A 57,671-nucleotide genomic window follows, 5' to 3' on the forward strand; every position below is an offset into this window, starting at 1 on the left:
CGGCGATGGCCGACGGCAAGAGTGTCGCGAGTTCGATGGGATTCACGGCCGTCGAGGGCATTCCGATGGGCACGCGCTCGGGCAGCCTCGACCCCGGCGTGATTCTCTGGATGATCGACGAAGCGAAGATGGATACGCGCGCGATCGCGGACCTGCTCTACAAACGTTCGGGCCTGCTCGGCGTCTCGGGCATTTCGAGCGACATGCGCACATTGCTCGCAAGCGATGCGCCGTCGGCGGCCGAGGCGGTCGATCTGTTCTGTTATCGGATCGCGCGCGAACTCGGTTCGCTCGCGGCCGCGCTCGGCGGGCTCGATGCGATCGTCTTCACGGCCGGCATCGGCGAGAACGCGGCGCCCGTGCGCGCACGCGTCTGCGAGCGTTCGGCGTGGCTCGGCGTCAAGCTCGATCCCGATGCGAACGCGAAGCACGGTCCGCGCATCAGCGCCGCCGACAGCGCGATCGATGTCTGGGTCATTCCGACAAACGAAGAACGCATGATCGCGCAGCACACGCTCGATCGCCTGGAGCTTTGATCATGGATCGCCCGAACCAGCCGCTCGCGGGACACCAGGTGCTGATCACCGGCATCGCGAACGAGCACTCGATCGCATACGGATGCGCGCGGGCATTTCGCGAGCTCGGCGCGGATCTCGCGATCACCTACTTGAACGACAAGGCCCGGACCTACGTCGAGCCGCTCGCCGACGCGCTGAACGCCGCGATGCTGCTGCCGCTCGATGTATCGAAGCCTGGCGAACTCGACGCGGTGTTCGACGCGATACGCACGACGTGGGGCCGTCTCGACGGTCTGATTCATTCGATCGCGTTCGCGCCGAAGAGCGACTTGCAAGGCGGTTTGCTCAACAGCTCGGCCGAGGGCTTCGCGCTCGCGATGGACGTCTCGTGCCATTCGTTCATCCGGATGGCGCGTCTGGCGGCGCCGCTGATGGACCGAGGTGGATCGATGTTTGCTATGAGTTATCTGGGCGCGGTGCGCGTCGTGCCCAACTATGACCTCATGGGCCCGGTCAAGGCCGCGCTCGAAGCGTCGTGCCGCTATCTCGCGCATGAACTCGGCCCGCGCGGCATTCGTGTACACCCGGTGTCGCCCGGCCCCCTCAAAACGCGCGCGGCATCGGGCCTCAAGGATTTCGATTTGCTGCTCAACGAGGCCGCGGCACGCGCGCCGATCGGCGAAATGGTCGACATCATGGACGTCGGCTTCGCGTGCGCCTATCTCGCGACGCCGTACGCGCGCCGCATGACGGGCAACACGATCTACGTCGACGGCGGACTCAGCATCATGAACGACTGAACGTCGTCAGCACAGGACACCATCATGAAGCTATGGATCGGCAATCTGACGCCAGGCGTGACACGCGACGCCATCGAAGCGCTCGTGCTCAAGTACACGGGCGCCCCCTGCGTGCTCGTCGAATTCATCGACGAGCAGGAAGTGCATCCCGCCGCGCTCGTCGAGGTCAAGGACGCAAACCTGCTGACGCTCCAGATGATGGAGCAGCGGCTGAACGGCATGTTCTGGATGGAGCACAAGCTCAGCGTGCACGTGCTCTCGTTCACCGACGAGAGCAACGAAGCCGACGCGCAACGCGAACGCGAGCGCCGCGGGGATGCGGCGCCCTGACCGTCAGAAGTCGAGCTTCGCGTTGAGCGAGAGCGTGCGCGGATCGCCGGGGGCGATGTAGTTTTGATACTGATACATCCAGTATTGCCGGTTCGTCAGGTTGTCGATCGCGGCGGTCAACGTCAGGCCATGCCCAGCGACTTTCGTCTCATACGTCGCGCCGACGTCGAACAGCGTATAGCCGGCCGTCATCAGATCGCCCGCCGGACGCAACGACGTATCGCCCGTGAATTTCGCATCGGCCCGCAGACGCAGACCCGGCACGAAGGGCACCGCATAGCCGACGCGCGCGGTCGCGATAAAGCCCGGTGCGCCGACGACACGATTGCCGTTGTTCGACGACCCCCGTTCGTATTGCGTCGCGATCCACATGATGTCGCCGCCGACGCTCCAGCCGCCTCCGAAGCGCAGGTCGCCGCCCGCTTCGAGACCTTCATAGATCGATTCGCCGTCGGTCACGTAGACGTTCTGCGCGTTCGCGTATTGCGCGCCGCGTTCGATGCGGAACAGCGCGGCGCTCGCGCTCCAGGCCGTGTTGTCCGATTTGACGCCGAGCTCGTACTGCTTGCTGCGCAGCGGGTCGAGCATCGCGCCCGCGTTCGCGTACGTGTTACCGACAAGCGTGCCCGCCTCGAGCGACTCGACGTAGCTCGCATAGAGCGTCGTACGCGGCGTGAGCTTGTACATGAGCGCGACCGTCGGCGTGACGATGCCGTTTTCGGTGTACGTCGAGATCGTCGATCCGTTGAGCGCGTAGCCGTGCTGCTCATAGTTCGTATACCGCAGGCCGCCGAGGACCGACCAGCGGCTCGTCAGCGCGATCGTATCGCTCGCGAACAGCGCCTTCTGCGTGATGTCGCCCGCGCGATACGTGCCCCAGTCCTGTCCATACGAGTTGTAGTGGTTCGTGTTCGGCAGATAGAGATTGCCGGTGCCGATCGTGTCGTAGAAGCTGTTCGCTTCGTACTCGTTGACCTGCTCCTGAATCGCGAAGCCGAAGATGATCTGGTGGCTGAACGGTCCGGTCTTGACGTTCCCTTCGGCCGTCGCTTGCCAGGCGTTCATCCGGTTCCCTTCCTTGCCCGCGAAACGCGCATCCGTATAGTCGCCGGCCGTGTCCGTCAGGTTGTAGGTACTTTCGTTGCGGTAGCGCCAGAGCCGGCTGAAGCTGTATTGCGTGCTCAGCGTCCAGTCGTTGTTGAGGTTGTAGCGCAACCCGGCCGAATAGACCTGGAGATTCGTGTCGATATGCTGGTCGGGGACGGACAGATTCGGGCTGCCGCCGGACAGCACCGCGGGCAGCGACGAACCCGTGAGGCCGCCTGTGTAGATCGAACTCGTGATGCCCGAAGCGTGGGCGTCCTGATACATTGCGCCGAAGGTCGCGGTGAGATCGCGCGTGATCCGCGCGTCGGTCGAGAGCGAGAACGCGTCGCGCCGGACGTTGCCGTCATTGGCGGTCTGTCCTTCTTCATGCGTCGCATTGACGCGATAGCCGAACATATCGTTGGGACCCGCGCGGCCGCCGAGGTCGAGGTGTTCGGACCAGATCCCGTCGCTTCGATAGCCAACGTCGACGCTGCGAATCGGCGTGTCGTCGACCGGCGGCTTCTTCGTCACGTAGTTGACGACGCCGCCCGGCGCGGCGAAACCGTACATGAAGCCCGGCAAGCCCTTGAGCAGTTCGACCTGTTCGAGCTGCTCGTACGGCAGCGTCACGCCATAGGTATTGAACGGCATGCCGTCGATCTTATAGCCGTTCTGCCAATCGATCGGGAGTCCGCGAATCGAAATGTAGCCGGCCCATGCGCTATACGGTTTGCTGTTGTCCGACACCGATGCGTCGTTGAAGAACACGTCGGCGAGCTTGGCGGGCTGGGTGTCCTGAAGATCCTGATGCGAGACGACGGTCGTCGAATAGGGCGTATCGAGTTGCGAGCGCGTGCCGAGCGCGCCGTTGCTCACGTCGGTGGCCAGATGCCGCGGCGATTCGGAAGCCGACGTGCCGACGACCTCGACCGCGGGCAGCGTGCCTTCGGAGACGGCTGGACTTTCCTGAGCCCATGCGCTGCCGCTTTGCGCGAAAAGCAGCATGCACGCAAATGTAACTGCGTTAATTGCATATCGATGCGTAACAGCATCGCGAGTCTCGCGCGTCATTCAAAAAATCCTATCTGGGAGCGGGTGTCGAAGCCCTGCGATCAGAGCGTTCGAAAAGTATAAATAAGAATCGATCTCATTATCGATTTAGTTGTAAGAATTGTCAAAATCGCCCGTGTGAAAGCGCAACAGGCGTTGCATACGCGTACAGGGTTGTGGTCACGGACTCGGCGGGAAGCAGACGACGAAGCGTGGAGCGGCATCCGAGCCGCATTCACAGCCCTCGCAATGGCAAATGCTTGACGCCGCACAGGGCGGAAAGCGTGGCGCCGCGCTCGACATATGCGCTGAGGCGATCCATTCAGGTACGTCGAACCGGCGACCTCGCGATGCGCGCGATTGAAGCGAGAGCATGACCGGATTCACGCCATGCGTGAGGGCAGGAGCCGCGCGAAGCGAGCCATTTGGCCGAGGCGACACCGTTGAGGCGAGGGCTGACAATGCGCCCTGGAAATGAAATCCCCGGCTCGAGGCCGGGGTGAAATCAGGTCTTACATGATGGGTCGTAGGCTTGCGCCCATTGGAAGCCACCACCAACCTTGCCGCGATTCTAGACGCTCGAAGCGAGCGGCGTCAATCTCGGCCAATAGGCGATTGACTGCCATGCCTCACACCTTGCAATACCGGCCCGTATTGATCGACACGCTGATCAGCAACGAACGGATCAACAGCTACCAGAACGTCTTTCAACCCGCCAATGACGTGGAGTTGATGGGCGTATACCTTTGGAACACGCACGTCTGTGGCGCGCTATATCCACTGATCGCCATGGTGGAAATCACGCTGCGCAACGCAATCGATCAGGCATTGACCCCGGAACTCGGGCACTTTTGGTGGTCCGGAGCGCGACTACATCACCATTCGCACGCGCAAACCGCGGCACCACCCCACCCCGTGCAAGCCGTCCAAGACAATTTCGTCAAGGCAACACGCAAATACATCGCCGACATACGCTCCCGACATCGCGTGCGTGGTCACGTCACGCCGAGCCATGCCGGCGTGCTCGCGAAAACAGAGTTCTCGACATGGGAGTATTTGCTGGATGCCGAGTTCATGGGCCGCGGCCTGATCTGGCCCAGATATCTGTCGACGGCGTTTCGCGGAACTTGGCCAGCCCGTCGAACGAGCCTCGTCCTGACTCACGTCCGCGATCTCGTCGTGACGCTTCGCGCTTTCCGCAACCGCGTGTTTCACCATGAACCTGCCTGGAAACGGTACGGCGTGACAAGCGAGATCGAGGCGCTGCGCCATCTGCACGAAAAGATCGACAAGATCGAAACGTTACTTGCTTTGATTCACCCAGAAAATATCCGCTTGCTGCGGATCAACGGCCTACTGAGGAACGCCCACCGAACCTGTACATCCGACGAAATCCGACGCTACCAACATCTGGCCCGCATGCATGAAATCGACTCTCTCGACACGCTCGCCGATCTCGCGCGGGACTGCGCTATCAAGAACTGTGCTTTCGCTGCCCGCCTGCCTCTGCTTCCAAACGATCGTCTTTTGATCCTACCGGCTTGAGCAAATCCTGCATTGCCATCGACACGCGGCTCCCGATCGACACACACGAGCTACGTGGTCTCGCCGAGCACCCGTGGCCTTCGTTGTTTGGTCTCCCTTCAATGCCGATGCCGATGATGGATATCGGGGTAATGCGCGTGACTGTGCGTGATGGGTGCGTGCCGATGCGGATGCACATGCGGCTCGACACCGTCCCATTCGAAGTCATGTTCGTGGTCGTGATGCGCATCGTGCCGGTGCCGATGCGAATGCGCGAGCGCCTCGTGCGTATGCGCATGTTCGTGGCGTTCGCGCAGATGCAGCCACACACCGATCATCATCAACCCGCCAGCGATCCAAAACGCAAGCGGCGGCACGACAGGCCAGAGGATCAGCGACAACACGACGCCGAACAACGGCGCGACCGAGAAATACGCGCCCGTACGCGCCGTGCCCAAATGACGCAGCGCCACGACGAACAACACGAGACTCACGCCGTAACCCGCGAATCCCGTCAGCATCGCGGCCCCGATCAGCGCCCCGTCGCGCAGCGTCAACGCGTCCGCGCCATGTACGTCCGCCACGCGCGCGATCGCGAGATTGGCCGTGCCCGCCACAAGCCCCTTGAGACACGCGATCTTCATCGCATCGTGATCGGACACCTTGCGCGTCAGATTGTTGTCGATCGCCCAACACAAACATGCCGCGGCGATCCATAGCGCGCCCACCGGCACGCGCAACGTTCCCGGTTGCCACGCGAGCAGCACGCCGCCCGCGACGATCGCAAACATCCCGAGCGCGATCTGCCGATCGACATTCTCGCGAAATACGATCCACGCGATGACCGCGGTCAATACGCCTTCGAGATTGAGCAATAGCGAAGTCGTCACGGCCGGCGTGCCCTGCAGGCCGATCATCAGCAAAGCCGGTCCCGCGACGCCGCCCGCCGCAATCGCGCCAAGCAGCCATGGCCACTCACGCGCCTCGATCACATCGGCTTCACGCTCGACCGCATCGCGACGCAAGCATCGTTTGACGCAGATTGTGATCGCGAGACCCGCGCCGCTGCCGAGATAGAACAACCCCGCAACGACAAACGGCGACAACGTGCCGAGCAGCGCCTTGGCCAACGGCGTCGTCGCGCCGAACAACACGGCGGCCAGCAGCGCTACGACGGCATGGGTGCGAAGTAGAGACATCAATCACGACCTTGCAGGATAAGAGGGCACGTTCGAGTGCCGTAGTGTAGGCAGTTTTCGCATCGCGCCGATAACGTGCTGATCTCGTGCCGATGGCGCGTCCATAGCGCGTCGATCGCGCGACGCATGCCACGCACCCAATCGATGCGCATCGGACTCTGCGCACGCGCAATATCGAAAGCATTCCGTAATAACCTGACTCGGAACCGTCATCTCGGGCTGTTGGAATATTCGAGCGTTACGCGTCGTCCAAGCGTTGTCATTCGCACGAGCCCGCCCCCGGCTCGACGTTTCCATCATCCAGGGATTCCGTCTGCGACTATGAGCCTTTCTCCGAACGCCGCGCTGCCCCCGCGCATCCCCGCCGACGATGGACTCGACCCGAAGCAACGACGTCATGCGATACGCCGCGCGCTGGTGGCGCTCGCCATCGTGATACTGCTCGGCATGCTGGCGTTCTCCGCCTATGCGCTGACGTTTCCCGAGCGCATGCCCGCGACGATCGGACTCCTCGTCGAGGACATCACGGGCGCCAATCCCGCCCCCGTGCATCTCGAACGACCGCCCGTCGCCCCCTTGAGCGCGCTCGCGCTGCTCGGCAAGCAGATCTTCTTCGACGCCTCGCTCTCGGCGTCGGGCAAACAATCGTGCGCGAGCTGTCATAGCCCGAATCATTCGTACGGCCCACCGAACGGATTGTCGGTTCAGCTCGGCGGTCCGCACATGGATCAGGACGGCTATCGTCCGCCGCCGTCGCTCGCCTATCTCTATCGTCAAGCGCCGTTCAGCATCGGACCCGATGCCAACGACGCCGACGCAGCCGTCAATCTGAACGCCGAGGCCGCCGCCGCGCAAGGCGTGCCGCGCGCGCAGAAGACCGCGGGCGCCGCCCCGGCCGCGCCTGCCATCGTGCCGCAAGGCGGCCTGTTCTGGGACGGTCGCGCCGATACGCTCCAAAAACAGGCATCGGGACCGATGCTCAATCCCGTCGAAATGGCGAACAAGGACACCGCCGACGTCGTCGACAAGCTTGCGCACGCGAAATACCGCGACATGTTTGAAATGCTGTTCGGCAAGCAGATCTTCGACACACCCAATCTGCTGATCGACGAGGCGATGTCGGCCGTGAGCCGCTATCAGATCGAAGACCCGTCGTTCCACGCATTCACGAGCAAATACGACTACTGGCTCGAAGGCCGCGCACGCATGACACAGGCCGAAATTCACGGCATGCGTCTGTTCAACGATCCGGACAAGGCGAACTGCGCGGGCTGTCACCTGAGCCGGGTCTCGCCCGACGGACTCCCGCCCGTGTTCACCGACACGCAATACGAAGCGCTCGGCGTGCCGCGCAATCGCACCCTCGCGCAAAACAAGGATCCGGCGTTCTTCGATATGGGCGTGTGCGGACCGTTTCGTTCCGATATCGCCACGCAGACGCAGTTCTGCGGCATGTTCCTGACCCCGACGCTGCGCAATAGCGCCGAGCGCGGCGTCTACTTCCATAACGGCGTCTATCACACGCTCAAGCAGGTCATGGACTTCTATAACCTGCGCAACACGCACCCCGATGCGATCTACCCGCGCGACGCGAACGGCAAGCTCCAGCCATACGACGATCTGCCCGCACGGTATCGCGCGAACATCGACGTGGCCGACGCGCCGTTCGATCGCAAATTCGGCGATCCGAACGCGATGAGCGACCAGGACATCGACGACATCATCGCGTTCATGAAAACGCTCAGCGACGGCTACAAGGTCAGCGCGAACTAGGCACACGGCGCTCGATAAGCGCCGCTGCGTCCGCCACGCCGACCCGCTACAGCAGACCCCGTGCTTCGAGTTCGGCCGCCAACGCCTGCACGCCGACGAAGCGGTACGCATGCAGGCCCGCTTCGAGCGCGCCCGTCACATTGGCCTGCGAGTCATCGATGAACAAAGTCTCCGCGGGCCTCGCGCGCCATGCATCGAGACATCGAAGATAGGCTTGCGCGGCCGGCTTCGTCGCGCCGAACGCAGCCGTCGAATAGATGTGCGCGCCGAACACGCGTCCGACCTCCGGGTTCAGATAGTCGATATGGTCGGTCACGAGATGGCTGTTGTTCGTGAGGATCGCGATCGGATGGCGCCGCGCGAGTTTCGCGGCAAGCGCGATCACATCGGACTTCGGCGCGATCGATGCGCGTCGCGCATCGAGCCAGTCATCGCGCGTGAGCGCGTGGTGCAATGCGCGCCCGAGCGCTTCGAGATAGGCCTCGTCGCCGATCTCGCCCGCATCGGCGCGCGCTTCGAGGCCGGAACCCCAGATCGCTTCGCGCACGGCGTCCGCGGGCTGGCCGCTGAGCGCCGCCATCCGATCGACGCGCACCGCGCGATCGTAGTCGGACAGCACGCCCTCCATGTCGAACAACACCCGCTTGATCGCGCCGGTCATGAGGATCTCCTCGCATCAGACATCGCGCACCACGCGCAAGCACCGGCGATACGCGACGTATCGAACCCGTTCCGATACAGAAGCGGCCTCGCTCACATCGCAAACCGCCCTGCGGCATCCACCTTCGCACAGCACAATCCGTTCGACAAACGTCGCCATGCGGGTACGGTGTTTGCTGAAGATCCGATCGATTCGCAAATTGCATAAGACGTGACGCCGTCTTGTGCCGAGCGCACGTCCGGACCCGGAGACGGATGTGCGGTCAGCGCGGTTGGCGTCAATCAAGGACAATCGATTCGCTTGCGTACTACGCAGTGCGTCGTGATCGAAGCGGGGGAAGATCCGTGTCTGTATCGCCGTCTCGTAGTTGTTGCCGGGCGACACCGCGCCTTGGCCGAATGCTGCTGATCCTGCTCGTGGCCATGCTGGCCGGCGTGTCGTCGCGCCACGCCTCGGCGCAAACGCCGTCGCCGCTCGGCGAGTGGCAATATTCGGCCGGCATCCCGCTTGAAAAGCTCTATCAGGGCAGCGAAGCGGACTGGCAAGTGCGCGTGGGCATCGGTGCGACATTCGAACCGCGTTATACGGGCGGTGATGTCTATCACACGCTCATGGGTCCGAGCCTCGACATCCGCTACAAGGACCTCGCGTTCTTTTCGACGGGCGAAGGATTCGGCGTCAACGTGTTTCAGGGTCAGAACTGGCGCGTGAGCGTCGCGGCGGTCTATGACCTCGGCCGCCGCGTCAAGGACGATCCCGCCGATCTGGCCGGACTCGGCAACATCAATCCGGCGCCTGAATTGAAGGTCGCGGCCGAATACGTCGTGTCGAAGGATTTTCCGCTCGTGATTCGCACGGCGGTCACGCGCAGTTTCGGCGGTTCGAACGGCGATATCGCCGACGTCGGCATCTATATGCCGATGCCCGCGAGCTCGGAGCATTTTTTCTGGTTCGCCGGACCGTCGTTCAGCGTCGCCGATTCGAATTACATGCAGAGCTGGTTCGGCGTGAATGCCGCGCAGGCCGCGGCGTCGCAATACCCGCGATATGACGCGCACGCGGGCTTCGAATCCGCCGGCTTCGGCGTGACGTTCATCTGGTTTGTCACGAAACACTGGTTCGTGACCGCCGACGGCGCACTCAAACGCATGCTCGGCAGCGCTGCGGACAGTCCGATCACGAAATCCAAGACCAATGGCGTGACGGATCTCTCGATCAATTACTCGTTCTAGCCGGCCCGCCCTGGGCACGCGTGATGTTGCATGCGCATGCATAAGGTCGGATGCGTCGTGCGTCGTGCGTCAAGTCTCGTCTTCGTCTCGCACGAAAAGCATCGCGATATAGAACGCCGTCGACACGAAGATGACGCCGATGCCCGTGAGGACCTTCGTGCGATTGAACTCGAAACCGCCGTCGATCGCGATCGCAATGCCGGCGGCCGCCGACAGCGTTCCGATGACGGCGAGGCCGATATGAAAACGGCGCACCAAAGTGAGCCGCTTGCGCGGATGCGGGGCGTCGCTCGCCGGCTCGTCGTGCGTCAGGTGGGGGTCCATGATGGCTTGCGCTCCATCGATCGACAGACCTTACTGTTCCCACCTTTCGACATCGAACGCAAGTGCCGTCGAGCGAAGACGCTTAGCACGCACGCGTCTCCGCGCACGAGGCGTCGAGCGTCCAAGGCGCGCTTGATCTCAACGATGGCGTCACGACGGTTCGTCGGGTTACCCACCCGAATCACATAGGGGTGGGTAACCGCCGATCAACAGCGCCTCTCGACGCGTCGTGAACGCAAGGCCGACGCGCGCGTCGCGCTCGTGCCGGCCTCCCGGCAGGGACTAAGGCGCCCAATACCCGTCGACAAAGATCCAGACGCCGCCCGATTGCGACCAGCGTCCGGGCACCCAGTGCCGGCCCGGACGCGCGACGATCCACAGGCCCGGCGCCCAGATATACGCACCGTTCTGCCAGCGCCAGTAGCCGCTTTGCCAGACATAGCCGTTCGGCCGCGGCGGCGGCGGACGATGTTCATGCCGCATCGGTGGCGGCGCGCGATTCGGCCGGCCGCCAGGACCGCCGGGCGGACGTCCGCCGGGGCCGCCGGGCCGCGCGCCAGGGCCGCCGGGACCTCCTGGACCGCCCGGTGGCCGCGACGGACCCGCACCAGGCCCGCCGCCGGTACCGCCGCCCGGCGCACCGGGCTTGGCCCCACCGCCCGGTCCGCCCGGTCCGCCTGGGCCGCCTGGGCCGCCCGGCCTACCCGGACCGCCCGCCCCTCCGCCCGGCGGCCGTCCCCCCCCGCCACCGTTCGGCGGCGGGGTCGACTGCCCGGGCGGCCCGCTTTGCGCGTATGACTCCTGCACCACGGACCCCGCGATCGCGCTTGCGATGAGGATCGCCACTACCGACGTCGCTCGACTCATGCCGTTCTCTCCGGATATGCGTGCCGGGTCAGTGTACCAAGCGCAGTTCCATATGTCGGACGAGCCCCCCGATGCGCACATTACGGTGAATCACGACGGCGCATCAGAGGCGGCGCATCAGAGCCCGCCATCGCGCGCGATTACTGCCATTGTCCGTTCGGAAGCCGGCCGTGATAGGGCGTATCGCGGCAGTGTCCCCACGGACCCGGCCAATATCCGGGCGGGCAAGTCATCGGCGCGACGGCCGGCGTCGAATAGATGACCGGCTGCGGCGCGACGTAAACGGGCGCCGAATAGCGGCAATGTCCCCACGGACCGCGCCAGCCGTATGGGCCGCAGCCCTGAGCCGCATAAGCGGAACCGATAGCGAGCGCGGCGCACGCGAGCACTGCGCATTTCAAAGCCGAACGAAGCGAGATCATGATGTCCTGTCCTTTTGGTCGTGTTGTCTTCATCGAGCACGTGTCGTGCTTCAGGACCTATCTTCGGCCTCGAAAATGAGCGCAGAGTGAGCAACGCGCGTATCGGGCTCCCGCTTAAGAGATACTTAAGTTCCGCACCGCGACAATCGAGGCAAACGGAGATTCGCATGCGACTCTTGCTCGTCGAAGATGACGCGATGATTGCCGAAAATACCCAGCAGGCCTTGCGCCATGCGGGCTACACGGTCGATTGGGCCAATACGGGCCGTGCCGCGGAGCTCTCGCTCGCGAACGGCGTCTACGATCTCGTGCTGCTCGATCTGGGCCTGCCGAACAAGGACGGTGTGACAGTGCTCGAACAATACCGGCAACGCGGCGGTCTCGCGCCCGTGCTCATCGTGACCGCGCGCGACGCCGTCGCCGACCGGATCCGCGGCCTCGATGCGGGCGCTGACGACTATCTCGTCAAGCCGTTCGATATCGACGAACTCGCGGCGCGCGTACGCGCGCTGCTGCGCCGCCGCACCGGCCAGACCAAGCCCGTCTATGCGCACGGACGTCTGCGTCTGGACCCCGCCGCGCACGAAGTCACGCTCGACGGCGCGCCGCTCGCGCTCGTGCCGCGCGAATTCGCGCTGCTTCAGGCGCTGATCGAAGAGCCCGCGCGTGTCTTCTCGAAGACGGAACTCGAAGAAAAACTCTATGGATGGGGTCAGGAAATCGGCAGCAACGCGATCGAGGTGTATGTGCACAGCCTGCGCCGCAAGCTCGGCACGGACCAGATCGTGACGATCCGGGGCGTCGGATACCGACTCGCGCGCGCCGCATGACCGGCCTGCAACCGACATCGACCGCGCAGCGCCCGCGCGGCGCACGGACGTACTCGATACGACGCTGGCTCGTGAGCTGGCTGCTGTTCGGCATCGTCGTTTTCAGTGCCATCGTCGGCCTTGCGATCTTCCGTACGACCCAGAAGGAAGCCGGCGAACTGTTCGACTACGAACTGCGCACCGTCGCGCTCTCACTGCCGCACGCCGTCTCGAACACGAACGCGGACGTCGCGCCGATCCAGAATTTCGGCGAAATCAGCGACGACCTGATCACGGTCCAGGCCTGGAACACGCACGGCACGCCTATCCTGCGCGAGCCCGCCGACGCACCGCTGCCGAAGCAACCGGCCGGCCTGCGCACGGTCGACTACCGCGACCAGCGCTGGCGCGTGTTCGCCGTCGAGCAGTCCGACCGTTTCGTCCAGGTCGCGCAGCCGGTCGAGGTCCGCGACGAACTCGCCTTGCGCCTCGCGGCGCGCACACTATGGCCGCTCGCGATTCTGCTGCCGGGCGCCATGGTGCTCGTGCTCGTCGTCGTCGGGCGGGGGCTGCGTCCCGCTGCGGCACTGTCCGTGCAGTTGGCGGCGCGCTCGGCCGATTCGCTCGACCCCGTCGAATTGCGTTCGGCCGTGCCTGTCGAATTACGCCCGCTCGTCGATGCGCTCAACGATCTGCTCATGCGTCTCGATGTCGCGCTCGCCCAGCAACGCACCTTCATCGCCGATGCGGCGCACGAATTGCGTTCGCCGCTGACCGCGCTCAAGCTGCAGCTCCAGGTCGGCGTGCGCGAAGGCAGCGTCCACGGGGACCCAGCCACGCTCGGGCGGCTCGAAGCGCGCCTGAATCGCACGATTCATCTCGTCGCGCAACTGCTCGCGCTCGCGCGCGAGGATGCTGCGGAAATCACGCCGATGAAACCGTTCGATGTCCATGCGCTCGCGGTCCGTGTGCTCACGGACGCATCGATCGTCGCGGAAGAGCGGCATATCGATATCGGCATCGATACGCCCTCCGTCGCGCCCGACGGCACCCCCTGGACCGTCGCCGGCAATGAAGACGCGCTCCGCCTGCTGCTCGACAATCTCGTCGACAACGCGATCCGCTACACGCAGCCGCATGGCCGCATCGATATCCGCCTGGGTCGCGACGAAGCAGGGATCTGGATCGAAGTCGTCGACAATGGCCCCGGCATCCCCGAGCTTGAACTCGAACGCGTCTTCGACCGTTTTTATCGAGGATCGGAGACGGCCGAACAGGGCTCGGGTCTGGGGCTCGCGATCGCGCGACAGGTCGCGAGCCGGCATCGCGCGGTGCTCGCGCTCGCGAACAACGCCGGGCGACGCGGACTGACGGCGCGCGTGACCGGGCTCGGCATCCCCTAGCGCCCTTTGGCGCTCGTGCCTTTCTTGCCCGCGCGCGCGGGCTCTTTCTTCGCGAGCACGCCTTCGTTTCGAAGTTGCTCCATCCACGACAGCGCGTCGACGTAACCGAGAAACCGCTGGACGTACTCGGGCGAGACTTCGCGCATCAGTAACAACGATCGATACACAAGCTTGTCCGTATTCAACGGCCCCGCGTTCTCGGGTACGTACGCCGGCAACTGACGCAGTTGGCTTTCGGTGTTGAGCCGCGACCAGATCTCCCGGAAGTATTCGAGCGCATCGAATGCATCATCGGCTGCCGCGGCCATGCCCGCATCGCCGAGCGTCACGCGTCGGCCCATCTCGTTCGCGCGCGCGACGAGATATTCGCCAAGCCGGTGAAGCTCGCCTTTCGGTACCGCCCGTCGTGCGCGCGCGGGTTCTCCGCTTGCGTCGGACGGATCGGTCTGCTCGATGTCGAGCGCATACGCGTCGATGCGCACGGCCAAGCGTGCATCGAGCGCCGCGCGCGCAGCGCCCGCATAGCGCGCCGTACGACGCGCAAGCGCTTCGATCGCATGAAACCGCACGGGATCGATACGATCCGCGCCGCTTTCACGCCACGCGGCGAGTGTCGCCTCGGCCTGCGCGACGATCGCGCCGCTATCCATGCTGTGCCCCGTTCGAGGCCGAAGGGCGCGGCACCGGCGCGATCTCGACGCGCCGGTTCTTCGCGCGTCCCTCGGCGTCGTCGTTCGAACTCACAGGCTGTTCGGATCCGAAGGCCGCCGCGAAGACCGACGGCGCGGGCACACCGTCGTCAATCAACGCGCGCGTGACCGTCAGCGCCCGCTGCGCCGATAACTCCCAGTTATCGGCAAAACGGCGGTTGTTCGAACGCACCTGCTGATCGTCGGCGAAGCCGCTGACCATGAGAATCTCGTCGCGCGCGTTCAGATAGTCGGCCAGCGGCTTCGCGAGCGTCTTGAGCAACGCGACGCCCTCGGGCTGCAATTGATCGGAGTTCAACGCAAACAGCACATTGCCGCTGATCCCGATGCGCCCGTTGACGAGCGTCACGCGGCCCGAGGCGAGCGGACCCGCGAGCGCGCGTTCGAGCGACTCGCGGCGTTGCGTCTCGATCTGCCGTTGCCGCACTTCCTGTTCGAGCTTCGTCGAAAGCTGAAGCTGCACGCCGACGACGCTCACGAGTATCAACACGAACGCGCCGAGCAGAATCGACATCAGATCGCCGAACGCGGCCCAGACGGGCGTCGTCGGCTCGATGCCGCCGTCGATCTCCTCGCTCATGCCGCCGGCGCTCCGGCCGGTGCGCGCGCGCCCGCGAGCGCTTGCATCTCTTCGATGATCTGCTTCTGCGACATCATGCAGAGCTCGATGACCTCGCGCGCCTGCGCCACGTAATACGCGAGCTGTTCGTCGCTGCGCGCGATGGATTTCTCAAGCGCGCCTTCGATGCGTTCGAGCTGCGCGACGAGCTTGTCGTTCGACGCGCCGAACTGCTGGACCGCCGAACCGAATGCGTCGCCCAGGCTCGCGACTTCGACCGCGCTGCCCGTGACATCCGCGGCGGCCCGGTCGAGCTTCGCCGATTCGCTTTCGAGCGTGCCCGACAGCGCGTGCTCGACGTGATCGACCGTCTCGGAGAACGCAGTGCGCGCGTGCTCGGTGTGCTCCGCGAATGCGGCGCCGACATGGTCGACCTTGTCCGCGAACGCCGCGCCGACGTGATCGATCTTGTCGGCGAAGGTCACACCGACGTGATCGACCTTGTCCGAGAACATCGCGCCGACCCGATCGACCTTGTCCGCGAATGCCGCGCCCGCGCCGTCGATCTTCTCGGTGAATGCGTTGCCGACGCGATCGAGCAGATCGGCCGACGTCGAGACGAGCGTGTCGACGGCCGCGCGCTGCTCGGTCGATGCGACGTTCACGGCATCGAGCAAGGTTTCGACCGTATGCAGCAGGCGCGCACGTTCGTCGAGCATCGCCGTATCGCGGACCATGCTCTCGGAGAGCTTCTCGCGCATTTCCGCGATGATGTCGGCGGCCGCGCGCGGCGCCTCCGATGCGGTTTGCACGAGGCGTCCGATCTCGGCGATCGTCTCGCGCGCATGCGTCCGGGTTTGCGTCGTGATCGCCTGCGCGGTCTGTTCGAGCGCGGCGCAGATCGCATGCTGACGCGTCTCGGCGCGCACGCCGAGCTGGTCCCACTGGGCGGACAACCGCTCGACGCTCGCATCAAGCGTCTCGCGCCACGCGCTCAGACGCTGGGCCTCGTTCGATGCGAGATCCGCATGCCACTTTGCATGCGACTCGCGCACGCCGCCTTCGAGCGCTTGCGCGCGTTGCTCGAACGCCGTCGCGGCCATCGCCAATGCGAGTTCATTGCGCGTCGCGAGCGCGTCATTCGCCTGCGCCTGTTGCGACAGCGTCTCGCCCCACGTGCGCGACAGGCTGTCCGCGGTCGCTTCGAGCCGCGCCGACACGCCGTCGAGCAAGCCTGCCGTGCGCGTTTCGAGCTGTTGACCGAGCCCGTCGAGCGATGCCTGCATCTGCGTCGCGAGCGCCTGGCTCGACGCCTGATGCTCGGCAAGCGCCGATTGCCAGGTCTGTGCGACCGTCGAGGTCGCCGTGTCGAATCCGGTCGAGAACCCGTCGAGCTGCGTTTGCACGGCACGCGTGACCGTCTCGCGCATCGCGGCGGTCTCGCGCGCGAGACCGGCCATCGTCGCTTCGACCACCGGCTGCAAACCCGCGCCGACGACGCGCGCGTTTTCCGCGAGACTCTGCTTCAACGCGTGTTCGACCGACGAAGCGAGCCGCACGTACGCGGTCTCGATCTTTTCATGCAGCGCGTGCTGGTTCGCGAGTTGCCGCTCGTCGAGCGCCGCGCCGCGCCGCTCGATCGCTTCGATCGTCGACTGCAGCCGGTCCGCGAGGGCCGGCATCCACTCGGCCTGACGGCGCATGAGTTCGAACGATTGCTCGCGCCGGTGCGCGAGCGTGTGGACGCGCAGTGTCGTCACGATCTTCGCGTCGAGCTGCTGCGCAGCCACCGTGCGCTCGCGGCGACACAGCGCCGAGAGCAGGCCGAGCATCGCCGACGAGGCGACGCCCGCGATCGATGTGCCGAACGCGAAGCCGAGCCCATTGACGGGCGCGGCGAGCGACGCGCGGATCGCCTGGAGATCGGTCGCGCTATCGAGCGCGATGCCGGTCCCGCGCAAGGTCGCGACCATGCCGAGCAGCGTGCCGAGCATGCCGAGCAAGACGAGCAAGCCGACGAGATAAGGCGTCAGCGCGGGTCCGGGCAACACCGCGCGCTCGCCTTCGACGCGCAAGCGCACGGCGCCGCGCAACGACACAGGCAGTTGCGCGAGCCATTGACCGAAGTCGGGCGGCGTATCGGACAGGCCGTCCACCGCGCGCTCGAGCGCGTGCGTCGCGTCGTCGTAACGCTTGAGTTCGACAGCGCCGGCCAGATAGCAGGCGGCGATGACCGCGGTCACGACCGAGGCCAGCGGATTCGACGTCGCATAGCCGACCGCGACCCACAACAACGCGGCAAGTCCCGCGATAAAAACGACGAGATGAATTCGATATCTGGACATGGTGCCCCAGCTAACGCGTACGAAGAGCGGCAAGCAACCCTTCGAGCGGTTGAAAACGAATGGCGAGCTCGGCCAGCAAAGCGCTCTGCATGTCCTGGCGGAAGACGTCGAGCCACGCCCCGGGCGTGGGTTTCGCCGCGTCGCTCAAGGCATGCGGATCGGACAGTGCGTCGTGCTCGGCACGCTGCAAGCGTTTGAAATGCCCCTCGAGCACCGTCGGCACCGCGCCGAACAGGCTGCGTTCACGCTCGCCGAACGCGCGGTCCATCGTGAGATCGAGCGCCGCGAGCCGTGCCGACGACTCCGAGCACGTCGCGAGACGTCGGCGCAGGCGATCGCGCAACTCGGCGATCTTCGCCTCCATATGCTGCTGCATCGAGACGTAGTGTTGCCGGATCACGCCGAAGTCGATCGGCGCATCGGTCGAAACGGACGGCGCGCGCGACGCCGCACGTGCGAAAGCCGGCGTGGGCGTGGAGACGCCGCGTCCGAACATGTCGAACACGCGATCGTCGGCGATCGCGCGCGCCAGCGACGCGCGGACCTCGGCGCACGCCGCGTCCTGCGCATCGTGCGCGGCGGACTGTCCGGCTGCGCGCGCGCGGCTCGCAGCCGCGGGCGGCGCGCCGTCGAGCGCGTTCGACAGGGCGATCGCATCCGTCCAGCTCAGCCATTCGCTGAGCCGTTCGAACACGGACTGGCCGGACTCGTGAACCTCGGCGGACGCAATGCGCGCCAATAAGCGCACGAGCGCGGGACCGCTGAAAACAGTGCGCGATGACGCTTGCACGGGGAATTCAAACGCGAAAACCCGATAGTGTACACGGCGCGCGCGCCGGTCCCGGCTTCACCATGAATACCGCGCACCGAGATCGCCTTGAACCCCTTGCCGGCGCCCGCCGTCGGTCGCCCCGACCGCATATTGGTAGCCGGCCTGCATATAGAGATCGAAGCGCGTGCCGAACTTGACGGTCAGGCCGCCCGCGAATTCGAGGCGCGTCGCGTCCTGCAGCAAGGGCACCGAATCGATGTCGAACATCGTGTCCGCATTGCCCGCCCAGTCGTGCCAGAGATTCACGCGCGCATACGGCTGCCAGATCCGGCCGTCGTCCTCGTCGATCGTCCAGCGGCCTCGCACGCCGACGCGTCCGGTCGCACCCGTCGTCGTACCGAGATCGACCGAACCGTAGGCGTCGCTGCTCGTACTGAAGTTGACCCGTTGCCAGATGATCTGGGCCTGCGGTTCGAGCACGAATCCGGGACCGAGCGGCAGCGGAATCGGATAGCCGGCTTCGAGCGACGTCGCGACACCGTTGCCCGATACCGGCAGCGTCGTCGACGTGCTCGACGCATCGCCGTTGTAATACGTGCCCTGAAGCACGGCGTCGAGGTACCAGCCGGTCGGACCGTAGTGCGTCCAGTAGAGACCGCCCGAATACGCATCGAGATGCATGCTGCCGGTCTGCGTGGCCACGTAGCCTGTCGCAGCCGCGTTCGTCACATAACCGTTGACGTCGGCCTGCGCGTTTCCGTACGCGAAATACGCGCCCGCGACATCGTGATGGCCTTCCGCGAGGCTGCCGTGCCAGATATCGACGCCGGCCTGCACGCCGATGATCTGACCGGTCGCGCGCGGATCCGAAAACTGTTCGTACTGGTTGTCGATCTGCTGGCCGAACACGCGTCCCCAGCTCGACTTCAGCCATGGTTTGTCCTGCTGGTCGGTCTGGCTCTGGCCCTGAGCCTGCGCGTCGCCGACCGCCGCCAACGGGTCCGCGAGCGTATCGCCGATCCGTTCGTGAAGCGTACCGATCGTCATCAGGCCCATCTGCCTCGCGATCGGCTGCACGACGCCATAGGTCGCGATCTCCGGTCCGATGATCGGCTCGTCGACGCCGGGTCTCGAACCGCCCGGACGCACGACGGGCAGATCCTCTTCTTCGTCGGGAATGTCACCGGGGTCGGTCCCGCCGCCGCCTTCTTCCGCGCCGCCACCGCCTCCGGTGCTGCCGCCCCCACCGCCTCCCGTACTGCCTCCGCCACCGCCGCTCCCTCCGGTCTCGAAGCTCGACCGCAGGAACCAGTCCTCGGGGTCGGTGCCGTCGACGCCGCCGCGGAACAACCGGTAGTCGAACGCGCCTTCGCGCACGCGCCCGCTCAGCGAGAACGCATCGGCCGCGGTCGTGCCGCCGCTGACGGCATCGACGACGAGAATCCCGTTGCCGACCGTTTCAGCGCCGGGGCCCGTCGTGTTGTGGATCGTCAACGCGGTCGAACCGCTCGCCGCGCCGCCGTCGATGACGAGCATGTCCGACGGCGCGCCATCGGTTCCGAGAAACGTGTTGAGCGTGATGTTGCCGCTCGCGCCCGAATAGTCCTGCACGGTCAGCGTCTTGTAGCTCGCGAGCAGATCCGCGGAGCCGGTCGGCGCCGTCATGACGATCGAACTCGCGTTGTTCGCGAGCGTCGTCGCATTCGAGCTTCCGGTCATCGTCCACGTCGTCGCATCGGCGAGCGTGACGTCGTTCGTGCTACCCGTTCCGGTCGTGATGACGCCGCTGAGCGTTGACGCGCTCGCATCGAAGGTCGTCGTCGACGGCTGCGACGTCGTGAGCAGAATGCCGTTGTTGTCGGTGACGGTCGTGCCCGTCAGATTGATCGAGGCATCCGCGCCGGTCACGCGAAACGAATCGGCTGTCGAACTGACCGTCGTATCGGCCAGCGACAGCGTATTGAGCACACCCGCGTTCCCGTCGACGAGAAACCCGATCGACGACGCACCCGTCGCGGTCACCGAGCCGCCGGTGATCGTCATGGTGCCGCCGTTCTGCACATCGCCCGCGTTGGAGCCCGCGGCGTTGAGCTTGATCACGACGTCGGTCGCCGAGAGCACGGCCGCCTGCGCGGCCACGGCGACATCGCCGCCCTGGCCGTTCATCGTGACCGAGCCGCCGTTCAGGATGACCGTGCTGCCGCTCGTCGATTTGACGGCCGCGTCGCCGCCGGTCGCCGTCAGATTGATCGTCGAGTTCGTCGCCTCGAACGTGCTGCCGTTCTCGGCGAGCGCGCCCGTGATGCCGCCGCCCGTAGAGGTCAGCGTCAGATCGCTGTTCGTGAACAGAATCTCCGCGCCCTGATCGGCGTGAATGCCGTAGTCGCCGCCGCCCGTCGAGCCCGTGATCGTCGTCGTGTCCGCGATGATCTGACTACCGGTTCCTGTCGCATAGAGCGTCTGGCTGCCGCCGCCTTGCGCGATGCTGATGTTCGTCTCGTCGAGCATGATGACGCCGCCCGCCGACGCTTCGGCGACGATATTGCCGCTGCCCGGCATCGTGATCGTGAAATCGGTCGCGTCGACATGACTTCCCGCGCCGGTCGCCCAGAGACCGATCAGCCCCCCGCTGCCCGTATAGAGCTCCGCGAGCGACGAGGCGCCGGTCACCGAATCGACGCCGATCGAAATCGTGCCGCCGCCCGTCGATGTCACCGCATTGCCGTAAGGCACGAGGATCGTCACGCCGTTCGCGACGATGGGGCCGGTCGCCGAGTCCGTGATCCGCGCGACTTGCGTACTCGCGGGCACATCGCACGACGTCGTCGTGGCATTCGTATATTCGAATCCCGTGGCCACCGCGCCCGTCGATGCGCAATCCACCGCGAACGCCGACGAGACGCCGGTCAAGGTCGCGACGGAGACCGCCGCGCTGATCACCGTGCGCCTCGGCAGGCGAAGTCTGCGCGGCGACCGGCGCGATGCACGCGCCTCGTACGCGGTAGTGGAATCCATGGGTCCTCCGGATGCAGACACCGAGTCCCTGGATTCTTGGCTGGCTGTTTAGTCCGTCAAACTAATTTGTCACGAATAAAGCGCGCTTTCGTTCGCGCGCTCGACAAACCGGCAAAGGTATTTGAAAGGGACACATGGGCTCATGTCCCGGTATTTGGATACATGGCGTCGTCGGCCGGATCGACATCGATCTGTATGCGCAATTGTTGCAATGTGCGGACATCGAGCAGAATCGGATGTCGCGCAATCCGGCGCAAACGGACTCGAAGCGGCTCAAAGCGATTCGAAGCACGTCCGTCGGACGCGGCGGCGCCCGACGGACGCGTCTTCCGAGTGCGCGTCAGCGCGAACTCGTCACGACACCGGTCGACGTATCGAGGAACAGACGGCCGTTGCGCGGACCGCCATTGAAGTCGAACAGATCCATGATGCTGCCGGCCGTCGCGTCGAACGAACCGTCGCCGATCCGCTTGCCTTCGAGCCAGTTGTCTTCGATGAAGCGAATGACGGACGACTGCTCGATCGGTGTGTGATCGACGTAATTGCTCTTCGCCCACGGCGAGATCACGACGAACGGAATCCGCGTGCCCGGACCGCAGCGACCGTTGACCGGCGCGCCCTTGACGCCGTCGGCTTGCGTACCCGTGCCGCACTTGCCCGCGCCGTTGAGCTGATCGGCCTGCGAATCGAACGACGAGATGCGCGGCGACGTGTACTGATGGTCGTACCAGCCGTCCGAATCGTCCCACGCCAGAATCACGGCCGTGCTTTCCCATTCAGGCTGCTGCTGGAGGAAATTGACGACCGTCGTCACGAACGTCTGCTCGTCGAGCGGATCCGAATAGCCCGCGTGTCCGTCCTGGTAAGCCGGCGCCTTCAGGAAGCTCACCGCGGGGAAGTTGTGGGCCGACACCGCCGCGAAGAAATCGTCGGTATCGTATTCGTGATTCGCGGGCTCGGGCGTCTTGCCGTTTCTCTCGTAGCTCTGGCCGATCGCCTCGATCGAGCTCGGGCGCAGATGCTGCGGATTCGACGTCGACGTGTAGTACTGGAACCAGTTGTGGTGCGGCACGTAGTCGTTCGTCGCCGCGCCGACGACTGTCGAGAACGTCGACCGCGTGCACCCGGTCGTGCCGTTCGAGTTCGTCTTCGCCAGATTGAAGCCGCCCATGAATCCGCCCCACGAAATGCCCTTTTCATTGAGCAGATCACCGACGTTCTTGCTCGTCATGAGGCCTTGATTCGTCGTGCTCGAGCAGATGTCGTTGCCGGGGTCGACGTCGTTGATCAGCGTGAAGCCGCCGACGCCGTCGTTGATGTAGTACGACGACACGGCGAGGGTCGACGGTTGTTCAGTCGTCTTGAGCAACTGCAGACCGTTGGTCTGGCCCGACACGACGTTCAATGCGCCCGGCGTCGACGGACCGTACGACGACGTGTACGCGTTGTCGCTCATCGCGAAGTGCTGCGCGTAGTTCCACATCGCCGTCACGGTATTGCCGTCGAAATAGCCCATGACCTGGCCCGACGTGCCGAACGCGCCGGCGCCGCCGCTCGTTCCCGAACCCGTGTACTTCGGAAAGAGATCCATCTTGCCGTTGTCGTAGGCTTGCTGTTCGGGCGTATAGGCGTGATTCTGGTCCGCCGTCGCGGCCTGCGAGCGATCGAGCCGGAACGGATTCGCCGCGCCCGCGCCGTTCGCCGTATTCGTGAAGTTCGGGTTCTTCGTAAGGAGTGCGGGCGTCAGACCGTTGACGACCGGCGTACCGCGCGTTGCGCTAAAACGCGGTTCGCCCGGCGGATTCGTCGCGGTCGGATAGGTGCCGAAATAATGATCGAACGAAATGTTTTCGCCGTAAATAACCACGAGATGCTTGATCGGCGTAGCGGTGCGGGCTTCGCCGGGTCCGCCGAAGATCCACGGATTGAAGTTGTCGCTGGCCTGCGCATACAGGGCCACGACAAGTCCGGCGCACGACAGGGCTGCGAGTGCACGATGACGCATGGGGGGGACTCCGTCATTGTTGTCGACAAGAATGCGTAACCCGAGGCCATTGATGCCGTCGATGCGTGTTGTAGTGCAGGCGTCAGGGGAAGGGTAAATCCTCGAGTGAAACGCGCGCAAAACCATCGAGATTGGATCATCCACGAATGACAACTTCGGGTTACGAAGCTTTCGGCCGTGTCAGCTTTGTGGAAATGACGAGCGTGTCCGTTCGCGTCGAAATCACGTGCGCGCTCACGATCGACGTTGTGCAAATCGATATCTGAATCGAAGGTCGCGAACGGATATCGGCGACACGTGAATTGACACAGCGGCACGCACGCGCTGCGTAGAGGGGGCGTCAAGCGCGCCCCGGCATCGACGCGCCGGGGCATGACATCACGATCCGACGACGAGGCGGCGCATCGGCCGCCTCGCGCGTTTAAACGACGGCGAGCGCCTGATCGAGATCGGCGATCAGATCGTCGACATGCTCGATGCCGATCGAGAGCCGGATCGTTTCTTCGCTGACGCCGGCCTTCGCGAGTTCTTCGGCCGACAACTGCCGATGCGTCGTCGATGCCGGATGCGTCGCGAGCGACTTCGCATCGCCGATATTGACGAGGCGCGTAAACAGGCCCAGCGCGTCCTGGAATCGCGCGCCGCCGTCGCGGCCGCCTTCGACGCCGAACGTCAGGATGCCGGGCGCCTTGCCCGACAAATAGCGGCCGACGAGCGCGTGATCCGGATGATTCGGCAGGCTCGCATGCGAGACCCAGCGGACCTTCGGATGCGTGCTCAGATGCTGCGCGATGCGCGTCGCGTTTTCGCTGATCCGATCGACGCGCAGACCGACCGTTTCGATGCCCTGCAGCAGCAGGAACGCGTTGAACGGCGAAATCGCCGCACCCGTATTGCGCAGCGGCACGACGCGCGCGCGACCGATATACGCGGCCGGCCCAAGCGCTTCGGTGTACACAACGCCGTGATACGACACGTCAGGCTCGTTGAGCCGGCGGAAACGCGTCTTGTGTTCGGCCCACGGGAATTTGCCCGAGTCGACGATCGCGCCGCCGAGGCTCGTGCCGTGCCCGCCGAGATACTTGGTCAGCGAATGCACGACGATATCCGCGCCATGTTCGAACGGACGCAGCAGATACGGCGTCGGCACCGTGTTGTCCGCGATCAGCGGCACGCCGTGCCGATGCGCGATCTCGGCGATCGTCGCGATGTCCGTGATATTGCCGAGCGGATTGCCCACGGTCTCGACAAACACCGCCTTCGTACGCGCATCGATCCGCGATGCGAACGATGCCGGATCGCGCGGATCCGCAAAGCGCGTTTCGATGCCGAATTGCGGCAGCGTATGCGCGAACAAGTTATAGGTGCCACCGTAGAGCGTGCTCGACGACACGATGTTGTCGCCCGCTTCCGCGATCGTCTGGATCGCATACGTGACCGCGGCCTGCCCCGACGCGAGCGCGAGCGCGCCGATGCCGCCCTCGAGCGCGGCCACGCGTTGCTCAAGCACGTTCTGCGTCGGATTCATGATCCGCGTGTAGATATTGCCCTGGACCTTGAGGTCGAACAGATCCGCGCCGTGCTGCGTGTCGTCGAACGCGAATGCGACGGTCTGATAGATCGGCACGGCGGCGGCACGCGTGGTCGGGTCGGGGTCATACCCGCCGTGAACGGCGATGGTCTCGAACTTCCAGGGCGAAGCAGGGTTTTGCGGCATGAACGCGGTCTCCGGATTGTGATCGACGACGCCGATGAGGTCGGCTTGAAAGGACCCGACAGACGCCGCCGATGCGGCCCGACCGTCGAGGCTCGTCGAGTATATAAGAGGCGCATACCCTCGCCCTTCGCGTCTTTTGTCATATCGATATCCGCGCCGTGCGGCATGTCGGCGCTCGGCGCGAACGCGGGCTCGGTATCCGAGCCAGATGCATATCGATTTCGCAATTCGTTATTGGAGTCGGCGACACAGGCGTTTCTATACTTGGCACTCGAACCTTCCAAGTGCCAATGCAGTGCGTGCTCGATTCGGATATCGCGCGTCACGCATGGCCCCGAATCCTTTACTCCCTCGTTCACGGATTGCATTTATGAGCTTACGTCCCCTGCACGATCGCATCATCGTCAAGCGCCTCGATCAGGAAACCCGCACCGCGTCAGGCATCGTGCTGCCCGAAGGCGCCGCCGAAAAACCCGATCAGGGCGAAGTCATCGCCGTCGGTCCCGGCCGCCGCGATGACGGCGGCAACCGCATCGTGCCCGACGTCAAGGTCGGCGAGCGCGTGCTGTTCGGCAAATATGCGGGCCAGGCCGTCAAGGTCGACGGCTCGGAACTGCTCGTGCTGCGCGAAGAAGACGTCGTCGCCGTCGTCAATCTCTAATCCTTTTCCACCTTCAACGGACACCCTGAACCATGGCAGCCAAAGAAGTCATCTTTAGCGATTCGGCGCGCACGCGGCTCGTCGAAGGCGTCAATATTCTCGCGAATGCGGTCAAGGTCACGTTGGGCCCGAAGGGCCGTAACGTCGTGCTCGAACGCAGCTTCGGTTCGCCCGTCGTGACGAAGGACGGCGTCTCGGTCGCGAAGGAAATCGAACTCGCGGATCGTCTGCAGAACATCGGCGCGCAACTCGTCAAGGAAGTCGCGTCGAAGACGAGCGACGCCGCCGGCGACGGTACGACGACGGCCACGGTGCTCGCGCAAGCGATCGTGCGCGAAGGCCAGAAATACGTGGCGGCCGGCTTGAATCCGCTCGATCTCAAGCGCGGCATCGACAAGGCCGTGGTGGCCGCGGTCGAAGAACTCCGCAAGATCAGCAAGCCGACGACGACGAGCAAGGAAATCGCGCAAGTCGCGACGATTTCCGCGAACGGCGAGGAATCGATCGGTCAACGCATCGCCGAAGCGATCGATCGCGTCGGCAAGGAAGGCGTGATCACGGTCGAGGACGGCAAGTCGCTTGCCGATGAACTCGATGTCGTCGAAGGCATGCAGTTCGATCGCGGCTACCTGTCGCCGTATTTCATCAACAATCCCGACAAGCAGCTCGCGCTGCTCGATAACCCGTACGTGCTGTTGCACGACAAGAAGATCTCGAATATCCGCGATCTGTTGCCGGTGCTCGAACAAGTCGCGAAGGCGGGCCGCCCGCTGCTGATCATCGCCGAGGACGTCGAGGGCGAAGCGCTCGCGACGCTCGTCGTCAACAATATCCGCGGCATCCTCAAGACGACGGCCGTCAAGGCGCCGGGCTTCGGCGATCGCCGCAAGGCGCTCCTTGAGGACATCGCGATCCTCACGGGCGGTCAGGTCATCGCCGAGGAAACCGGGCTCACGCTCGAAAAGGCCACGCTCGCCGAACTCGGCCAGGCGCAACGCATCGAGATCGGCAAGGAAAATACGACGATCATCGACGGCGCGGGCGTCAAGGACAATATCGAGGCGCGCGTCAAACAGATCCGCCGCCAGATCGAGGAAGCGACGTCGGACTACGACCGTGAAAAGCTGCAGGAACGCGTGGCCAAGCTGGCCGGGGGCGTCGCGGTGATCAAGGTCGGCGGCGCGACCGAGATCGAGGTCAAGGAAAAGAAGGATCGCGTCGACGACGCGCTCCATGCGACGCGCGCGGCCGTCGAAGAAGGCATCGTGCCGGGCGGCGGCGTGGCCCTGCTGCGCGTCAAGCAAGCGATCGGCGAGGTGCGCGGCGCGAATCCGGATCAGGACGCCGGCGTCAAGATCGTGCTGCGCGCGCTCGAAGAACCGCTGCGTCAGATCGTCGCGAATGCGGGCGATGAAGCGAGCGTCGTCGTGGCCGAAGTGCTCAAGGGCAAGGGCAATTTCGGCTTCAACGCGGCGACCGGCGAATACGGCGATCTCGTCGAGAACGGCGTGCTCGATCCGACGAAGGTCACGCGCACCGCGCTGCAGAACGCGGCGTCGATCGCGGGCCTGCTGCTGACGACCGACGCGACGATCTACGAAGCGCCGAAGGATGCGGCCCCCGCGCCTGCAGCGCCGGGCGCGCATGGCCCCGGCGGCGGCGACTTCGGGTTTTAAGCGCTAAAAGGAGACTCGCGCGCTATTACGCTATGGCGTCGCCTTCAGCAAAGACTCGACCGAAGGCAGCAGACGTTCCGCCAGCTTCTGATAGCCCTCGGGCGTCAGATGCTGGCCGTCAGCCTGGCGCATGTCGCCAAGCCCGTGCGCGAGTTTCCCGTAGTACGCAAAGCCGAATTTGTTCGTTTCGTCTTCGAGCACACCCTCGTGACAATCCGAGTCGAGCGTGAGCACCGAAAAGTGATGCGATTGCATGAAGGTCAGCGCGGCATCGATGCCGTCGCGGAAATCCGCTTCGCTTGAGGCATGCCGCCTGCCGCAGTCGTTCGACCCCGGCTGGAAGACGACGACGCGCGTCGTGGCCGGCAGCGCCGAGCTCATACGGCGCACCATGTCCGCGACCGTATCGCCGCTCACGCCTTGATTCGCCACGGTCACATTGAAGCCGTCCTGCTTGAGCAGCGCTTCGAGACGGGCCGGAAAAGCCTCATTCGACGACACCCCCTTGCCCGCGGTCTGACTCGCACCGAACGCGACGATCTCGATCGGCGCCGTACTCGATTGCGGCGCACTGGCCTGCTGCGCATGCGTGCCACCGCACATGGCGAACGCAACCGCGATTAGACTTCCGATGACGCCTGTTCGAAACCGGGCAATACCGTGCATGGAAACCCCCGCGAGAATAGGTCAGCATGAGGCGTCGAACGTCGCGCCAGGATCCCGAGTCTTCGAATCGGCATCGTCGTCCGCCCCATGGATGAAGCCCATGCGGTCCGCGATGCGCGCTCAGGCGATCGAATCTCAAGATACGTGCGCGCGATTACGGTTCCCTTTCGAATCGATGCCGCATCGACGTCACGCCATCGCGTCGTTCGGCGGCACGCATTGAGGAGGTCTGTCACGCATGTCCAAGCCCGATGTATTCCGTATCGCGATCCTCGACGACTACCAGAACGTCGCGCTCGATCTCGCGGACTGGTCCTCGCTCCAAAGCCGCGCCGAGATCACGGTGTTCAACGACACGCTTGCCGATGCGGCGCAGGTCGTCGAACGCTTGCGCCCCTTCGATATCGTCTGCGTGATGCGCGAGCGTACGCCGCTCACGCGCGCGGTCATCGAGCAGTTACCCAAGCTCAAGCTCATCGCATCGACGGGGCCCGTCAATGCGTCGATCGATACCGAGGCGGCGGCCGAACGCGGCATCGAGATCGCGCATACCGGCTACGCGTCGACGCCGACGATCGAGTTCACGTGGGCGCTCTTGCTCTCGATGGCGCGCAATATTCCGCTCGAACATCAATCGTTGCGCGAAGGCGGATGGCAGGTGTCGCTCGGCACCGAACTCGCGGGCAAGACGCTGGGTCTGCTCGGGCTCGGGCATATCGGCTCCGCGGTCGGCGTGATCGGGCGCGCGTTCCGGATGAACGTCATCGCATGGAGCCAGAACCTGAGCGCCGAGCGCGCCGATTCGAAGGGCGTTCAACGTGTCGACAAGGACACCCTGTTCGCGACGTCCGACTTTCTGTCGATCCATCTGCGGCTCAGCGATCGGACGCGCGGCCTCGTCGGCGCCGCCGAGCTTGCGCGCATGAAGCCGACGAGCCGCCTGATCAATACGTCGCGCGCGCCGATCGTCGATCTATCGGCTTTGCTCGCCGCGCTCGACGATCAAGCGCTCGCGGGCGCCGCGCTCGATGTCTACGACGTCGAACCGCTCCCGTTGACCGACCGCATCCGCACGCATCCGCGCATCCTTGCGACGCCGCATATCGGCTACGTCACGCGCGAGATGTATCGGACGTTCTACGGGGACACGGTGCGCAATATCGGCGCGTGGCTCGATCGGCAGGCATAGCCCCAGGCCCGTCATCGGATCGGGCAGTCTTGGGCAGGATCCAGCGCGTTCAGGTACGTTCCGTCGAGGGACGACCGCCTACCGGCCCTCAAAGCGCGAAAGGGTCGAGCAGATCCGTGCCGCGATGGTGCGGCACGCGCACGGCGCAATCGAGACGTCGGACACGCGTCAGCACGGATACAGATAAGCAATCCAAGATTCGTTGGTTTATGTCGAACTTGCGCGTGTGCTGCAATCGAAATTCGATTGATCACAACGTTCGGTTCGAGCCGTGTCCACGCCCCCGCTTTCCTCATCGTCCGATCCGGCCGCCGCACCCGCGGCGCATGCCAATCGCATCGCCGCATGGCCCGATCCGCGCACCGTGCATCGCATTCGCGACGATCGCGAGGCCATCGAGCGCGCGCATGCGCTGGCCGCCGAATTTGCCGTACGCGCGTCCGCGCGCGATCGCGACCGCGTGCTGCCTTGGGATGAACTCGACCGATGGTCCCAAAGCGGGCTCGGCGCGGTCACCGTACCGCGCGAATACGGCGGCGCGGACGTCTCGCTTGCGACGCTTGCCGAGATGTTCGTGATCCTCTGCAAGGCGGATCCGGCCCTGGGGCAAATTCCGCAGAACCATTTCGGCGTGCTCGGCGTGCTGCGCGAAGCGGGCTCGGGCGAACAAAAACGCCGCCTTTACGGCGAAGTTCTGTCGGGCGCACGGCTCGGCAACGCGGGGCCCGAGCGCAAGTCGGCCACGAGTCCGACGATCGCCGACGGCACGACACGCCTCGTGCAGACCCCTGAAGGGCTGAGGCTGACCGGCCGCCGCTACTATTCGACGGGCGCTTTGTTCGCGCATCGCGTGCCGTGCCGCGCGATCGACGATGCCGGGCACGCCGTGCAGGTCTGGGCAAGGCGCGACGCCCCGGGATTGACCGTCATCGACGACTGGTCTTCGTTCGGCCAGAGAACGACCGCGAGCGGCAGCGTCGTGTTCGATGCGGTGCCGATCGATCCCGACGATGTGCTGCCGCTCTGGCGGCTCGCCGAACGGCCCGGACTCTGGGGTCCGACGTCGCAGTTGATTCAGGCCGCGATCGATCAGGGCATCGCGGAAGCCGCCGTCGAAGATACGATTACCTTCGTGCGCGACCACGCACGACCGTGGCTCGATTCGGGCGTCGCGCGCGCAACCGACGATCCCTACATCATCGCGGACATCGGCAAGCTCGAAATCCAGTTGCACACCGCGCGTGAAGTCCTCGACGAAGCGGGCCGCACGCTCGACGCGATCCGTTTGCATGCGATCGAAGGGCACGGCATCGACGCCGACGCGAGCGCCCGCGCTTCGGTTGCGGTCGCCGAAGCCAAAGTCTGGACCACGCGCGCCGCGCTCGATGCAACGGAAAAACTGTTCGAACTCGCGGGCTCGTCCGCGACGCGCGCCAAACACAATCTCGATCGCCATTGGCGTAATGCGCGCGTGCATACGCTGCATGACCCCGTGCGCTGGAAAGCGCACTTGATCGGCCACTACCATCTGAACCGCGTTTTCCCGAAGCGGCATTCGTGGAATTGATATGTCCGCCCTGCCCACCGCTCATTCGTCATCCGCACCGCCTTTGGAACACGCGGCCGTGCCGTCGCCCGATCCCGCTCCGCCCGTTCCTCACGCACCGACACGGATCCGCGACGACGCGCATGCACTCGACGTCGCACGCGAACTGGCCGCGCGTTTTGCGCCCGATGCCGTCGCACGCGACCGCGAACGGCGACTGCCCTGGGCCGAACTCGATCTGCTGAGCACGAGCGGCCTGCTCTCGATCACGGTCCCTCGCGAATACGGCGGCCCCGAAGTGTCGAGCGCAACGCTCGCGACCGTCATCGCGACGATCGCGGCCGCCGACGGCTCGCTCGGTCAGATTCCGCAAAATCACTTCTACGCGCTCGAAGTGCTGCGCGTGGGCGGCAGCGACGCACAAAAACGCTTCTTCTTCGAACGTGCGCTCGCAGGCGATCGCTTCGGCAATGCGCTCGCCGAGATCGGCCACAAGGACTTCAAGCGGCGCACGCGCCTCACGCGCGACGACAATCATTTCCGTATCGACGGAAGCAAGTTCTATTGCACGGGCGCGATTTTCGCGCACTGGATCCCGACGCTCGTCGTCGCCGACGAGGACGGGCGCGACGTCACGTATCTTGCGATCGTGCCGCGCCAATCGGACGGCCTTGCGATCGTCGACGATTGGGACGGCTTCGGACAGCGCGTGACGGGCAGCGGCTCGATCACATTCGATCATGTGTATACGGATGCGGCACATATCGTTCCGTTTCTCGCATCGTTCGAACGACCGACAACGATCGGCCCCGTCGCGCAGATCATGCACGCGGCCATCGATCTCGGCATCGGTCAAGGCGCGTTCGACGCGACGCTGCCGTTCGTGCGTGATCACGCGCGACCGTGGATCGATTCGGGGCTCACGCACGCGAGCGACGATCCGCTGACGATCCGGCAGGTCGGAGAGATCGCGGTTCAGCTGCGCGGCGCGTGGGCGCTATTGCGCCGGGCCGGGCGCATTGTCGACGCCGCGAAACAGACGATGACCGCAGAGACCGTCGCGGCCGCATCGATCGCGGTCGCCGAAGCGCGCGCGCTGACGACGACGGCTTCGCTCGAGGCGGCGAATGCGCTCTTCGAACTCTGCGGCACGAGCGCAACACTCGACGGTCTCGGACTCGACCGTTTCTGGCGCAATGCACGCACGCATACGCTGCACGACCCGGTCCGGTGGAAATACCACGCGATCGGCAACTTCTATCTGAACGACGTATTGCCACCCCGGCACGGAGCGCTCTGAATGGCGCACAAACCCATCCTGCTCAACGCGTTCAACATGAATTGCGTCGGGCATATCAATCACGGGCTCTGGACGCATCCGCGCGACCGCTCGGTCGACTATCGCACGATCGAGTATTGGACCGAGCAAGCGCGCATTCTCGAACGCGGCTTGTTCGACGGGTTCTTTCTCGCGGACATCGTCGGCGTCTACGACATCTATGCGCGCAATGTCGATCTGACCTTGCGCGAGTCGATCCAGCTTCCCGTCAACGATCCGCTGATGCTGATCTCGGCGATGGCCGCCGTCACGCGGCATCTCGGTTTCGGCGTGACGGTGAACCTCACGTATGAAGCGCCGTATCTGCTCGCGCGACGCTTCTCGACGCTCGATCATCTGACGCGCGGCCGCATCGGCTGGAACATCGTCACGGGCTACCTCGACAGCGCGGCGCGTGCGATGGGTCTCGACGAACAGATCGCGCATGACGAACGCTACGATCGCGCCGACGAGTATCTCGACGTGCTCTACAAGCTATGGGAAGGCAGTTGGGAAGACGATGCCGTGCTTCGCGATCGCGGCGCGCGCGTGTTTGCCGATCCCGCGAAAGTCCATCGTGTTCGGCACCACGGCCGCTATTACAAGGTCGACGGTTACCACTTGTCGGAGCCGTCGCCGCAACGCACGCCGGTGCTGTTTCAGGCCGGGAGTTCGGGACGCGGACAACGGTTCGCGGCACAGCACGCCGAGTGCGTGTTCATCTCGCCGCCGAATCGCGAGACCGGACGCAAGACGGTGGCCGCGTTGCGCCAGGCGCTCGTCGACGCGGGCCGACGTCCCGACGACGTCAAGGTCTTCGTCGGCGCGGCCGTCGTCACGGGGCGCACCGACGCCGAAGCCCGCGAGAAATATGCGGACTATCGCGCCCATGCGAGCCGCGAAGCGGGCCTGGCCCATTTCGCGGCGAGCACGGGTGTCGACTTCACGCAGTACGACCTCGATGCGCCAATCGATTACACGCCCGGCAACGCGATCGAGTCGGCGACGCGCACCGCCGCGCAACACGGCTGGACGCGTCGCAAGCTGCTCGAGATGTTCGAACTGGGCGGACGCTATCCCGCGATCGTCGGCGACGCATCGCACGTGGCGGACGAACTGCAGGCATGGGTCGAAGAGACAGGCGTGGACGGATTCAATCTGAGCCGGACCGTCGTGCCCGAGAGTTACGAGGACTTCGTCGATCTCGTCGTGCCGGAGCTTCAGCATCGCGGCGTCTACAAGACCGAGTACGCCGAAGGAAGTTTGCGGCACCGCTTGTTCGGCAATGGGGATCGCTTGCCCGAGCGGCATACGGCCGCGACGTATCGGCGCATGCATGAACGCGTGGAGAGCGGGACTTGAGGGCGGCGGCTTTAGGGCTTAAGGCTAAGAGCCAAGGGGCTTAACGTCTTCGAGACTTAGGCACTCAACGGCTTGTTGACGTAAAGACTTAACGATCCTCAAAGCAAAACGGCGCGCGACCCGAAAACGGGTCGCGCGCCGCATCTCACCGCAGATCGTTACTTGCGTGCCAACTGCTTGACCACCGCGAGCATCCGATCGACTTCCTCGGTCGTGTTGTAGAACGCGAGCGACGGACGCACCGTCGTTTCGAGTCCGAACCGCCGAAGAATCGGCTGAGCGCAATGGTGACCCGTGCGCACCGCAATGCCTTCTTCGTTGAGGGCCTTGCCGACCTCTTCGGTCGTATAGCCCTTGAGCACGAACGACAATACGCTGGCCTTGTCGCGCGCGGTCCCCACAAGACGCACACCGTCGATCGCGCCGAGCCGCACGGTCGCGTACTCGAGCAACTCGTGCTCATAGCGCGCGATATTCGCGAGCCCGATCCGCGACACGTAGTCGAGCGCCGCGCCAAGGCCCACCGCGTCGGCGATATTGCCCGTGCCCGCCTCGAAGCGGTTCGGCGGCGGCTGGAACACCGTGCGTTCGAACGTCACGTCGGCGATCATATTGCCGCCGCCCTGCCAGGGCGGCATTGCATCGAGCACCGCACGCTTGCCGTAGACGACGCCGATCCCCGTCGGACCGAAGATCTTGTGGCCCGAGAACACGAAGAAGTCCGCATCGAGCGCCTGCACGTCGACCGCGAGATGCGAGACCGACTGCGCGCCGTCGACGAGCGCCAGCGCGCCCGCGCGATGCGCGAGATCGACGATGTCCTTGACGGGAACGACGGTGCCCAATGCATTCGACACCTGCGTCACCGACACGATCTTCGTGCGATCGTTGAGCAGCCGTTTGTACTCCTCGAGCAGCACCTGCCCCGAGTCGTCGACCGGAATCACGCGGATCTTCGCGCCCTTCTCGGCCGCGAGCTGCTGCCAGGGCACGATATTCGCGTGATGCTCGAGATGCGACACGATGATCTCGTCGCCCTCGCCGACGTTCTGCGCGCCCCACGACTTCGCGACCAGATTGATCGCTTCGGTCGTGCCGCGCACAAACACGATTTCTTCGGTCGACGATGCGCCGATGAACCGGCGCACGGTCTCACGCGCCGTTTCATAGGCATCGGTCGCGCGTCCCGCGAGTGCATGCGCCGCACGATGAATATTCGAATTCTCGTGCGCGTAGAAATACGCAAGCCGGTCGATCACGCATTGCGGCTTGTGCGTCGTCGCCGCATTGTCGAACCAGACAAGCTGACGTCCGTTGACACGTTCCTGAAGAATCGGAAAGTCACGGCGAATCGCATTCACGTCGAACGCCGGATGCGCGCTGCGAGCCTCGTGCTCGAATGCGAACGGATCGACGCGCTCGGCCGTGTTGCCGCGCGTGCGGTCTTCGAGGAAGTAGCGCGACTCGGTCGACTTCACCGAATCGAATGTCCCCGTTTCGGCGTACGGCGACGTGCGATATCGCGCGACGTCCGGGCTCAGATCCGCGATGACGGGATCGAAGCCCGCGCCGGGCAAACCGATCGTGCGCGTGTCGATCTCGGATCGCGTGGGCACGCCGGCCCCGTCGAGGAAGTAGTACGTCGACGAACCCGGCGTCGGCGCCGCGCGTTCGACGTTTGCCGCCGCGGGACGCGCGCCGGCACCTTCGGGCACACCGAGCGCTTGCCCGCCGTAACGGCTGTCATAACCGGGCGCGGTGCTGACAACCTGATCGGGCAAGCCGTTCTGCGCCTGCGCATGCGGCAACAACGCGGGACCGCGATTGCCGAGCGACAGGATATGCGTCGGCGACGACGGCAGCAGATTCGCGCCGGGCGCCTTGCCCTGAGGCACCGACAGACCCGGCACGCCGCTGCCCGCACCCGACGGACCCGCGAGCGGTGACCCCGGCGGCACCGGGTTCGTCGACGACGGCACAGCAGGCGCCGCGGCCGCGAATTCCGTCAGCGGACTTCCGCCGGGCGCACCGGCGACGTCGGGCGCCGAGCCCGGCAGCGCCGAGAAGAACGCGTTCGCGAGCCGCGCGAGCGTGTTCGGATCCGGCAGCCCTGCCGGAGCCGCGCCGCCGCCTGGCAATGCGCCGCTCTCGAAGTTACTTGTAGGTGTCGACATAGTCGTGGTACTTGCCAATTTCAACGTCGTCGAGCACGGCGAGTGCATCGGGGGTATGGACGGCGAGCGAGCAATAGAGCGAGATCAGGTACGACGCGATCGCCTGATTGTTGATGCCCATGAAACGCACCGACAGACCCGGGCCCTGTTCGCCGGCCACGCCCGGCTGATAGAGACCCACGACGCCTTGCCGCTTGTCGCCGACGCGCAGCAGCAGGATCTTCGTCTTGCCGTCGGCGACCGGCACCTTGTCCGACGGGATCAGCGGAATGCCGCGCCACGTCAGGAACTGCGAACCGAACAGGCTCGTCGTCGGCGGCGGCACGCCGCGACGCGTGCATTCACGGCCGAATGCCGCGATCGCGAGCGGATGCGTGAGGAAGAACGCGGGTTCCTTCCAGACCTTCGTCAACAGCTCGTCGAGATCGTCGGGCGTCGGCGCGCCGGTCAGCGGGAACACGCGCTGTTCTTCGGCGACGTTGGCAAGCAGACCGTAATCGGGGTTGTTGATGAGCTCGCTTTCCTGGTTCTCCTTGACCGTCTCGATCGTCAGGCGCAGTTGCTCCTTGATCTGATCGTGCGGGCTGCTATAGAGATCCGACACGCGCGTGTGCACTTCGAGCACCGTGCTGACCGCGTTAAGGAAATATTCACGCGGGCTTTCTTCATAAGGCACGAACGTCGTCGGCAGCGTGCCTTCGCTTTCGCGCTGCGTGCATGCGACGCGCACCGCTTCGGGATTCTTGACCTGATTGAGACGGTAAATACCGGCTTCGACGGGGACCCATTGCAAGAGATGCGTAAGCCAACGGGGCGAGACCGTCGCAAGCTGCGGGACGGTCTTTGTCGCATTCGCTAGTTGCCGTGCCGCGCTATCGCCAAGAGCGGTTTGCTCGGATGCCATCTGCTACCCCCATTCGATATGAAAAAAAGAGAAATGCTTATCAGAGAAACGCATTATGAAAACGCCGACAGCGTGCTTCAACATGCTATAGGCGTCAATGCGGCAAAGGACGCCGCCGCGATTCAAACGCGTGCTACAAATGCGTGGGCGACTCGGCATCCGTCGGGTCGGATGCGAACGTTTGCGGACTCGCCACCCAACTCGACGGACCGCTCGGCAGCGGAGCGAGCCGCAGGAGTTCGGACAGCGAGAGATCGAGCGCCTGCGCGATCTTGTCGACCGTGACGACCGATGCGATGACCGTGCCGCGCTCGACTTCGCCGATATACGAACGATTGAGTCCCGCGCGTTCGGCGAGCTGTTCTTGCGACCATTGACGCGCCTCGCGCAGCGCGCGAACGTGACGGCCGATTCGATGCACGAGTGTCGTCATGAGACCGCCGAGGGTGTCGTCGTGGAATCCGCGGGTGCGGTCTTGGGCGCGGAGACGCGAGCCCCCGCATCGCGCGATGCGCTTTGCGTCACATGCGCGCCCGGCGCGACATCGTCAACGAGCCAGACATTACCGCCGATGACCGCGCCGCGGCCGAGTCGCACGCGGCCGAGCACGGTCGCGCCCGCATAGATCACCACATCGTCCTCGACGATCGGATGGCGCGCGAGGCCTTTTTCCAGATGACCGTCGGCATTCTTCGGAAAGCGTTTCGCGCCGAGCGTCACGGCCTGATAGACGCGCACGCGTTCGCCGATCACCGCGGTCTCGCCGATCACGACGCCTGTACCATGATCGATAAAGAAGCTCGCTCCGATCTGTGCGCCGGGATGCACATCGATCCCCGTTTGCGCGTGTGCGAGTTCGGACAACACGCGCGCAAGCAGCGGCAGCCCCAGCCGATAGAGTTCGTGCGCGAGCCGATGGTGAATCATCGCGAGCACGCCCGGATAACAGAGCAGCACTTCGTCGACGCTGCCGGCCGCCGGGTCGCCGTGATAGGCCGCGAGTACATCGCTGTCGAGCAAGCGGCGCACATCGGGCAGCCGCTGCGCGAAGCGCCGCACGCGCGAGACGGCGTCTTCACGCACGGGCGTCAGCGAGCGTGCATCGTCGCGGCGGCGCTTGTAGTTGAGTTCGAGTTCGGCTTGCGCGAGCAAGGCGTGCATGGCCGAGTCGAGCGAGTGCGCGATATAGAGGTTTTCGCTTTCCTGCCTGAGGTCGGGCGGACCGAGGCGCATCGGAAACAACACGCCCTTGAGCGTATTGACGATGCCGCCGAGCGCGTCGCGCGACGGGAGGTCGCGTCCGCCGGGTTCGAGCAGGCGTCGCTGGTCTTCGCGCCATTGCTGGCGCACCGTATGAAGCGATTGCACAACGCCGTCGAGGTCGAAGACAGACATGATCTGTGTTCCCGAATGAAGTCCGGTGCTGCGCCAAAGAAAGGGGGACGACGGTCAGGCGCGCGCCGATATGCCGGCGCGCGCGCGTGACGATCCGACGTTATTGTTGCGACCAGGGCAAGCCATACGAACGCCAGCCGCCTGCATGGCCGCGTTGCTGCTTGTCGTCGAGTTCGCCTTCGAAGCCTTCGAGAATGTTGAAGACGTTGGAAAAACCGGCTTTCGTCGCGGCTTCCGCGGCGAGCGACGAGCGGTTGCCGCTGCGGCACAGCAGAAAGACGACGGCATCCTTGCCCGCCTTCGCTTCGAGTTCGCGCACGAAGCGCGGATTGCGCGTGAGGCTCGTGCCCGTCGCCCATGCGACGTGGACACTGCCCGGCACTTGACCGACGAACACGCGTTCTTCATTCGTGCGCACATCGACGAGAACGGCTTCGCCTTGCGACACAAGGGTCCACGCGAGTTGCGGCGAAACACTGCCCGCATAGGGCAAACCCGCTGAACGCGCGACGTTGCGCGCTGTCTCCAGTGCTTCTTGATCGGTGTTGTTGTGTGTTGCCAGCGTCATCGAAACTCTCCCGCATTGAGGTGATGGAATGGCCAACTCTGCGAGCCCGCGGACTCCTGTGATCCGCCGCGACCGTCTATAGCCATCAGGTCACACTATGCGTGCGCTGACCTCAGGGACGGAAACAATAAAATTTCATTTTCAAATCGCTGGAATGGAAAAGGGAGGCGCGCCTCGTCGACGCGGCGATACCTTCCTTTCGAAATACCGACGAAAAGCGGCGCGCGGCTGCTTCGTCCTCAAGCCAACAACGCGCCCAAACCCACGGCGGCCGTTCTTGCGACGGCCAATAAACGCGCTTGGGACAGCCCTTCTCGCGAACGGCCCGACAGACCCGACATCACCGTCGTGACATAGTCCGTGACCGCACGCGCGCAATCGGGGTGCGTTCGCGCGACGAAGGTCCGGATCCGCGCGCGCCGGACTTCCGTCACCGCACGCGCGAGCGCCACGCTTTCGTCCGCCGCGTTGCCACGTGCGGTTTCAAGCACCAGGCAGCCCGTGCGCGACGGATCCCGCGAATACGTGCGTGCCGCGCGTTCAAGCAGATCCGTCAGCGCCTCCGCGGCCGAGCGATCCTCGCGCAGCACGTCATCGATCGGCAGCACAGTTCTCGCGTATAGATCGAGCACACGCTCGAAAAAGGCGACTTTGCTCCCGAAGGCCGCATAGAAACTCGGCGGCTTGATGCCGAGCGCATCGGTCAATGCACCGAGCCCGACGGCGTCGTAGCCCGATGCATGGAACATGCGCAGCCCGATTTCGAGCGCCGTCTCGGTATCGAACGCGCGAGGACGACCGCGCCCCGGCTTCTCCGCGTCATTTAAATTAGCATCCACTACAGAATTCCTTGCGATCACGCTCGTCAAAATATATAGTGGCCGCTAATTTAATTCAAGGCACGCGATACGCGGCAATTCACGCCGCTCGCGCCGCGCCATTTGCGGCATCGCGGATGACCACGCGGTATCGCGTGTTCGATGAGACGCACACCGACACCGCGCTCATGACCCCGCTCGATCCCATGATGCGCGACACATCCATGCGAAGTGCGTCAGACGGATCGACACATCGAATTCACCGACTCGAAGGAGAACATCATGGAAGTGGGCATTATTGGGCTCGGGGCAATGGGTCGCGCGATGGCGCGCAATCTCGCGAAGGCCGGACACGACGTCAAGGCATGGAACCGCTCGGGCGGATCGATCGAGGGCGTCATGATGGTCGCGACGCCCGCTGACGCATTCCAGGGCGATGTCGTGCTCACGATGCTGTCGGACGACGATGCGATCCGTTCGGCATTGCTTGAACCCGGCGTCCTCGCGAAAGCGAAGCCCGGGCTTGTGCATGTCGTCGCAGCGACGATTTCGGTCGCGTTCGGACGTGAACTTCTCGCCGCGCACGACGCGGCCGGCGTCGGTTATGTGTCGGCGCCCGTGCTCGGCCGTCCCGATGTCGCGGCCAAGGGCGAGTTGAACATTCTCGCGGGCGGCGCGCCCGACGCCGTGGCGAAGGTGCGTCCCGTGCTCGAAGTGATCGGCGGACGCATCTGGGACATGGGCCCGGAGGCGCCGACCGCGAATGCCGCGAAAATCGCGTGCAATATGATGATCACGATGGCGATCGAGGCCATGGCCGAAGCCGTCGTGCTGACCGATGCAAACGGCCTGCCGCGCGAGCGCTTCTTCGATCTGATCCTCAATACGTTGTTCGGCAGCCGCTCGTATCAGGTCTATTCGGCCAATATCGCGAACGAGCACTACGAACCCGGTTTCAAAGCCACGCTGGGACTCAAGGATCTGCGGCTCGCGACCGAGGCCGCGAGCGAAGCGGGCCGCGCGTTGCCGATGCTCGACGCGGTCCGCGCACGCATGGCCGAAACGATCGCGGCGGGCTGGGGCGAACGCGACTGGTCGGCAATGGCGAAATTCACGATCGAAGGCGGGGCGAACACGCCGCAATAGGGCTTGTCGGTGCTTGTCGGTGCGCGTCGAGCATCGCCGCGTGCCGCCTTCACCGGTCAGACAAGCGATGACCCGCCGACGCCGTGGCCGATCGCGAAACACTGCCACGTCTGGCGCGATAGCGTTACGGCGCGGGCACGAGCTTCTTCACCGCGTTGTTGTACTTGTCCGCCACGTAGACGTTCCCCACGCTATCGACCGCGACGCCATAGGGTTCGTTAAAGCCTGTCGCGAGCGTGGTCACCGTGACGCCGTCCGGCGCGATGCGCTTCACGGTGTTGGTACCGGTATCCGCGACGTAGACATTGCCTTCGGAATCGACCGCGACGCCACGGGGCATAGCGAAGCCGCTGCCCACGTTCGCGATCGCAGTGGCGTCGGGCGCGAGTTCGGTGACGACATTCTCATCGGTGTCCGCGACGTAGACGTACCCCGCCGTGTCCGTGGCGATGCCGATCGGCGCCTGAAATCCGGGGATGACGTCCGTGACCAGGGTGCCGCCGGCCGTGATGCGGTCCACGACATTGGCGTTTTCGTCCGTCAGATAAATGTTGCCGGCGGCATCGACGGCAACGCCGGCGGGAAGCGAAAATCCGCTGCTCAACACGGTCGGCGTCGCATTCCCGGTCGCGATTTCCTTGATCGCGCCGTTGCCGGTGTCCGCGACAAAGACATTGCCGGAGCGATCCACCGCCACGCCGCTCGGTGCGCTGAATCCGCTGCCGAGGATCGTGGGTGTTGCGCTGCCCGCGGCAATTTCCTTGATCGCGTCGTTACCGGTATCCGCGACATAGACGTTGCCGGCGCCATCGACGGCAACCCCGGCCGGGGAAACATACCCGCCGCCCACCGACGTGATCGTTGCATTCGTCATCGGCACGCATGTTACCGACACCGTAACATTTGTCGACACCGTGCCGTTGCCGTTCGTCGAAGTGCACGTCGTCCAGAACGGATTCTGTATCGCGACGGCATAGGTGTTGCCGGTCGCCATCCGTGTAGGAAAGCTAAACGGACCGTCCTGGCTCACGGTCACGCTGTCGCTGCCGTTCTTGAGCACCAGCGGTTCGCCATGCAGGCCGGACACGGTCCCGCCCACGGCATAGGTCTCGGCATTCGACGCGGACGCGCCGGCTTGAGACGCGCCGGACGTCGGTTCATTGTTGTTGCCGCCGCAGCCGGCAAGCGCGAGGACCGCAAGCGTTACACACGCGGTAATGCATCGAATAGGGCGCACCGGTTCCTCTGCGATGATCGTTTCGGATCTGAAGGACCGGAGTCTAGCGGATCTGTTTCAAGGGCGGCAACTTCGTTACGTTAAAGTGATGCACTTAACGCGCTGAGAAATTTCATTCGATTTCCGCGTTCGATTGGGCGTGACTCATGAACGGTCGTCACGATTTGCTAAAGTGGCCTCGACGCGACCACGGTGCACGTGCGGACCGAGTCGCAAGCTGTCGCTCGACGACGTTTTCCATACCTTCGTTTCGTATCACCTTCGCATATCGAATCGGGAGACTCTGTTGATCCGGAACTCTTTGCGTCTGACATGGACGCTCGCGGCCGCGTGTTCGATATCGTGGCTCGCACCCGGCGCGCACGCCGCGCCGCTTTCCGACGGCAATTACGTGTACATCGCCGGCGGGCATGCGAGCGGAACGCTCACGATCTCAGGCGGACACTTCACGATCAGCACCGTCGGCACCAACTGCCACTCGTGCGATCTGGACGGCAAGCTCGACGGGAATCATGGCATTGCAAGCGACAGCGACTCGACCTGCCGCATCACGTTCTCCGACGACCACGGCACGCTCACGCTGGACTCAGGCAACTCCGACGCATGCCGCTCCTTCTGTGGCGCGCGCGCGATGTTCGACGGTCAGTATCAGAAGGCACCGCAAGCCTGCACGGATCGCGCCGTATCGTCGCGTCTCGCGCAAGCGCGCGAGCGCTATGCAAAGAAGGATTTCCCCGCGGCGGCCACGGGCTATCAATCGCTGCTCGATCAATGCTCGACGTTCATGAATTGGATCGATACGGATCGCGTGCGCAGCGAGCTCGCGCTCACGCAATACCATATGGGCGACAACGCACAGTGTCTGGCGACGCTGGCGCAGACGAACGCGATCATGAATCGCAGTGACGATGGCGGCGACTCATTCGGTTTCGCGCCGTGCGACGCGGACAACTATCAGTCGACGGGCAAGGCGATTCTGCATAACGAGGCGCTCTGCAAAGGCACGGTGCAACAAACGACAAAGTGATCGGCACGGAGCCTGCGCGTTCATCACGACGTCCTCGCCGGGCCCGTAAAGATCAATCTCGGCGGCGTTGCGCGGTATGGCGTCTCGCTTCGATCGACCGACCATCACGCATCGGCTGGTTTCGCGCCTTTCGATCGGCGCTTGGAGCAGGTGAACGCTCAAACGTCATTGCGGACACTGTGCTCGCGGCGGTCACCATTTTCACATCGCACTTTATTCCGCGGGATCGTTGAGTCAAAGCATCGCGACATCCCGCGCGCGATGCACGGCAATCCGGCGAATTCCGGTTAAGACATATACCCGTATAACGCCACTGCTTTACGAGAATGAAAAATGCGCCGACGCTAACGCCGAGTCATTTCCCGGCGTCGATCGCCGCCCACATTTTTCAAGGACCGCTGCAATGAACGAAACGAAGGCCATCGTGGACACCGCCATGTCGCTTGCAGGCAAGCGACTCATCGTGATCGGAGGGACCTCGGGAATCGGCTTTGCGATCGCCGCGGCGGCACGGGAACTCGGAGCGGACGTTATCGTCGCGTCCAGCCATCGCACGCATGTCGATGCCGCGCTTCAGCGTTTGCCGGGCGCATCGGGCGACGTCGTTGATCTACGTGACGAGGCCAGCGTATCGCGCTTCTTCGACATGCATGGCGCATTCGATCACCTCTCGATCACGGCAGGCGACTGGGAATCCATGGCATCGGCGAGAAAGCCCGTATTGGAACTCGATCTTGCCGAGGCGCGCGGGAGTTTGGACGTCCGCTTCTGGGGTGCACTCGCCGCGATCAAGCACGGTAGTCGGCATATTGCACCGAACGGCTCCATCACGTTGACCGGCGGCATGCTCGCGCATCGTCCCTGGAAAGGCGCGCCGCTGCTGACCGCCATGGCGGGCGCCATTGAATATCTGACCCGCGGCCTCGCGGTCGATCTGGCGCCCGTGCGTGTGAATGCCGTATGTCCCGGCCTGACGCTCACCGAGCCGGTCGCACAGATGCCGGCCGAAGTCGTGCAAGCGTCGGTTTCCCGCCTACTCGTCCCGCGCGGCGCAACGCCAATGGAAGCCGCGAAGCCGTACCTCTATCTGATGCTCAACGATTACGTCACTGGACAGACGCTTCCCGTCGACGGAGGCGGCCTGCTAGTGTGATCGCCGTGTTTCAGCGCACCCGATCGACGCCGAGCTTGGCGAGCAGCAACGCGCCCCAAACCACCGTCGTGACGTGCGTGTTGACGGACAGGATGTTCAGGGATGACGCGGCCACCTGGAGAATCACGACCGCGAGAACCAGAAACGAGAAATGGCCGCGGCCGCCGTCCGGGTGGATGCCGCCCATCACAGCAGCCAGGATCGCGACCAGCAGATAGCTTTCCCCGTAGCCGGCGCGCGCCGAATTGAAACGGCCGGCCATGACGAGTCCCGCAATCGCGCTGAGCAGACCCGACAACGCATAGACGCGAAGCATCACCGCGCCCGTGTCGATGCCCGAGTAACGCGAAGCCTCGGCATTCAGCCCGATGGCGCGCACGCGCTGCCCGAAGACCGTGCGTGCCAACATCCATTGCAAACCCGTGGCGACGCCCAAGAACACGACCAGTATCCACGGCATGCCGACGAAGGTGCTGTTCACGCCCGCGCTGAACGACGGCGGCAAGCCGCCGAGCGCCGCGCCGCCCGTGAGCAACACACCCGCGCCTGTGAACGCCAGCATCGCGCACAGCGTCGCGAGAATGGGCGTGACGCGAAGTGCTGTGATCGCGAGGCCACAAATCAGACCGCACGACAGCCCGGTCGCCAACCCGACGACGAGACCGCACACGACCGACAGCGGCCCCTGACCGAGCGCGGCCCAGGTCAGCGTCGCCGCGATCGCGGACAGGTTCGCCGTCGCCACGATGGCCAGATTGATGCCGCCCGCGAGCATCGTGATCGCAATCGCCAGCGCGAGCAGACCGAACTCGGGCAACTGCAACGCCATGGATTGGAGCGCGCCGCCCGCGGCGGCCCCCCAGCCGGCCAACGCAAGCGCGCTCATGGCGTCTCCGGCGCCGTAACCGCCGCCGAGGTCAGCGCGCGTTGCCGCCGCCAATGGAGCCCCTGCAAAGCGAGACCGGCCAGCACGACGGCGCCCGTGAAGACCGAATGCCAGTACGAGGACACGCCTCCAAGCACCAGCACATTGCCGATCAATGCGATCAACAGCACGCCGAGCACCGTGCCGCTGACCGACCCGCGCCCGCCCGTCAATGTCGCGCCGCCGAGCACGGTCGCCGCGATCACGTCGAGCTCGCGGCCGATCAACGCGCCCGGCGTCACGGCCTGCACGAGTTGCGCCTGCATGAGGCCCGCGATGCCGGCCAGCGCGCCGAGCCACGCATACGCCGACACCGTGGTGGCCCAGACCGATGTGCCCAGACGCTGCGCCGCGACGCGATTGCCGCCCGTCGCGCGAAGCAGGCGCCCCCAATTCGTCCGGTTCAACAGCGCGGACGTGAGCGCGGCAATGACGCCGAACGCCACGAGCTGCACCGACACCGCGACGCCGCCGCCGCGCCACAGGACGGTTTGAGAAAAGAAATCAGGAAAGTCGTAGAGCATTTCACCGTCGGACACGAACATCAACGCGCCGCCATAGACATTGAGCAGTGCGATCGTGGTGACCATCGCCGACCCGCGCAGCCACGTGACGACCGCGCCGTTGAACGCACCGAGCGTCGCGCCCACCGCGACGACGAACAGTGTCGACCCGGTCCAGCCGAGATCGATGCGGGCCAACGCGAGCGCGAGCAGGAACTGCGCGATCGAGGCAACGGCCGTGAACGAGATGTCGAGACCGCCCGACACGAGCACCACCAGCACGCCCAACGCGAGCATCCCGGTCACGCTGGCCGTCGTGATCATGTCGAACAGATTCGCGAACGATCGGAACGCAGGAAGCGCGGTCCACGCGAACACCGCGATGATCGACAGCCCCCCCGCCAGGACCCGTAGCGCTCGCGTTTCACTCGATACGTCAGCCATGAACACGCGCCTCCAATGCCGCGAGCGTGATCTGCGACGATTTCAGATCGTCGATCAGCAGACCGTCGCGCATGACGAGCACACGATGCGCATGAGCCCAGAGTTCCTCGACCTCATCCGAGATGAAGAGCACCGCCACGCCCTGCGCCGCGATCCGATTCACCGCGTCGTAAATGGCGGCACGCGCGGCGACGTCCACGCCCACGGTCGGCGCGTCGAGGATCAATACGCGCGGGTGGGTCGCCAACCACTTGGCCAGCACGACGCGTTGCTGATTGCCGCCCGACAACGTCGATACCGCGGCCGCGACATCGGGCGCCTTGATCCCCAGCTCGCGCACGCTGCGTTGCGCGAGTTGATGCGACCGTGTCCGATCGATCACGCCGAAGCGGTCCGACAAAGCCTCGCCGCTGGCCAGCGCGATATTGTCCTGGATCGATCCCTCGAGCACGAGCCCGAGCCGCTGACGATCTTCTGAAAGATAAGCGACCCCTGCCGCGATCGCATCGCGATTCGAGCGAAACGCGACCGGCTGCCCGTCGAGGGTCAGTGTGCCGCCGTCGGCTCGATGCATTCCGAACAGCGTCAGGGCCAGTTCCGTGCGTCCGGCGCCGAGTCGTCCCGCGAGCCCCACGACCTCGCCTCGGCGCAGCACGAGATCGAGCGGACCGAACTCGCCACGCCGCTGCAATCCGTGCGCGCGCAAGATCGCCGGCGCATCGTCCGGCACCACGGCCGCAGGCTGCGGTTGCAGCGCGAGCCGATCGCCGACCATCGCGTGCGTGAGCGCATCCGCGCTCAGCTCGGCGGGCAGCAGCCGCGTGACGACGCGCCCATCGCGGAGCACGACCGCTTCGTCGGCCACCGCCGCCACTTCATCGAAACGGTGACTTACGAACAGGATCGAGACGCGGTCGTGCTGAAGACGGCGGATCACGCCGAACAGACGATCGGCCTCGACACGCGTGAGCGACGCGGTCGGTTCGTCGAGGATCAGCAGACGCACGGCCGCGCCGCCGACGTCGGCGAGCGCGCGCGCGATGGCCACGAGTTGCCGTTGAGCGATCGGCAGCGAACCGACCGGCGCGTCGAGATCGACGCCGCCGCCGAGCCGATCGAGCGCGGCGGCGGCCACCGCCCTTGCACGCGTACGCCGCCAGAGACCCAACGGATGCTGGCGCGCGAGATCGAACGCCACATTGTCCGCGACCGACAGATTCGGAAACAGCGCGAGATCCTGAAAGATCACCTGGACGCCGAAGCGACGCGCCAAAGCCGGCGTCAACGCGGACCACCGTTGACCGCGCACGTCGAGCCAGCCGTCGGGGTCGGGCGCTTCAACGCCCGTCAGCATGCGGATCAGCGTGCTCTTGCCGGAACCGTTCATGCCGCACAGCGCGGTCACGCGGCCCGGATGCAGCGCCAGATCGACGTGATCGAGCGCCGCCGTCGGACCGTAGTGCTTGGAGACCTGGCGCAGCGTGATGAATGCGTCGGTATCGGACGTGGGGTCGGACGTGGGGTCGGACGTGGGTCGTGTCGACGCGTCATCCGGCACGGGCGGCGATGCGTTCGGTCTTCGTTTGAAGATCGACGCATGTGCGCGATCGGCGGTCGACGCGCCGGTCCAAGCCATCGTCATACGGCCGCGACCTCGCCCGTACGCGCATCGATATGCGCGAAGCTATCGGTGCTCGCATGCGTGTGACCAGATCGCAGCACCGCTTCGCCGCGATCGAGCGCGATCGTGCGAAGGCCTGCGGCACGCGCGGCATCGAGCTCGCCGATGCTGTCCGACAGGAACAGCACGCCATGCCCCGGCACGCCGATCGCGTCGACAATGGCTTCGTATGACGGCGCTTCGAGCTTAGGGCCCGTCGTGGTGTCGAAAAAGCCATTGAACAACGGTTGAAGATCGCCCTCGCTCGTGTGCCCGAACAACAGTTTCTGCGCGAGCACCGATCCCGACGAATACACGTAGAGCGCGAAACCGTCGGCGTGCCACGTGCGCAACGCGGTGACGGCGTCCGGATAGAGTGTCGCCACGAGGTCCCCGTTCTCGTATCCATCGGCCCAGATGAGGCCTTGCAACGCCTTGAGCGGCGTCGCCTTGCGGTCTTCGTCGATCCAGCGCTGAAGCCTCGCCACGAGCGCGGCATCGTCGAGCTCGGGCTCGCCGGCGAGCGCACGCGCAGCATCGAGCTGGCGGCGGACTTCAGGCGTGTGGCCGCGCGCGGCGACGAAGCCCGGCAGCCGATCGCGCGCATACGGGAACAGCACGTCCCGCACGAAGGCGATCGACGACACCGTGCCTTCGATATCGATGACGATCGCACGAACGTCGCGCGTCATGACGGTCGCCCCCAACGCAGCTTTTCGAGTTCGCAGTTGAGCAGGAACTCGACGCCGATCACGTGCCGTCGCGCGTCTTCGACCGAGCGGCCCCACGTATAGAGCCCGTGACCTTCGACGAGATACCCCACGACCGTGCCCTGCGTGTCGGCGAGCCGCCGCGTGACGGTCTGTGCAAGGCGATCGATGTCTTGGTCGTTTTCGACGATGGGCAAGACCGCTTCGACGTGTTGGTCGAGGATGCCGAACAACGCCTTCTGCAGTTCGTATCCGACGATGCGCAATTCGCCCGCCGCCGCATAACGCTGCGACAGCAGCGTCGACGCGACGGAATGCACGTGCAGCACCGATTGAATGTCGGGATTGCGACGGTACAGTTCGCGATGCAGCTCGGTCTCGAACGAACTGCGCGGCGGTTTGGGACCGTCGAGCGGCGATTCGAGAATATGCTCGACCGACAGGAACCCCTTGTCGAGGCCGGTCGCGGTCACGGCCACGGCGTGCGGGTTCAGCCGGCGCGAGAAATTGCCGCTCGTGGCCGGCACGAGACCTTGCTGGCCGAGATAGCGGCCGACCTCCACGAGTTCGAGGGCGGCCTGTTCGAGCGTGACGACAGACGCGCGGTCGACGTGTCCTAAGGTGCTGTTCACGGATTAGAAGTTGAATTGGTCAACGTTGCTCTTGGTGAAAACGCGTGCGGCCTTGAATCGCACGATGTGGTTGTCCTTATCGACGGTGGCCTTGCCGAGACCCGGCAATTCCCAGCCGTCCTCGATCGGCTCGCCCTTGCGAACCTTGTCGGCGAGCGCGACGAGGGCGAAGCCCGCGTCGCTCGGATCCCACAGGAAGCCCGCGTCGATGTAGCCCTTCTTGATGTAGGGTGCGGCCTGCTTGGGCAGCGCATTACCGACCACCTTGACCTGACCCGGCTTGAACCCCTGCTGTTCGAGCGCGCGCGCGAAGCCGATCGGGCCCTGGCTGCCGAACGCGACGACCCCCTTGAGGTCCGGATGCGCCTTCAGAATTTCGGTGGCGGTGCGATACGAATCATCGAGACTCTCGCCGACGCCATAGCGATCCGAAATCAGTGTCAGCTTCGGATACTTTTCCTTCAGATAGGCCAGCCCCGTATCGGCCCACTCCTTGTGCAGCGGGGTCGTCAGCGAGCCGACGATCAACACGAACGTGCCTTCTCCGCCGGTCAGATCGGCGAGTTTCTGGAACACCGACACGGCGAACTCGCGATTGTCGATGGTCTCGACATCCCATTGCGCGCCGACCTGACCCGGCGATTCATGCGTCACGACCGTGATGCCCTTGTCGCGCGCGCGCTTGAGCACGGGTTCGAGCGCATGGGCATCGTCGGGCACCACGGCGATGGCCCCGACGTTGCGTGCGATCAGATCTTCGACGACCTTCACTTGCTGTGCCGGGTCGGCCTGCGTCGGGCCCACCTGGGTGGCCTTGATGTTCAACTGCTTGCCGGCCTTCGTCACGCCTTCGCCGAAGCGATTGAACCAGGGGATGCCGACGATCTTCACGACCACCGCGACTTCCGAGTTGGCGGGCGCGGCAGCGTCGGCCCAGACGGATGATGCGGCAACGCCGGTGACGAGTGCGGCGGCGATGGCCTGGGCGAGCAGGCGTCGAGCGGGAGAATGCATGCGAGGCTCCGATGGGTATGTTCGATTGGAAGGTGTGGAATGCTCAGGACAGGACGACCGATTGACGTTCGATGTGCGCCTGCAATTGCGCGTGGCGACGCGTCCACGCAGGGTCGCCTGAAGGGCTGTAGCGCGTGACCGTGAACGAGCGGCTCACGATGTCGCGTCCGTGTTCGAAATCGCGCACGACACCGCGCGCGACAAGTTGCGCGACCATGTTTCCGGCGACCGTCGCCTCGACGGGGCCCGCGATGACGACAACACCCGTGGCGTCGGCAATCGCCTGGCACAGCGGTTCGATGGCCGCGCCGCCGCCCACGATGTGCAGCGTCTCGATCGACGCGCCGCGCAGTGCTTGAATCTGCGCGAGCGTGGTGCGATAGGACAATGCCAGGCTGTCGTAGATGGACCGCGCGAGTTCGGCGAGCGACTCGGGCGCGGGCAGGCCCCGTTGCGTGAACCAGTGCCGAATCGCCGCCGGCATCGATACGGGATCGCGAAACGCGGCGTCGTCCGCATCAAAGGCGAATCGACGCGACGTCGCGGCTGCGAGCCGTTCGAGCTCCGCAAACCCGATCCCGGGCTGCGTGCGCTGGACGTCCTTCAACGTCTGATGCATGAGCCACAGGCCGGCCTGAATCTTGTGATGCACGATGCTGCCCGCCACGCCGCACTCGTTCGTGAAATTCGCGGCGCACGAAGCGGCGCTGAGATCCGGCGCGCGCAGTTCCTGCCCGACGAGCGACCACGTGCCGAGACTGATGAACGCCGTCCGTTCGCGCACCGCGTTCGGCTCGTAAGGCACGACGGCCGCGGCCGACGCCGTATCGTGACTGGCGACCGCGACCACGTCGATACGATGACGCAGCGAGAGTCGCTCGGCTTCATCGGCCGTCACGGGCCCGACAATCTGCCCGGGCTCGACGATGGGAGCGAACCAGCGGCGCGGAATCCCGAATGCGTCGGCGATACCGAAGTCCCAGTCGCGCCGGACCGGGTCGATCAATTGCGTGGTCGAGGCGATCGACAACTCGCTCACGCGCCGTCCGGTCAGCAGATGCGTGACGTAGTCGGGCGCGAGATGCAATGCGTGCGCGACGTCGGTCAGCCAGGGCTGATCGCGCCGGTCGGCGACCAATTGAAGCAGCGTGTTGATCTCGATTTCCATCGAGCCCGTGCGGCCGTATAGCTCGGGCTTCGCAATGCGTGCGTATACCGCGTCGTAGAGACCCGCCGTGCGCGCGTCGCGCATGTGCCGCATGCCGGCGACCGCATAGCCGCTGGCGTCGGTCAGCACATAGTCGACGCCGAAGCTGTCGATGCCCAATGTGGCGGGGCTATCGAGCCGCGACGCCACCTTGGCCAGCGCGGCGCCTGCGCTCTGCCACAGATGCGCGAAGTCCCAGTAGACATGTCCGCCGATCTGCACGGGGCCGTTCGCGAAACGATCGACCTCTTCGATGTCTAACCGGCCCGATGCGGAAAGATGACCGAGGTACAAGCGTCCTGTCGAGCTGCCGAGATCGAGCGCGAGTAAAGGGACCGCGCGCGCGTCGGCCACACGTCTCCCATCGGCCGACAGGCCGATGTTGTCTGTCGCCGCCATGATCAGGCTGTCTCGATCGGAATGTCGTCGATCAGCGGCAACGTCGATGCGATCGGATCGCCGGTGAACGTCGCGACCCAGCCATCGGGCGTACCGAACAGGCGGATCGCGGTAAAGCGCGGCGCGCCCCCCATGTCGAACCAATGTCGGGTGCCGGCCGGCACGCTGATCAGATCGCCCTCCGTGCAGACCACCTTGTAGACGAGGTCGTCCAAGTGGAGATAGAAGGCCGCCTGTCCTTCGACGAAGAAGCGGACCTCGTCTTCGGCATGCGTGTGTTCGCTGAGGAATTTTCGCCGGGCAGTTGCCCGATGAGGCGCGTCAGGCGTGATGCGGAACACGTCGACCGAAGCGTAGCCGCGCGTCGCGAGCAATCGATCGATCTCGGCGCGGTACGCATGCAGGACATCGTCGTCGCTGGCGTCCGATGCCAGCACCGTATGGGTCTCCCACCGTTCGTATCCGATGCCCGCACGCGTGAGCACCGACGCGATCTCTTCGGCGTGATCGAAAGTGGCGTGCGGCACGGGAGCGCCGGGCGTGCGATAGAGCGTCAGTTGAGTCATGAGAACCCGACGAGGTAGGCGCGCCATGCAATGCGGCGCCGGAAAAATATACGGCGCGCGTCGAGGGACCGGAACGAAGAAAATTGCGCATGCATATTTCTTCTACGGCGAAGTCGATATGCGAAAAATCGAGGCGAACGATCGATTCGACAGACAAAATCGGGTGGACCCTGATGCACATCGGCAACGATGTCGTGTCTGCGAAACGCGATGCGCATCGCGCGTGTGGCTCGATGTGACTCACGTGCGGATGGCAGGCATGTCCGCGTCGGAAATCATGAACGCGCGGTGTGCGCCTACGTCGCATCGATGCGCATGGGCAGATGGACGCAATGCGCATTCGATCGATACGAATGGGCGACCTGGTCGCGTTTGTTATCCTCGATGTCTTTCAAAACGTGCGCGTGCTCCTTGAAACTGTACGAGCGCTACGCGACGTACGCATACGAGGGCGGGCAATGCGCAGCACGAGCGGTGAGATGTCTCAAATCGTGGCTTTTCTTGGCCTGGCGGAAAAGCTTAAGGACGAGATCCGGCATAGCTGGACGTCGAGCGGTCGTCCGGAAAGCGTCGCTGAACATTCATGGCGGATGTCGCTGATGGCCATGCTCGTCGCCAAGCGCGTCGATCGCGCACTCGATGAGCTCAAGCTGCTGAAATTGGTGATCGTGCACGACATCGTCGAAGCGGTGTGTGGAGACGTTCCCGTATTCGACGTGCTCGATGACGCCGAGCGCCGTCGGGCCAAGCAGGCACGCGAGCGGGAAGCGATCGCGACAATACGCGCGATGTTGCCCGCTGACGTGGGCGATGAAATCGAAAGTCTTTGGGAGGAATTCGAGGTCGCCGATACCTACGAGGCGAAAGTGGCTGTCGCCCTCGACAAGCTCGAAGCGCAATTGCAACACAACGAAGCCGATATCTCGACGTGGAAGGAGATCGAGTTCGGACTGACGTTTCGCCTTGGAAAATACACGGCGTTCGACACGTATCTCGACGCACTGCGGCGAGATATCGAAGACGCCGGCGCCCAAAAGATTTCAGCGGCCGGATTCGATGTCACGCGGTATCGATCGGAACCCAGCGCGCCGGGAGGCTGAAGCGCGCGCTTTGGCCGCTTTGCTGACAAGCGTGCCAAATCGACGGGTCGAATGTGCCGCAGCGAAAGGGATAGCCGGCTTAACGCGTCCATGTACTCACGCGTGCCTCAGACCGAGGTTACGGGTCCGTCGATGGACACGTCGCGCTTAGCGCGGCTGGAACGCAATGGTCGCCATGCCGATCAGCGAGAGCGTGACGCCGGCCCAGTCCCAACTCGTCGGTCTCAGGCCATCCACGCACCATAGCCACGCGAGCGCGACCGCGATGTACACGCCCCCGTATGCCGCGTAGACGCGTCCGGCCGCCGACGGATGCAATGTCAGCAGCCACGCGAAAAGCGCGAGCGATATCGCGGCCGGGACCAACAACACTGCGCTTTTCCCCTCCTTCAGCCAGAGGTAAGGCAGATAACATCCGACGATTTCGACAACCGCCGTCACCACATAGAGCAGGATCGATTTCATTCAACGCTTGGATTCAGTGACCGAATAACGCCTTGCGAATAATCGCATGCACCCCCCAGTTTCCGTCAACGACCTGCGTCACACCGAAGTCGACGGCGACGGACATCAGCGAAATCGCCTCGTCTTCGCTAAGCCCTTTTGTCGTCATCAAAAAGCGGCGCGTCTTGATGAACGCATCACGCATCGCCAGATCCAGCGTCGATTTCTCATAGACCTTGCTTTGCGCCTGCGTGCCGAATTCGGCGAGATAGTTGGCGTGACTGAAGCCGTGCAGCACCCACTCGTCCGCGGTCTCCACGAGCGGATAGGTCAGATCCGCGAACGGCTGTCCCGCAAGCGATGCCTGCTTGTGCAACACCAACTGGAAATCGCCCGTCAGCGAACATTCGATCGCCGTGCCGCACAGCTCGGAATCGCCTTGTGACGCATGCGGGTCGCCGATCGAAAGCAACGCGCCGGGCACGCCGACCGGCAAAAACACACTGGCGCCCTGCGCGACGCGCCAGTTGTCGAGATTGCCGCCGAACGTCGAAGGCGGAATCGAATCGATCAATCCATTGTGCTGCGGCGCGACGGCGATCAAACCGAAATGCGGACGCACCGGAATCTTGACGTCCTTGAGAATGCCGTGGTTTTCGACAATCGTCGAATGATCGACGGGCACGCCCGGATAATCGATGGTCGGATGCACGACGCCGAACGGGTCGCGTTGCGGCGTCCATCGATAGTTGTAAACGGCGCGCGCATAGGCGGGCCCCTGTGCCGGACCCTCGGCGTCGAGCTCGTAGATCGTCACGACTTCACGCGGCTTGGGCTCGGTCAGCAACTCGCGATAGTGAAAGCCCCACCATGCGGCCGCATTGCTGCCGAATGCGCGCCCGCCGAAATGCGGATTCGCGCATCGGCGCGGCCGCACATCGAGAATGCGGACTTCGAGCACATCGCCGGGCTCGGCCCCGCGCACGGCGACCGGTCCCGTGCAGATATGTACGCCGAAACCCTCACCCGCGCCGCGTCCATAGATCGATGCGTCGATCGGTCCCGCGCCGCGTCGATTGACGTTCTTGTGTTCGGGCGTCCAATGAAACACGCTCTCGGCGCCGGGGTCGTTCGCGACCATGCGAGCCCAGTCGTCCGAGGCGTGTTGCGTCAGCGTCTCGATCGTCACCGTATCGCCGCTCTCGACCTCGAGCACGGGTTTGAGATCGTGCGAAAAATAGCCCCAATGCACCGTATTGGCCGACACGCGCAACAGATGATGACGGGGTTTGCCCGCGCGACGCGCGGTCCGCACACGTGCGTTGTCGCGGCCCTCGTCGCGTCCGTCGACGGAGGGTAATTCGACGAGCGTGCCGAGATCGTCAGGCGGCCCGACCGCGCGCGTCGCCTGCGTCGCATGGGTTGTCGCTTGCGCATGAGCAATCACACTATCCGCGTTGAACGGCAAGCCGCGCGAGATCCTGCGCACGAGATGCCGCGCGAGTTCGAGGTTGGCCTCATGACGGAACGCGCGCGGCGACGTCTGATACTGATCGCGAAATGCGCGGCTGAAATGCGCCGGGTCGTTAAAGCCCCAACGAAAGCAGATCGCCGAGATCGACATCTTCATATACAGCGGATCGATCAGCTCCGCGCGGCACCGCTCGAGACGTCGGATACGCAAGTAGGTCGAAAAACTCTGGCCCGCGGTCTCGAACAGCTTCTGCAGATAGCGCGCCGACACGCCCTCTTCTTTTGCGATCGTCGCGACATTGAGATCCGAATCGCCGAGCTGTGCATCGATACGACGACACGCGCGCGCAAAAATAGCGGCCTGCGATGCACTCAATCCGCTGAAATGGCCCTCGGTCTGATACGCCGACAGGCTCGCGATCATGAATTCGCCGAGCGCGAGTTCGAGCGGACGCAGATGATCGACGGAAAGCGACTCGATGCTTTCCGCGATCGACGCGAGAAAACCCGCGAACACATGCCCGATCCCCGCATGACCCGCGATACGCGCCACACGCATCGCGGACGGCGCGAGCAACCGCGCACCGATCGCGGCGCGCGGCACGCGCACGATCAGCGCACGGAAATCCGATTCGAACTTCAGCGAAGCGTGTTCGCGCGAAGGCAAATAGACCAGGTCGTGCGGCCCCATCGACTCATGACGGCCATCGCAGACGAGTTTCGCCGCGCCATCGATATTGAGCACGATGAGCAGGCTGTCGACATGGGATGTATTGAGCGACAGCGTCTGGGCGACCGAAGCGACAACGCTCAAGTCGAAGCCGCCGATCGACGTTCGCGAGTGCAGCGTGCCGTTGAGTTCGCGCTCCGGCCCGAGCGCGCTCGCCTGCAACCCGATGCGTTCGAGCGCATCGCGCCACGCGCGAAGACGTTCGACTCGGGGATACGATTCGGTGGTAAAACGCAGCAGCTCCAACGCACACTCCGTGGCCGTCGCGAACGACGCAAGGTTCTCGCGCGGCACCCGGTATCGACCGCTCGCATGCATGCGGCCGGATGCGTCATCGCCGTTCAGGCGAAGCAACGTTTATGCCATTGCGCGATCCGATCGTGTACGAAGCGACGCGGCGCACACGCGCGACACAACGCGATGTGTGCGCCGGATCGATGCGCACAGGCGGCTCCGATGCACCGTGGTGGCGCATCGATCGCGACGCATGCGTGAGATTGTGCGCGGGGCGCATCGACGGGCATCGCGCGTGACGCGACATCACGCGGCGACATGCGGCAACGCGCGCGTCAGACCGGTTTCATGAGTCTCGTGTGATTCATGAACACTTCCTTGCGGATCGAACCATGCACGCCCCAGTTTCCGTCAACGACCTGCGTCACGCCGAAATCGGCCGCAACCGACATCAGTGCGATGGCCTCGTCTTCACTGAGCTTATGCACGGTCATCAGAAAGCGGCGGAGCTTGCGGAACGCGTCGCGCATGGCTTTATCGAGGCTCGCGTGCTGCGCGACGTCGAGTTGCGCATTCGGACCGAGTTCGGCCAGATAGTTCGCGAACGTGAAGCCGTACACCGACCATTGATCGTCGGTTTCGAGCATCGGATGCGTGAGTCCTTCGAGGATCGTGCCGCCGAGATCGTGCTTCTTATGCAGCACGAATTCGAAGTCGCCCGTCAGCGACGTCTCGATCGCGGTGCCGCCGAGTTCGCTATCGCCCTGCGCGGCATGCGGATCGCCGACCGAGAAATATGCCCCTTCGACGGCGACCGGATAGTACATGCGCGCGCCCTTGCCGACCCGCCAGTCGTCGATATTGCCGCCCGTATGTCCGGGCGGGATCGAACTCACGAATGCCGCCTCGGCCGGCGCAAGGCCCATCGTACCGAAGTGCAGGCGCGCGGGGACCCTGACGTTCGACAAGATGTCCTCGCGCTTGCGCACGAGCGTGTGATCGACCTTGACGCCCGGATAGTCGATCGACGCGTGAACCACGCCGTCCGGATCCGTCTGCGGCGTCCAGACGTAGTTGTAGACCGCGCGCGCATACGGTTCGCCCTGCGTATCGAGTTCGAAGATCGTCACGACTTCGCGCGGCTTGGGTTCCTCGATGAGATCGTGATACTGAAAGCCCCATGACGCCGCGACGTTCGACCCAAAGCAACGGCCCTGATAGCACGCGTTGCAGCTCGGACGCGGGCGGACATCGAGGATGCGGACTTCGAGCACGTCTCCGGGTTCGGCGCCTTCGACCGCGACGGGCCCCGTCAACAGATGCACGCCGACGCCTTCGCCCGCGCCGAGCTTGAACGGCGCTTCGGTCGGCCCCGCGCCGCGCCGTGACACGGCTTTGTGTTCGCGGGTCCAGTGGAACACGCTTTCGGCGCCCGGGTCGCCGGCGACCATGCGTTCGTGATCGTCGTTCGCGTGATGCGTCAGCGTTTCGATCGTCATGCGGTCGCCGGACCGGATCGTCACCGCGGGCGCGACCGCCTTGCTGAAATAGCCCCAGTGAACGGTCTCGGGCGAGACGCGGAGCGTGTGGTGTTTCATGAGTCGAACCTTGTGGTGGGGCCGCGATGCATGCGCGGGCGCGCGCACAGCGACCGATTGATCTTCAC

Annotated in this window: 49 protein-coding genes and 2 pseudogenes (2 of these 51 cut by a window edge); 18 read left to right on the top strand and 33 right to left on the bottom strand. The window is 64.5% G+C overall.

Annotation, left to right across the window (positions count from 1 at the left end):
• The 3 genes in view from D7S86_RS20060 to D7S86_RS20070 are tightly spaced (at most 24 nt apart) and all read left to right on the top strand, a layout consistent with a single transcriptional unit that may run on beyond the window.
• Positions 1 to 536: the end of an acetate/propionate family kinase gene (locus tag D7S86_RS20060; RefSeq protein ID WP_121088645.1), read on the top strand. 643 nt of this gene lie to the left of the window's left edge; 536 of the gene's 1,179 nt are visible here — the last part of the coding sequence; the start codon falls outside the window, past its left edge; it ends in the stop codon at positions 534 to 536.
• Between the two features lie 2 nt (positions 537 to 538).
• Positions 539 to 1,318, top strand: a complete 780-nt coding sequence (gene fabI / locus D7S86_RS20065) for an enoyl-ACP reductase FabI (RefSeq protein WP_121088646.1) — start codon at positions 539 to 541, stop codon at positions 1,316 to 1,318.
• Between the two features lie 24 nt (positions 1,319 to 1,342).
• Complete coding sequence (locus D7S86_RS20070) at positions 1,343 to 1,648, top strand: RNA-binding protein (RefSeq protein WP_121088647.1); 306 nt, start codon at positions 1,343 to 1,345, stop codon at positions 1,646 to 1,648.
• Between the two features lie 3 nt (positions 1,649 to 1,651).
• On the opposite strand, the gene D7S86_RS20075 is transcribed toward D7S86_RS20070, so the two are convergent.
• Positions 1,652 to 3,742 carry a TonB-dependent siderophore receptor gene (locus D7S86_RS20075; protein WP_240648309.1) on the bottom strand — a complete coding sequence of 697 codons (2,091 nt, stop codon included), beginning with the start codon at positions 3,740 to 3,742 and terminating at the stop codon, positions 1,652 to 1,654.
• Positions 3,743 to 4,411: 669 nt separating this feature from the next.
• On the opposite strand from D7S86_RS20075, the gene D7S86_RS20080 reads away from it, so the two are divergent.
• Positions 4,412 to 5,332: a CAAX protease gene (locus D7S86_RS20080; protein ID WP_121088649.1), complete on the top strand. Its 921-nt coding sequence runs from the start codon at positions 4,412 to 4,414 to the stop codon at positions 5,330 to 5,332.
• Between the two features lie 98 nt (positions 5,333 to 5,430).
• Here D7S86_RS20080 and D7S86_RS20085 read toward each other — a convergent pair whose 3' ends face one another.
• Entirely contained in the window at positions 5,431 to 6,510 is a 1,080-nt protein-coding gene (locus tag D7S86_RS20085; protein WP_121088650.1) for a DMT family transporter, read from the bottom strand.
• A 126-nt stretch (positions 6,511 to 6,636) separates the two neighbouring features.
• On the opposite strand from D7S86_RS20085, the gene D7S86_RS20090 reads away from it, so the two are divergent.
• Positions 6,637 to 8,283, top strand: a complete 1,647-nt coding sequence (locus tag D7S86_RS20090; RefSeq protein WP_420813267.1) for a cytochrome-c peroxidase — start codon at positions 6,637 to 6,639, stop codon at positions 8,281 to 8,283.
• A 46-nt stretch (positions 8,284 to 8,329) separates the two neighbouring features.
• Here D7S86_RS20090 and D7S86_RS20095 read toward each other — a convergent pair whose 3' ends face one another.
• On the bottom strand, positions 8,330 to 8,944 hold the full coding sequence (locus D7S86_RS20095; protein ID WP_121088652.1) for an HAD family hydrolase: 615 nt from the start codon (positions 8,942 to 8,944) through the stop codon (positions 8,330 to 8,332).
• A gap of 398 nt (positions 8,945 to 9,342) precedes the next feature.
• Here D7S86_RS20095 and D7S86_RS20100 point away from each other — a divergent pair, with 398 nt between their 5' ends.
• Positions 9,343 to 10,176, top strand: a complete 834-nt coding sequence (locus D7S86_RS20100) for a MipA/OmpV family protein (protein ID WP_121088653.1) — start codon at positions 9,343 to 9,345, stop codon at positions 10,174 to 10,176.
• Between the two features lie 69 nt (positions 10,177 to 10,245).
• On the opposite strand, the gene D7S86_RS20105 is transcribed toward D7S86_RS20100, so the two are convergent.
• The 3 genes and pseudogenes from D7S86_RS20105 to D7S86_RS20120 all read right to left on the bottom strand — a co-directional run bounded on the left by D7S86_RS20105 (position 10,246) and on the right by D7S86_RS20120 (position 11,789).
• Positions 10,246 to 10,500 carry a hypothetical protein gene (locus D7S86_RS20105; protein WP_205962856.1) on the bottom strand — a complete coding sequence of 85 codons (255 nt, stop codon included), beginning with the start codon at positions 10,498 to 10,500 and terminating at the stop codon, positions 10,246 to 10,248.
• Between the two features lie 282 nt (positions 10,501 to 10,782).
• A pseudogene (locus D7S86_RS30545) lies at positions 10,783 to 11,055 on the bottom strand (hypothetical protein); the annotation flags it as partial.
• Between the two features lie 452 nt (positions 11,056 to 11,507).
• Positions 11,508 to 11,789 carry a GCG_CRPN prefix-to-repeats domain-containing protein gene (locus tag D7S86_RS20120; protein ID WP_121088654.1) on the bottom strand — a complete coding sequence of 94 codons (282 nt, stop codon included), beginning with the start codon at positions 11,787 to 11,789 and terminating at the stop codon, positions 11,508 to 11,510.
• A 167-nt stretch (positions 11,790 to 11,956) separates the two neighbouring features.
• Between D7S86_RS20120 and D7S86_RS20125 the strand changes: the two genes are divergently transcribed.
• Both D7S86_RS20125 and D7S86_RS20130 read left to right on the top strand, forming a co-directional pair.
• Positions 11,957 to 12,619, top strand: coding sequence for a response regulator (locus D7S86_RS20125; RefSeq protein WP_121088655.1), 663 nt, complete (start codon positions 11,957 to 11,959; stop codon positions 12,617 to 12,619).
• Positions 12,616 to 14,001 (top strand): sensor histidine kinase, encoded by a 1,386-nt coding sequence (locus D7S86_RS20130; RefSeq protein WP_121088656.1) that lies wholly within the window; start codon positions 12,616 to 12,618, stop codon positions 13,999 to 14,001. The genes D7S86_RS20125 and D7S86_RS20130 overlap by 4 nt, the downstream gene beginning before the upstream one ends.
• On the opposite strand, the gene D7S86_RS20135 is transcribed toward D7S86_RS20130, so the two are convergent.
• The 7 genes from D7S86_RS20135 to D7S86_RS20165 all read right to left on the bottom strand — a co-directional run bounded on the left by D7S86_RS20135 (position 13,998) and on the right by D7S86_RS20165 (position 25,124).
• Positions 13,998 to 14,651: a DUF2894 domain-containing protein gene (locus D7S86_RS20135; protein ID WP_121088657.1), complete on the bottom strand. Its 654-nt coding sequence runs from the start codon at positions 14,649 to 14,651 to the stop codon at positions 13,998 to 14,000. The genes D7S86_RS20130 and D7S86_RS20135 overlap by 4 nt on opposite strands.
• Entirely contained in the window at positions 14,644 to 15,291 is a 648-nt protein-coding gene (locus D7S86_RS20140) for an OmpA family protein (RefSeq protein ID WP_121088658.1), read from the bottom strand. The genes D7S86_RS20135 and D7S86_RS20140 overlap by 8 nt, the downstream gene beginning before the upstream one ends.
• Positions 15,288 to 17,615: a DUF802 domain-containing protein gene (locus tag D7S86_RS20145; RefSeq protein ID WP_121088659.1), complete on the bottom strand. Its 2,328-nt coding sequence runs from the start codon at positions 17,613 to 17,615 to the stop codon at positions 15,288 to 15,290. Before D7S86_RS20145 ends, D7S86_RS20140 begins: the two co-directional genes overlap by 4 nt.
• 10 nt (positions 17,616 to 17,625) lie before the next feature.
• Entirely contained in the window at positions 17,626 to 18,405 is a 780-nt protein-coding gene (locus D7S86_RS20150; RefSeq protein WP_121088660.1) for a DUF3348 domain-containing protein, read from the bottom strand.
• Between the two features lie 57 nt (positions 18,406 to 18,462).
• The gene (locus D7S86_RS20155) at positions 18,463 to 21,402 is read right to left on the bottom strand and encodes an autotransporter family protein (RefSeq protein ID WP_121088661.1); all 2,940 of its coding nucleotides are present in this window, start codon (positions 21,400 to 21,402) and stop codon (positions 18,463 to 18,465) included.
• A gap of 340 nt (positions 21,403 to 21,742) precedes the next feature.
• The gene (locus D7S86_RS20160; RefSeq protein WP_121088662.1) at positions 21,743 to 23,407 is read right to left on the bottom strand and encodes a phospholipase C; all 1,665 of its coding nucleotides are present in this window, start codon (positions 23,405 to 23,407) and stop codon (positions 21,743 to 21,745) included.
• Positions 23,408 to 23,828: 421 nt separating this feature from the next.
• Positions 23,829 to 25,124: an O-acetylhomoserine aminocarboxypropyltransferase/cysteine synthase family protein gene (locus D7S86_RS20165; RefSeq protein ID WP_121088663.1), complete on the bottom strand. Its 1,296-nt coding sequence runs from the start codon at positions 25,122 to 25,124 to the stop codon at positions 23,829 to 23,831.
• A gap of 370 nt (positions 25,125 to 25,494) precedes the next feature.
• Here D7S86_RS20165 and D7S86_RS20170 point away from each other — a divergent pair, with 370 nt between their 5' ends.
• Positions 25,495 to 25,785: a co-chaperone GroES gene (locus D7S86_RS20170; RefSeq protein WP_121088664.1), complete on the top strand. Its 291-nt coding sequence runs from the start codon at positions 25,495 to 25,497 to the stop codon at positions 25,783 to 25,785.
• A gap of 32 nt (positions 25,786 to 25,817) precedes the next feature.
• The gene (gene groL / locus D7S86_RS20175) at positions 25,818 to 27,461 is read left to right on the top strand and encodes a chaperonin GroEL (RefSeq protein ID WP_121088665.1); all 1,644 of its coding nucleotides are present in this window, start codon (positions 25,818 to 25,820) and stop codon (positions 27,459 to 27,461) included.
• Between the two features lie 30 nt (positions 27,462 to 27,491).
• Here the strand turns inward: groL and D7S86_RS20180 are convergent, their stop codons facing one another.
• On the bottom strand, positions 27,492 to 28,064 hold the full coding sequence (locus D7S86_RS20180; protein WP_158602040.1) for an SGNH/GDSL hydrolase family protein: 573 nt from the start codon (positions 28,062 to 28,064) through the stop codon (positions 27,492 to 27,494).
• A 301-nt stretch (positions 28,065 to 28,365) separates the two neighbouring features.
• Here D7S86_RS20180 and D7S86_RS20185 point away from each other — a divergent pair, with 301 nt between their 5' ends.
• The 4 genes from D7S86_RS20185 to D7S86_RS20200 all read left to right on the top strand — a co-directional run bounded on the left by D7S86_RS20185 (position 28,366) and on the right by D7S86_RS20200 (position 33,542).
• Positions 28,366 to 29,316: a D-2-hydroxyacid dehydrogenase family protein gene (locus D7S86_RS20185; RefSeq protein ID WP_121088667.1), complete on the top strand. Its 951-nt coding sequence runs from the start codon at positions 28,366 to 28,368 to the stop codon at positions 29,314 to 29,316.
• A gap of 271 nt (positions 29,317 to 29,587) precedes the next feature.
• Positions 29,588 to 30,883 carry an SfnB family sulfur acquisition oxidoreductase gene (locus D7S86_RS20190; protein ID WP_420813270.1) on the top strand — a complete coding sequence of 432 codons (1,296 nt, stop codon included), beginning with the start codon at positions 29,588 to 29,590 and terminating at the stop codon, positions 30,881 to 30,883.
• A 1-nt stretch (position 30,884) separates the two neighbouring features.
• Positions 30,885 to 32,162, top strand: coding sequence for an SfnB family sulfur acquisition oxidoreductase (locus D7S86_RS20195; protein WP_121088668.1), 1,278 nt, complete (start codon positions 30,885 to 30,887; stop codon positions 32,160 to 32,162).
• Positions 32,163 to 33,542 carry an LLM class flavin-dependent oxidoreductase gene (locus tag D7S86_RS20200; protein ID WP_121088669.1) on the top strand — a complete coding sequence of 460 codons (1,380 nt, stop codon included), beginning with the start codon at positions 32,163 to 32,165 and terminating at the stop codon, positions 33,540 to 33,542. It begins immediately after the preceding gene.
• Between the two features lie 158 nt (positions 33,543 to 33,700).
• Here the strand turns inward: D7S86_RS20200 and D7S86_RS20205 are convergent, their stop codons facing one another.
• The 6 genes from D7S86_RS20205 to D7S86_RS20230 all read right to left on the bottom strand — a co-directional run bounded on the left by D7S86_RS20205 (position 33,701) and on the right by D7S86_RS20230 (position 39,422).
• The gene (locus tag D7S86_RS20205) at positions 33,701 to 35,716 is read right to left on the bottom strand and encodes a family 2A encapsulin nanocompartment cargo protein cysteine desulfurase (protein WP_121088670.1); all 2,016 of its coding nucleotides are present in this window, start codon (positions 35,714 to 35,716) and stop codon (positions 33,701 to 33,703) included.
• Positions 35,697 to 36,620, bottom strand: coding sequence for a family 2A encapsulin nanocompartment shell protein (locus D7S86_RS20210; RefSeq protein ID WP_121088671.1), 924 nt, complete (start codon positions 36,618 to 36,620; stop codon positions 35,697 to 35,699). The genes D7S86_RS20205 and D7S86_RS20210 overlap by 20 nt, the downstream gene beginning before the upstream one ends.
• A gap of 133 nt (positions 36,621 to 36,753) precedes the next feature.
• On the bottom strand, positions 36,754 to 37,053 hold the full coding sequence (locus D7S86_RS20215) for a helix-turn-helix domain-containing protein (protein ID WP_121088672.1): 300 nt from the start codon (positions 37,051 to 37,053) through the stop codon (positions 36,754 to 36,756).
• Positions 37,050 to 38,015, bottom strand: a complete 966-nt coding sequence (gene epsC / locus D7S86_RS20220; RefSeq protein ID WP_121088673.1) for a serine O-acetyltransferase EpsC — start codon at positions 38,013 to 38,015, stop codon at positions 37,050 to 37,052. The genes D7S86_RS20215 and epsC overlap by 4 nt, the downstream gene beginning before the upstream one ends.
• 100 nt (positions 38,016 to 38,115) lie before the next feature.
• The gene (locus tag D7S86_RS20225; RefSeq protein WP_121088674.1) at positions 38,116 to 38,583 is read right to left on the bottom strand and encodes a rhodanese-like domain-containing protein; all 468 of its coding nucleotides are present in this window, start codon (positions 38,581 to 38,583) and stop codon (positions 38,116 to 38,118) included.
• Positions 38,584 to 38,822: 239 nt separating this feature from the next.
• Positions 38,823 to 39,422 (bottom strand): TetR/AcrR family transcriptional regulator, encoded by a 600-nt coding sequence (locus D7S86_RS20230; protein ID WP_205962857.1) that lies wholly within the window; start codon positions 39,420 to 39,422, stop codon positions 38,823 to 38,825.
• A gap of 261 nt (positions 39,423 to 39,683) precedes the next feature.
• On the opposite strand from D7S86_RS20230, the gene D7S86_RS20235 reads away from it, so the two are divergent.
• Positions 39,684 to 40,547 carry an NAD(P)-dependent oxidoreductase gene (locus tag D7S86_RS20235; RefSeq protein ID WP_121088925.1) on the top strand — a complete coding sequence of 288 codons (864 nt, stop codon included), beginning with the start codon at positions 39,684 to 39,686 and terminating at the stop codon, positions 40,545 to 40,547.
• A gap of 124 nt (positions 40,548 to 40,671) precedes the next feature.
• Here D7S86_RS20235 and D7S86_RS20240 read toward each other — a convergent pair whose 3' ends face one another.
• Positions 40,672 to 41,541, bottom strand: a complete 870-nt coding sequence (locus D7S86_RS20240; RefSeq protein WP_420813286.1) for a virginiamycin B lyase family protein — start codon at positions 41,539 to 41,541, stop codon at positions 40,672 to 40,674.
• Positions 41,542 to 42,070: 529 nt separating this feature from the next.
• Here D7S86_RS20240 and D7S86_RS20245 point away from each other — a divergent pair.
• Complete coding sequence (locus D7S86_RS20245; RefSeq protein WP_147432405.1) at positions 42,071 to 42,811, top strand: hypothetical protein; 741 nt, start codon at positions 42,071 to 42,073, stop codon at positions 42,809 to 42,811.
• A gap of 403 nt (positions 42,812 to 43,214) precedes the next feature.
• The gene (locus D7S86_RS20250; protein WP_205962858.1) at positions 43,215 to 43,964 is read left to right on the top strand and encodes an SDR family oxidoreductase; all 750 of its coding nucleotides are present in this window, start codon (positions 43,215 to 43,217) and stop codon (positions 43,962 to 43,964) included.
• Positions 43,965 to 43,974: 10 nt separating this feature from the next.
• On the opposite strand, the gene D7S86_RS20255 is transcribed toward D7S86_RS20250, so the two are convergent.
• From D7S86_RS20255 to D7S86_RS20290, 8 genes are read right to left on the bottom strand one after another with little or no spacing between them, the layout of a single operon-like run.
• Entirely contained in the window at positions 43,975 to 44,850 is an 876-nt protein-coding gene (locus tag D7S86_RS20255; RefSeq protein ID WP_147432406.1) for an ABC transporter permease, read from the bottom strand.
• Positions 44,847 to 45,836, bottom strand: a complete 990-nt coding sequence (locus tag D7S86_RS20260) for an ABC transporter permease (protein ID WP_121088679.1) — start codon at positions 45,834 to 45,836, stop codon at positions 44,847 to 44,849. Before D7S86_RS20260 ends, D7S86_RS20255 begins: the two co-directional genes overlap by 4 nt.
• On the bottom strand, positions 45,829 to 47,478 hold the full coding sequence (locus D7S86_RS20265) for a sugar ABC transporter ATP-binding protein (protein ID WP_205962859.1): 1,650 nt from the start codon (positions 47,476 to 47,478) through the stop codon (positions 45,829 to 45,831). Before D7S86_RS20265 ends, D7S86_RS20260 begins: the two co-directional genes overlap by 8 nt.
• Positions 47,475 to 48,188, bottom strand: a complete 714-nt coding sequence (mtnC, locus tag D7S86_RS20270) for an acireductone synthase (RefSeq protein WP_121088681.1) — start codon at positions 48,186 to 48,188, stop codon at positions 47,475 to 47,477. Before mtnC ends, D7S86_RS20265 begins: the two co-directional genes overlap by 4 nt.
• Entirely contained in the window at positions 48,185 to 48,838 is a 654-nt protein-coding gene (mtnB, locus tag D7S86_RS20275; protein WP_121088682.1) for a methylthioribulose 1-phosphate dehydratase, read from the bottom strand. Before mtnB ends, mtnC begins: the two co-directional genes overlap by 4 nt.
• A 3-nt stretch (positions 48,839 to 48,841) precedes the next feature.
• Complete coding sequence (locus D7S86_RS20280; protein WP_121088683.1) at positions 48,842 to 49,852, bottom strand: substrate-binding domain-containing protein; 1,011 nt, start codon at positions 49,850 to 49,852, stop codon at positions 48,842 to 48,844.
• Between the two features lie 43 nt (positions 49,853 to 49,895).
• Complete coding sequence (locus D7S86_RS20285; RefSeq protein ID WP_121088684.1) at positions 49,896 to 51,458, bottom strand: rhamnulokinase; 1,563 nt, start codon at positions 51,456 to 51,458, stop codon at positions 49,896 to 49,898.
• Positions 51,459 to 51,460: 2 nt separating this feature from the next.
• Positions 51,461 to 52,024 (bottom strand): 1,2-dihydroxy-3-keto-5-methylthiopentene dioxygenase, encoded by a 564-nt coding sequence (locus D7S86_RS20290; protein WP_121088685.1) that lies wholly within the window; start codon positions 52,022 to 52,024, stop codon positions 51,461 to 51,463.
• A gap of 353 nt (positions 52,025 to 52,377) precedes the next feature.
• Between D7S86_RS20290 and D7S86_RS20295 the strand changes: the two genes are divergently transcribed.
• Complete coding sequence (locus D7S86_RS20295; protein ID WP_205962860.1) at positions 52,378 to 53,124, top strand: HD domain-containing protein; 747 nt, start codon at positions 52,378 to 52,380, stop codon at positions 53,122 to 53,124.
• A gap of 147 nt (positions 53,125 to 53,271) precedes the next feature.
• Here the strand turns inward: D7S86_RS20295 and D7S86_RS20300 are convergent, their stop codons facing one another.
• The 4 genes and pseudogenes from D7S86_RS20300 to D7S86_RS20320 form a co-directional block, all read right to left on the bottom strand.
• Entirely contained in the window at positions 53,272 to 53,589 is a 318-nt protein-coding gene (locus D7S86_RS20300) for a YnfA family protein (RefSeq protein ID WP_121088686.1), read from the bottom strand.
• A gap of 13 nt (positions 53,590 to 53,602) precedes the next feature.
• On the bottom strand, positions 53,603 to 56,017 hold the full coding sequence (locus D7S86_RS20305) for an acetamidase/formamidase family protein (protein WP_121088931.1): 2,415 nt from the start codon (positions 56,015 to 56,017) through the stop codon (positions 53,603 to 53,605).
• 323 nt (positions 56,018 to 56,340) lie between these two features.
• Positions 56,341 to 57,600, bottom strand: a pseudogene (locus D7S86_RS20315) (acetamidase/formamidase family protein); the annotation flags it as partial.
• 67 nt (positions 57,601 to 57,667) lie between these two features.
• On the bottom strand, positions 57,668 to 57,671 hold the 3' end of the coding sequence (locus D7S86_RS20320) for an amino acid ABC transporter permease/ATP-binding protein (protein ID WP_121088689.1). It continues 1,691 nt past the right edge of the window; 4 of the gene's 1,695 nt are visible here — the last part of the coding sequence; the start codon falls outside the window, past its right edge; it ends in the stop codon at positions 57,668 to 57,670.

This window comes from Pararobbsia silviterrae (assembly GCF_003628125.1).
In the GTDB taxonomy this organism is placed as follows: Bacteria; Pseudomonadota; Gammaproteobacteria; order Burkholderiales; family Burkholderiaceae; genus Pararobbsia; species Pararobbsia silviterrae.

Coding starts and splice junctions, on each gene's coding strand:
- D7S86_RS20240 (WP_420813286.1), bottom strand. CDS start 41,541: ATGGCGACCGGCAACACCTATGCCGTCGCGATACAGAATCCGTTCTGG.
- D7S86_RS20135 (WP_121088657.1), bottom strand. CDS start 14,651: ATGGATAGCGGCGCGATCGTCGCGCAGGCCGAGGCGACACTCGCCGCG.
- D7S86_RS20265 (WP_205962859.1), bottom strand. CDS start 47,478: ATGACGATGGCTTGGACCGGCGCGTCGACCGCCGATCGCGCACATGCG.
- D7S86_RS20170 (WP_121088664.1), top strand. CDS start 25,495: ATGAGCTTACGTCCCCTGCACGATCGCATCATCGTCAAGCGCCTCGAT.
- D7S86_RS20295 (WP_205962860.1), top strand. CDS start 52,378: ATGGGCGACCTGGTCGCGTTTGTTATCCTCGATGTCTTTCAAAACGTG.
- D7S86_RS20185 (WP_121088667.1), top strand. CDS start 28,366: ATGTCCAAGCCCGATGTATTCCGTATCGCGATCCTCGACGACTACCAG.
- D7S86_RS20235 (WP_121088925.1), top strand. CDS start 39,684: ATGGAAGTGGGCATTATTGGGCTCGGGGCAATGGGTCGCGCGATGGCG.
- D7S86_RS20200 (WP_121088669.1), top strand. CDS start 32,163: ATGGCGCACAAACCCATCCTGCTCAACGCGTTCAACATGAATTGCGTC.
- mtnC (WP_121088681.1), bottom strand. CDS start 48,188: ATGACGCGCGACGTTCGTGCGATCGTCATCGATATCGAAGGCACGGTG.
- D7S86_RS20095 (WP_121088652.1), bottom strand. CDS start 8,944: ATGACCGGCGCGATCAAGCGGGTGTTGTTCGACATGGAGGGCGTGCTG.
- D7S86_RS20075 (WP_240648309.1), bottom strand. CDS start 3,742: ATGCTGCTTTTCGCGCAAAGCGGCAGCGCATGGGCTCAGGAAAGTCCA.
- D7S86_RS20225 (WP_121088674.1), bottom strand. CDS start 38,583: ATGACGCTGGCAACACACAACAACACCGATCAAGAAGCACTGGAGACA.
- D7S86_RS20140 (WP_121088658.1), bottom strand. CDS start 15,291: ATGAGCGAGGAGATCGACGGCGGCATCGAGCCGACGACGCCCGTCTGG.
- D7S86_RS20070 (WP_121088647.1), top strand. CDS start 1,343: ATGAAGCTATGGATCGGCAATCTGACGCCAGGCGTGACACGCGACGCC.
- D7S86_RS20125 (WP_121088655.1), top strand. CDS start 11,957: ATGCGACTCTTGCTCGTCGAAGATGACGCGATGATTGCCGAAAATACC.
- D7S86_RS20300 (WP_121088686.1), bottom strand. CDS start 53,589: ATGAAATCGATCCTGCTCTATGTGGTGACGGCGGTTGTCGAAATCGTC.
- D7S86_RS20290 (WP_121088685.1), bottom strand. CDS start 52,024: ATGACTCAACTGACGCTCTATCGCACGCCCGGCGCTCCCGTGCCGCAC.
- D7S86_RS20210 (WP_121088671.1), bottom strand. CDS start 36,620: ATGGCATCCGAGCAAACCGCTCTTGGCGATAGCGCGGCACGGCAACTA.
- D7S86_RS20090 (WP_420813267.1), top strand. CDS start 6,637: ATGCCACGCACCCAATCGATGCGCATCGGACTCTGCGCACGCGCAATA.
- D7S86_RS20180 (WP_158602040.1), bottom strand. CDS start 28,064: ATGTGCGGTGGCACGCATGCGCAGCAGGCCAGTGCGCCGCAATCGAGT.
- D7S86_RS20215 (WP_121088672.1), bottom strand. CDS start 37,053: ATGACGACACTCGTGCATCGAATCGGCCGTCACGTTCGCGCGCTGCGC.
- D7S86_RS20155 (WP_121088661.1), bottom strand. CDS start 21,402: ATGGATTCCACTACCGCGTACGAGGCGCGTGCATCGCGCCGGTCGCCG.
- D7S86_RS20255 (WP_147432406.1), bottom strand. CDS start 44,850: ATGAGCGCGCTTGCGTTGGCCGGCTGGGGGGCCGCCGCGGGCGGCGCG.
- groL (WP_121088665.1), top strand. CDS start 25,818: ATGGCAGCCAAAGAAGTCATCTTTAGCGATTCGGCGCGCACGCGGCTC.
- D7S86_RS20160 (WP_121088662.1), bottom strand. CDS start 23,407: ATGCGTCATCGTGCACTCGCAGCCCTGTCGTGCGCCGGACTTGTCGTG.
- D7S86_RS20120 (WP_121088654.1), bottom strand. CDS start 11,789: ATGATCTCGCTTCGTTCGGCTTTGAAATGCGCAGTGCTCGCGTGCGCC.
- D7S86_RS20205 (WP_121088670.1), bottom strand. CDS start 35,716: ATGTCGACACCTACAAGTAACTTCGAGAGCGGCGCATTGCCAGGCGGC.
- D7S86_RS20250 (WP_205962858.1), top strand. CDS start 43,215: ATGAACGAAACGAAGGCCATCGTGGACACCGCCATGTCGCTTGCAGGC.
- D7S86_RS20165 (WP_121088663.1), bottom strand. CDS start 25,124: ATGCCGCAAAACCCTGCTTCGCCCTGGAAGTTCGAGACCATCGCCGTT.
- fabI (WP_121088646.1), top strand. CDS start 539: ATGGATCGCCCGAACCAGCCGCTCGCGGGACACCAGGTGCTGATCACC.
- D7S86_RS20260 (WP_121088679.1), bottom strand. CDS start 45,836: ATGGCTGACGTATCGAGTGAAACGCGAGCGCTACGGGTCCTGGCGGGG.
- D7S86_RS20105 (WP_205962856.1), bottom strand. CDS start 10,500: ATGGACCCCCACCTGACGCACGACGAGCCGGCGAGCGACGCCCCGCAT.
- D7S86_RS20195 (WP_121088668.1), top strand. CDS start 30,885: ATGTCCGCCCTGCCCACCGCTCATTCGTCATCCGCACCGCCTTTGGAA.
- D7S86_RS20280 (WP_121088683.1), bottom strand. CDS start 49,852: ATGCATTCTCCCGCTCGACGCCTGCTCGCCCAGGCCATCGCCGCCGCA.
- D7S86_RS20085 (WP_121088650.1), bottom strand. CDS start 6,510: ATGTCTCTACTTCGCACCCATGCCGTCGTAGCGCTGCTGGCCGCCGTG.
- epsC (WP_121088673.1), bottom strand. CDS start 38,015: ATGTCTGTCTTCGACCTCGACGGCGTTGTGCAATCGCTTCATACGGTG.
- D7S86_RS20080 (WP_121088649.1), top strand. CDS start 4,412: ATGCCTCACACCTTGCAATACCGGCCCGTATTGATCGACACGCTGATC.
- D7S86_RS20130 (WP_121088656.1), top strand. CDS start 12,616: ATGACCGGCCTGCAACCGACATCGACCGCGCAGCGCCCGCGCGGCGCA.
- D7S86_RS20100 (WP_121088653.1), top strand. CDS start 9,343: ATGCTGCTGATCCTGCTCGTGGCCATGCTGGCCGGCGTGTCGTCGCGC.
- D7S86_RS20285 (WP_121088684.1), bottom strand. CDS start 51,458: ATGGCGGCGACAGACAACATCGGCCTGTCGGCCGATGGGAGACGTGTG.
- D7S86_RS20145 (WP_121088659.1), bottom strand. CDS start 17,615: ATGTCCAGATATCGAATTCATCTCGTCGTTTTTATCGCGGGACTTGCC.